Below are 57671 nucleotides of genomic sequence, written 5' to 3' on the forward strand. Positions count from 1 at the left end.
CTGTGGCCCGCCCCCGCCGATCTGGTCCGGTTGCCCCCCCCCCCCCCCCCCCCCCCCCCCCCCCCGGGGGGGGGCCCCCCCCCCCCCCCCCGGGGGCCCCCCCCCCCCCCCCCCCGGGCCGGAGGCGGCTCAGTCGATCGGCTCCAGCCGGCAGGGGGACGCCTTGCCCCGGATGAAGGTGTAGACGACGGAGTGGCGGACGCCGTTGTCAATCCGCACCGTGTCGCCCCGGTGGAGGGTGCGGTGCCACTCCATCGGACCGTTGCCCGTGTCGGCCGGCGCACCAGGGCCGGGGTCGACCCCGACGATCACGTCACCGGGCCGCAGATCCCCGGGCAGGGCGCACCGCTGCCCCGCGGGCACCTTGTTCACCTGGGTGTACACGCCCGCGTCCGTCAGCTTCCGTATCAGGTCCTGCTGCTGGGGCCCGCTGAGGGCGACGTCCTGCAGGGTGAAGGTGACGGTGCCGTCCGGGTGCGTCTCGACCGCGAACGCGCTCGTGGTCCCCGACCCCGGCAGGACGACGGCGACCGCCGCCGCGGCTCCGCAGGCGGCCAGCGCCACGCCCACCCGGCGTGGGGTGACCACGCGGCGCGGTACGACGGTCACCGGCCCGGCCTCGGCCGCCCGCCGTACCACCTCGGCCTTGAGCTCGGCCAGCAACCGGTCCTCGAATGTCGCGTTCATGCGTTTCCCCTCACATACGAAAGTGAATCCGTGCCGGAGCCGGACGATCCGCCCGGCTGTTCCGCGGGCCCGGCCGCGGCGCGCAGCGTCTTGCGGGCGCGGTGCAGTCGTACGCGTGCCGCGACCGGGCGTATGCCGAGCGCCGCGGCGGCTTCCGCGACGGTCAGCTGGTCCACGACGACGAGTTCGACGACCGCCCGTTCACCCTCCGGGAGCCCGGCCAGTGCCTCGCGGTGGCGCCGCGCGGCCGCCTCGGCGTCGATGCGCTCCTCGAGCCGGGTGACGTCGTCCGGCTCCAGCAGACGGCGCCCCGCGAAGCGGCCGGCGGCCTGTGACTCGCGGGCCGCCCGCCGCCACTCGACCGACACGATGTTGCGCGCGATCCCGTACAGCCAGGCCGTCTCGCTGCCCCGGCCGGGGCGGTAGGAGTCGGCCGAGTCGAGCATGGCCAGGAAGACCTCGGCCGTCAGGTCGGCGACCAGGTGCGGGTCGGCGATCCGCCGCGCCACGAACCGGGTCACGCCCTCGACATGGCGCCGGTAGAACTCCTCGAACGCGGCAGGATCTCTCGCTGCGTGCACGCGACCGCCCCTCTGGACTCGTCGGGTTCCCGCCCGGGCGGCCGTTCCGCCCGGTGGACGAGGGCCGCCCCGGCTCGGGGCCGGCCTTCACTCACTACTTGTCGGTGAGCGGACGGGCGTTACGGGACGGGTGCGTCGGGAGCGGCCCGAGCGGACCGGGGCGGCCGGGACGAGGCCGGTCGCCACGTCGCTCGCCCGGCTGGCAGCCGGGCCGCGGATCAGCGCGTCCGGCGGTCCCCGGACAGCCGCCCCGGGTCGGCCTCGGCGGCGGCCGCCCCGCGGCCCGGTGATGGAGCTCGCGCACGCGGGCCGGCACGCGAGCGAGCGGGGCATAAACGGCGCATCATGTTACGAAAAGGTGCATTCGCGACTCGCCGATATGCGGAGCGACTCGAGATAGTTACACCTTGTTTGCACTCCCTATCGAGCGGACCCCTGCTCATTTGGTTAATCTATAGGGGACGGACAGCACCAAGGGGTCCCACCCACACCCACGGTCCGTCCCGGGACGAGCCGGTCGACAGCGGCCTGCTCTCTTGTGAGTTACCGGCGCCACCGCGTCCGAACTGGCCTTCAACCCAGACCCGAGCGGGCGCCAAGCACCGGAACGCAGACTGTCCGGCACGCCCCGAGGGTGACCCACACATAAGGAGTGCGCGGTGACACCGGAGAAGACGAATCGCGAGCAGCGCCCCAAGGAACGCACGGAGCGCGCGGGCACCCGGCCCGGACAGCTCGGCAGCCTCGACGTGTGGGCCCGGTCCGCCCCGATCCGCCTCGCGGGTTACGAGGAGGATCTCGCCGAGCCCCACATCCTGCCCAGCGTGGACTGACCGGCGGGTCGGTCCGTCGCGATCGCCGACGCGCATGGGCGTGCGAGACTCACGCCCATGCTGATCAGAGAAGCCACCGCGGCCGACTGGCCGCAGATCTGGCCCTTCTGGCACCGGATCGTCGCCGCCGCCGAGACCTACGGATGGGACCCCGACACCTCGGAGGACGCGGCCCGCGCGCTGTGGATGAGCCCGGCGAAGCGTGTCTACGTCGCCGAGGACCCCACCGGAGCCGTCGTCGGCTCCGCCTACCTGACCCCGAACTACGGGGGGCCCGCCGCGAGCGTCGCCAACGCCGGCTTCATGGTCGATCCCGACCAGGGCGGCCGGGGCATCGGGCGCGCACTCGCCGAGCACGTCCTCGCCGAGGCCCGGGCGCACGGCTACCGGGCGATGGTCTTCAACGCCGTCGTCGAGACCAACCCCGCCGTGGCCCTGTGGACCTCCCTGGGCTTCACCGTCCTCGGCACGGTCCCGCAGGCCTTCGACCACCCGAAGCACGGACCGGTCGGCCTGCACATCATGTACCGCGCCCTGTGACGGTGACCGGCCCGGCCTCCGCGCGGTCCTCGAAGCAGCGGCCGCCGACACCTGCCACGGCGGGCGAGCCGGCCGGCCGCACCGAGGACGACGGCGCATCGCGCGCCTCCACGTGCGTGCTCAGTCGACAGGCGCCGTCCGCTGCCACGGCCGCAGCGTCTCCAGCTGCTGGGCCACCTCCAGCAGGACCGCCTCCGACCCTGGCCGGCCCACCAGCTGTACGGCGCAGGGGGCGCCCGAGGGCAGCGTGCCGAACGGGACCGACATCGCCGGCCAGCCGGTGAGGTTCCAGGCCGGGGTCAGAGGGGAGTAGTTGGAACCGGCCAGGGCGTTGCGGAACCAGCCCCGCTCGTGCCAGGGGGCCGCCTTCGGCGCGTGGCGGGCCAGTGCCGGGGTGAGCAGCACGTCGTGCTCGGTGAAGAACGGCGTGAGCCGGGCGCGCAGCCGCTCGCGGGCGTCGCCCACCTGTACCCCGCGCAGGAAGCGGCGCCCGATGGCCGCGTGCACCCGGGTCCGCCGGACCAGCAGGGCGGGGTCCAGGGCGGCCGCGTCCACGGCCGTCCCGGCGGTCCAGTGCCGGAGCGCGGTGACACCGATCGACGCCGGGTACGGCGGCTCGGCGCGCCGCACCCGGTGTCCGGCGCCCGCCAGCAGCCCGGCTGCCTCCGTCACCGCGTTCGTATACGGCTTGCTGACGGTCACGCCGACCAACGGGCTGCGCAGCGAGACGGCGATCTTCCGCGGGGTGCGCTGACCGGCGGCTTCGAACTCCTTCCCCGCCAGTACCGAGAGCATCAGCCGGGCGTCCGCCACGGTGGTCGTCAGCGGCCCGTTCTCCGACATGCCGAACCAGTCGCCGTTGCCGATCCCGGCCGGCACCACGCCGAACCCGGGCTTGATGGTGACCAGACCGCAGTTGGCCGCGGGGATCCGCAGCGAGCCCATGCCGTCGTTGCCGAGGGCGATCGGCGCCAGCCCGGCGGCGACCGCGGCCGCGCTGCCGCCCGAGGAGCCGCCCGCGCTGCGCCGGGTGTCCCACGGGTTGCGGGTGACGCCGTGGGCCCCCTCGGTGGTGCCGAAGACACACAGCTCGGGCACGTTGGTCAGCCCGATGACCACCGCGCCCGCCGCCCGCAGCCGCGCCACGGTGACATGGTCCGCGTCGGCGGGCGTGTCCGGCAGCGCGGCCGAACCGTCCAGGTGTGCCTCGCCGCGCACCGCCAGATTGTCCTTCACCGCCAACGGCACTCCGGCGAGGGGGAGTTCGGCGAGGTCGGCACGGGCCGCGACCTCGTCCGCCTCCGCCTGCGCCGCCTCCGCCCGGACCTTGCGGAACGCGCCGATCCGTCCGTCGAGCCGGTCGATCCGCTCCAGATGCCCCGCGAGCACCTCCCGGGGGGTGGCCCGCTTCTCGCGTACGGCGGCGGCGATCTCGGCGGCGGTCCGGCCGGCCCAGTCGGTCACGGGCGCTCCTCGGGGTGCGTGCGGATTGCTCGTCGGTACGAAAGGGCACTCTGCCCGGCCGCGGGCTCCACGTCGAGAGTCCCGGCTCCTGCTCATGGGAACCGGATCCGCCTCGGGGCGGCCGCCGTGATCAGTGCTCTCCTCCCTGGTCATCCGACCACTGGGTCAACTCTCGTTGGTGCACGCCCCATTGACAGACTTCTGGGCCCGCTCAATCATCAGACATCCGATGAATGGAGCCGCGCAATGAGCATGTCTCCTTGTCCAAGACGTCAGGTCCTGGGTATCGCGGCGGGCGCCGCCGCGGCGGCCGCCCTGCCCCTCGCCGTGCCGGCCGAGGCGCACGCCGCCGGGGCGGCCGATGAGCAGGCCGAGGCCGGGGCCGTGCCGCCCTGGGCGCCCGTCCCCGAACCCATTCCCGTACCCCTCGACTCCCTCTATGACAACGATGGCATCGACACCGCCGCCGCCCGGGGCGGTGACTTCGACGGCTCCGGCTACACGTTCCCGGGCGAGGAACTCCCGGCCGGACGGGTCGAGGTCGACGGCATCCCCTTCGACTTCCCGGCCGCCACGGCGGGCGCCGGGAACAACGTCGTCGCGCTGGGCCAGCGCATCGACCTCCCCAAGGGCCGCTATCTGTCGGCCCTCTTCCTCACCGCAGGCAGCTACGGAAACGCCTCCGGCGCGGCCACCGTCCACTACGCCGACGGCACGACCAGCACCGGCGGCCTGAGCGGCGGCGACTGGTACTCGGCGGGCGGGCCGCTGTCGGCGCCGTACCGCTACCAGCCGGACGGCGGCAAGGACGGGCACAGCGTCGGGATCGGCACCTCCGAGGTGTGGATCGACCCGCGGCGCGAGGCCGTCGCCCTGACCCTGCCGGTCACCAACCCGGCGGAGGCCGGCAGGACCGCCCTGCACGTCTTCGCGCTCTCCCTCCAACCCGTCGCCCAGGGGCGGGCGCTGGCCCTGCGCGACACCCGGTCCACCAGCTCCCTGCTCGACGCCACCGGCGCCCAGAGCGTCGAGGCCACCGTCGTCAACGCGGGCACCGTCGCGATCCTGGCGGGCGACGCGGTGTCCGTACGCGTCGACGTCCCCGGCGCCCGCACCGTCGAGCCCGCCCGCATCCGCCGCCTCGACCCCGGCGAACAGGCACGCGTCCGCGTCGGCATCCGCAACCGCACGGGCACCGCGCCCGGCACCGAGCGGGACGGCACGGTCACCGTGCACGGCCGTGGCACCCAAGTCACCGTGCACAGGGGCACCTTGACACTCGGCACCGCCGACTACCAGCCCACCGAGACCTCGCTGGCCGGCCACCGGGCGCCCTACTGGTTCAACGACGCCAAGTTCGGCATCTTCATCCACTGGGGTGTCTACTCGGTGCCCGCGTGGGCGCCGGTCGGGGTGCAGTACGCCGAGTGGTACTGGGACCAGATGCAGGACCCGGGCAACCCGACGTACGCCTACCACCGGGACACCTACGGCGCGGACTTCGCCTACGACGACTTCATCCCGCGCTTCACGGCCGAGAAGTTCGACCCGCGTGCCTGGGTGGAGCTGTTCCGGGACGCCGGTGCCCAGTACCACGTGCTGACCTCCAAGCACCACGAGGGCTTCGCCCTGTGGGACACCAAGGTCTCCGACCGCAACGCGGTCAGGCTCGGCCCGAAACGGGACCTGGTCAAGGAGCTGTTCGACGCGTCCAGGCGGTACACACCCGAACTCCACCGCGGCCTCTACTTCTCCATGCCCGAGTGGTTCAACCCCGACAGCCCCTGGATGGGCCACGCCCCGCGCAACCCGTACACCCTGGACCCGCTGCCGTACACCGGCTACACCCCGGGCAAGGACTTCGTGCGGGACTACCAGGCCCCGCAGATGCTGGAACTGATCCACGGCTACGACCCGGAGATCATCTGGTGCGACATCGGCGGCGCCAACGACAGCGTCCATGTCCTCGCCGAGTACTTCAACCACGCCAAGAACCGCGCCCGCCCCGTCGACGTGACCGTCAACGACCGCTCGGGCATCGGCTTCCACGACTACACGACGCCCGAGTACACGACGTACGCCGACACGGTCGTCGCCAAGTGGGAGGCCAGCCGGGGCCTCGACCCCCGCAGTTACGGCTACAACCGGGAGACCCCGGACGACGCCTACATGACCACCGAGGAGGTCGTGCACAGCCTCGTCGACATCGTCTCCAAGAACGGCAACTTCCTCCTGGACATCGGCCCGCGCGCCGACGGCACCATCCCGGAGATCATGCAGACCCGGCTGCGCGAGACGGGCGGCTGGCTCGCCGTCAACGGCGAGGCGATCTACGGCACCACGTACTGGTCGCGCATGGCCCAGCTCGGCGACGACCTGCGGTTCACCGTCCGCCCGGACGAGGCCTTCTACATCCACTCCCTGACCCGGCCGGGCGCCAGGCTCACCGTCGAGGCCCCGGTGCCGATCCGCGCCGGCGACAAGGTGACCATGCTCGGCCACGGCCGGCCCCTGACCTGGACGGTCTCCAACGGTGCCCTGGTGATCGACGTGCCCGAGGCGGCCCGGCGGGCGGGACAGCACGTGTGGGTGTTCAAGGTCGAGTGGCATGGCTGAGGCACTCCGCAGGAGAGCGGCACGCCTGCTCGGAGCCGTGGCGGCACTGACGCTGCTGACGGCGCCGACCCCGGCGGCCGCGCAGGAGCGGCGGACGGCCACGCCGATCACCCTGCCCGCGCTGGCCGACTGGACGCCGGAGCAGGGGAGTTACAGGTTCGGCTCCGGTACCCGGCTCGTCGCCTCCGACCCCGCCGGGCGCAAGGTCGCCGACACCCTGGCCGACGATCTCCGGGCGGCAGGACACGGCGTGGTCCCGGTCGTCACGGGCGCCTCCCGGCCCGGCGACATCGTCATCGACGTCCGACCCTCGGCACGGCCCACCCTGGGCAGCGAGGGCTACGAACTCAGCTCCGGCCGACGGCTGTCGGTGACCGGTGCCACCGGGGCCGGCACGTTCTACGGCACCCGCACCCTCCTCCAACTCCTCGCCCAGGGCGACCGGATCCCCGCCGGACACACGACCGACGTGCCGCGCTACCGCGAGCGGGGCGTCGGCGTCTGCGCCTGCTACATCCACGTCTCCCTGCCCTGGCTGGAGAACCTGGTCCGCGAGATGGCGTACCACAAGCTCAACCAGCTGCTCCTGGAGCTGAAGGTGAAGAGCGACGCCCATCCCGAGGCGAACACCTGGGGCTACTACACCAAGGACGAGATACGACGGCTGGTCGCCCTCGGCGACCGCTACCACGTCGAGATCATCCCCGAGATCAACTCCCCGGGCCACATGGACCCCTGGATCGAGAACCGCCCCGACCTGCAACTGACCGACTCCGACGGCAACAAGCAACCCGCCCGGCTCGACGTCACCCGGCAGGCCGCCTTCGACTACTACACGAGCCTGATGGACGAGTACGTCCAGGTCTTCACGGCGAAGTCCTGGCACATGGGCGCCGACGAGTACATGCTCGGCTCGGACTACGCCAAGTACCCGCAGATGCTCAGCTACGCGCAGGGCAAGTACGGCCCGGACGCCACCCCGCAGGACGCCTACGTGGACTTCGTCAACCGAGTCGAGGCCTACGCGGCGAGCAAGGGACGGCACCTGCGCATCTGGAACGACGGCCTCACCGGCGCCAACACCGTCCCCGTGGCCACCGGGACCACCGTCGAGCACTGGCTGAACGTGGCCGTGAAGCCGAGCCAACTCATCGCCCAGGACTATGCGGTGATGAACGCCTCCTACTCCCTTTACCTCGTCCGCGGCGGCTTCCACAGCGACACCGAGGCGCTCTACGACCAGAGTTGGGATCCCCGCTCCTTCGAGGGCGAGAAACTCGTCTCCGCCGACGGCGTCACCGGCGCGAAGATCAGCCTCTGGCCGGACAACGGCAGCGGTGAGACCGAGAACGAGGTGGCCGCGGAACTGTGGCCCGCCCTGCGTCATATCGCCCAGGCCACCTGGGGCGACCCGCATCCTGACGCCACCTACGCGGAGTTCACCGCGCGTGGCACGGCGGTCGGACCCGCACCGGGCCTGCGGGACCTGACCAAGGTGCCGGTACCGGACGGGACGTACACCCTCGGGACGGTCGGGGTGGCGTACCGGGCGGAGGTCCGGCGCACCGCCGACGGCTACGCGACCCTGCGCAGTGCCGACGACTGCCTGGAAATCCGCGGCGGCAAGCTCACGCTCAATGCCCCGCTCCAGCCCGGGGTGGCGGCCACCTGGCAGCCGTGCGACAGCGGGAACACCCTGCAGCGCTGGGAGTTGGAGCCGACGGCAACCGGCTACCACCTGGTCAACGCGATCACCCGCATGGCGCTGACCGTGACGGCCGACGGCCGGGTGGTCCAGTACCCGCCCGACCAGCGCACCCCCGCCCTCTGGCACCTCTCCTGACCCGAGGAGCACGCCCATGGATCTCTCACGACGCGTCTTCGTCGCCTCTGCGGCGGCCGTGGCGATGACGGCCGGACTTCCGGCCTTCCCGGCGGCCGCCACCGCGGACCGTGACCGGTCCCGCATCCCGGTCGGCCCCGACGACACCGAGGCCGACCTGGTCCGCAAGGCCTCCCAGGTGCGCCCCACCGCACGGCAGATCGCCTGGCAGGCATTGGAACGCACCGCGTTCCTGCACTTCGGCGTCAACACCTTCACCGGCCTGGAGTGGGGCACGGGCGACGAGGACCCGGACGTCTTCCAGCCCACCGGTCTCGACACCGACCAGTGGGCCCGCGCCCTGCGCGACGGCGGCTTCCGGCTGGCGATCCTCACCGTCAAGCACCACGACGGCTTCGTCCTCTACCCCTCCCGGTACACCAAACACTCGGTCGCATCGAGCAGTTGGGAGAACGGGAACGGGGACGTGCTGCGCTCCTTCGCCGACTCCGTGCGCCGGTACGGCCTGAAGGTCGGCGTGTACATCTCCCCGGCCGACGAGAACCAGTACCTGCACGGCGTCTACGCCAACGGCAGCGCACGCTCGCCCCGCACGATCCCGACCCCGGTCGACGGCGACGACCGTTCCCCGTTCCGCTCCTTCACCCTCGAGGCCACCGACTACGGCGCCCACATGCTCAACACCCTCTACGAGGTGCTCACCGAGTACGGCCCGGTGGACGAGGTCTGGTTCGACGGCGCCCAGGGACACATCCCGCCGGACAAGGTGGAGGACTACGACTGGGACAGCTGGTACGCGCTGGTGCGCTCGCTCGCCCCGGCCGCGGCGATCGCGGTCACCGGCCCCGACCTGCGCTGGGTCGGCAACGAGGGCGGTCTCGCCCGCGAGGACGAGTGGAGCGTCATCCCCGTCAAGGAGAACCAGTACGGGCGCACGGACTGGGCCCTGTCCTACGACACCGCCGACGAGGGCAGCCGGGCCGCCCTGGTCGCGGCCCTGCCGAAGACCGACTACCTCCAGTGGTGGCCGGCCGAGTGCGACGTGTCCATCCGGGACGGCTGGTTCTACCACGCCGACCAACAGCCCAAATCCGTAGATGAGTTGACGGAGATCTACTTCGGCTCGGTCGGCCGCAACGCCGTACTCCTGCTCAACGTGCCGCCGGACACGGCGGGCCTGCTGCACGCCACGGACGTGGTCCGGCTGCGCGAGTTCCGGGAGCGGGTGGACCGGGAACTGCCGGAGGACCTGGCACGGGGCGCACACAGGGCGGTGACACCGTCGGGCGTGACGGCCGACCTGGGCCGGGACCGGGAGGTCGACCGGATCCGGCTGGCGGAGGACATCCGGTACGGGCAGCAGGTGGAGGCGGTTGTGGTCGAGGCCCACGTGAACGGAGCGTGGTCCGAGGTCGCGACTGTCGGGACGGTGGGCGCGAGCCGGATCCTGCGGCTCGCGCAGCCGGTACGGGCCAGGCGCTGGCGGGCCCGGATCACCGGGGCGCGGGCGGAGCCACGGCTTGCGGAGTTCGGGCTGTACCGGTCAGCCGTCCGACCGGACGACACCGCCGACATGAGCCCGCAGGTCGACCGGCAGCAGGGCCTCGATACGTGACAACTCCGCGGGCGTCGGCTCGGGTTCCCAGGCCAGTCGCAGGAGACCCAGGTGGGCATCGGCGGGCGCGTGGGCGGCGAGCAGCCGCTGGGCCGCGTCGATGCGTACCGGGACCGGGGCGTTCGAAGCACCGAGCACCGATCTCAGGGTCCGCCTGGCCACGTCACGCGCCGAGCGCCAGCGCATGAGCTCACCGGCCGCGCGCACCCGGTGCTGGGCGCCGGCATGCCCGTCGTCCAGCACCCTGAGGCAGGCGGACTCCGCCTCGCAGCCGATGCCCAGCTCCCCCCAGGCTGACGCGGCGGCGAGATGGGCCTCGGCATCCGTGGTGCCGGGGTGGGAGAGGCCGAGGAGGATCCGACGCCCCTCGTCCCCCAGATCTTTGGTGAGGAGGGCGGCGGCCTGGGCGCGCACCCCGACCGGGTGGGCCGTGTCCGCGGCCAGGGCACGAGTGAGGGGGACGCGGTTGAACGCGCCGCTCGCCGGGAGGCGTTCGCACACCGCCACGCGGAGTTCGGGCGGGACGGCGGCGTCAGCGGCCAGGGGATACCAGTCGTCGGCCGGATTCCCGGCGGCCACCCGGGCCGCCGCGATCCGCTCCGCGAGCGGCGCCTCGGCGTCCCGCGCCCAGGCCAGCAGGTGTTCCCGGACCCGGTCGGACTCGGCCTCGGTGTGCACCAGCAGCCACAGATCGCCGAGCTGTGTGACCGCTTCCGGGCGGCGCAGGGCCAGCGACTCGAGCCAGTACGCCGCGGCTTCGCGGGGATCGACTCCGGCGAGGGTGCCCGCCGGAGCGTCGACGCTCTCCTCCTGGCCGACGAACGACTGGGCCTGGAGGAGATCGGGGTTGTGCACGTAGTTGCTGTGGCCGCCGAGAGCCAGGTGGAGACCCAGACAGTGCATCCGGTCCGGGGAGACCCCGGCCATCAGGGCCTTCCACCGGGGATACGGAACCAGTCCGAGCAGCTTCTCGCAGGCCCGGGCGCGAGCCGACGGAGCCGCCGCAGGATCCTCCGCGACCGCGCACAGGGCACGCCGGAGCAGCGGCACCACTTCGGCGTCGTCGAAATCCCAGTTGACGTCGAAGTCGAGGAAGGAGTCCGTGGGGACGGTCTCGTCGTCGAGCATCGCGTACAGGCGTCTGCGAAGGGTCACCTCCGGAGTCATGGCGTCGGCCAGGGACAGCAGCCGCCACAGGTGCTCGTCCGGCAGCCCGGCCTCGTCGAGAACGCGATGCAGGGTCTCGGACGCGGCGCGCAGGTCGACCTCGGCCAGCTTCTCCAGGGCCTCGATGCGGTACCGCATACCCACCCGCCGGTCCTCGGCGACACGGCGCAGCAGTGTCGAAGCGGTGGCACGTTCGCCGGAGTTCAGCAGCATGGTCGCCGCGTCCAACCGGGCACCGCCGGGAAGCCCATCGTCCGCCGCGATGCCGCTGAGGAGCTCCGCGGCCGCGGCCGGATCCAGCTCCTCCATCGCCTCCGCCGCCTCCAGCCGGTCGGCGGCTCCGATCCCGGGGTCCACCGCGAGGTCCACCAGGGGTGTACGCAGCGACTGCGACGCGCCCAGTGCGATGAGCGCGGAGACATGTTCGACACGCTCCCCGACGGGGAGCCGAGGATCTTCGAACACCTCCGCCAGCAGGTGCCGGGAGCGGACCGGTTCCCCGACCTCCCGCAGGAGTTCCGCACACCGGCCCACATTCCAGCGGTCGGTCCGAAGACCGTTCAGGCAGTCCAGCGCCAGGGCCGGTTGATCGAGCCGGACCAGCCGGGTGACCGCCTCCCACCGGTCGTGCTCGGGCAGGCGCCCGTCCCGTGCCGTGCGCTCGACGAGAGCCACGTCGTCGACGAAGCCCACCGCGTAGGAGACGGCACCCTCGGGCGAGCGGGGATCTTCGACGACCTGTGTGGACACGAGACGCCTCGTCTCCATGTCGGTCAGGTGTTTGGTCGCCCAGTGCCGCAGGTACAGGGGCACGGCGGGATCCGAACACAGCGCTGTGAGAGCCTGCGGTGCCACCGGGGCCAGCAGAATGGCCCGCAGCACCCGGAGCGTGTGCGGATCGTCCGCCAGCGCCGGGTTGTCGGCCAGCGCGTCGGCCAGGACGGAGAGAGTCGCTTCGGACGAGTCGGTCCACAGGGAACCCAGGTTGTCGTTCACGTGCAAGCGGGGGAAGTCCACCGTGCGCAGCAACGTCGCGAGCGAGGCCGTTCCGGCTGCCGTGTCCAGTGCGAGCAGGGCGACGGCCGCCTTCTGCCGGCTCGCGGGCACATGACCGGAATCCTCGGCCAGGGCCGTGAGGCGACGGCACGCCCCCCGGTGGTCGCCCGCCGACGCCAGCAGTTCGGCCGCGTCGACCCGGACGTCCGCCGGGAGGTCCGGGTCGTCCGCCAGGGCGGTGGCCAGCGCCGCGGCCCCTTCGGTGCGTCGCGCCACCAGGTGCCGCAGTGCATCGACCCGTGCCCGGTGCGCCACACCGGGATCGCCGACGACAGCGACCAGGCCGGACGGGGCGAGCACCGCGTACAACCGGTCCAGCACCGCTTCCGGCTGGATGTCACCGACGTGGACTCCGCTGTCGTACAGCTTGAGCACGGCTCCTGTGAAACGCGCCGTCAGCTCCTCGTCCGTGACCAGTTCGTCGCTGAGGATCGTGGCGCACAGCAGCAGGTCGCGCCAGCCGCCCCCGTCCACGACGGTGCGCAGGAACTCGGCGATGGGCATGCCCTGTTCGTGCCAGCGGGCGGCCATGAACAGCACCAGGTTGGGGCGTTCGGCCGCGATCGCCCCGCGGACCGTCCGCAGGGCCTCCGGATCCTTGGGGTTGAGGCGGTCGGCGAGGGCGTGCCCGGCCAGATATTCCTGGATGGTGTGGTGGAGGAAGTAGAGGGCGCCGCCGCGCTGCCGGATCAGGCCGGTGAAGGTGAGGGCGCGCAGCACGGTCTCCGGCGGGGTGTACTCGGCCAGCAGCTCCGCCGCCTGGTCGAGCAGGGGGCGCGCGTCTCCGCCCTGGCGAAGTTCGGCCACGGGGTGCAGCACGTCGTAGACCCGCTCCAGCAGGTCCGGGGTGATGCCGTGCGGGCCCGGGTCGCTGCGCCGGAGGCGCTGGGCCCCCTTCTCACGGAGGATGCCGATGAACCGGGCGTACAGCTCGGCGGGGTTGCGGGGCAGGTCCCGTACGGCGGCGACCGCGCAGATCATCGTCAGGTAGAGCGGATTGCGCGCCACCTCCGCGAGCCGACCCTGACGCAGGGCCTCGGTGAGCGCGTCCGCCCGCGTCCGGGCGTCCTCGACGCGGAGTGCCGTGAACCAGGTACGGACGAGTCCTCCGACCTCGGCGTGGTCGAATTCGAGCAGAGCGTAGCGCTCCAGCTCGTCCAGCCGGTTCATCTCCGCGGTCACCAGCGACCGGCTCGCCACCACGAACCGCAGATGGGTTTCCCGTGCCCAGCGCTGGATCAGGCGGATGACCCGGCTGCGGTCCTCCGGGTCGAGCACCTCGTCGAGTCCGTCGACGCAGACAAGCCAGTCGACGGACGGCATGGGTGCGGACTCGAAGAGTTCCGGCACGGGGGAGCGGCGCAGCCCGGGCAGGTCGCGGGCCAGCGCGTTCGCCAGGGCCTCGGGCAGCGGGCGGTCCACGAGCTGGTCGGCGGTGACCAGGACCGGGATGTACGAGGGGGCCTGTCCGGGGTCGTCGAGCCAGGCGCCGGCCGCCGTGAACGCGAGGCGGCGCAGCAGGCTCGACTTGCCGCTGCCGGCCCCGCCGGTGAACAGGACGTGGCGATGTTCGGTGAGCACGCTCTCGGCGGCGGCGCCGTCACGTCCGGACGGACGGCGGCCGCGGGGGCCGTCGGCGGCGGTCCGGTCCTCGGTGTGTGAGGCTTCCTGACGGACGTACACCGCCGACAGGGGCACGTCCCCCGCGTCCGTGAGCAGGGCGGCGTACGGGTGCTCGTCGGCGGCCTCGCGTGCCGCCTCCAGATAGTCCCGCAGCTGCGCGGCCGGATACCGGTGGCCTCCCGCCCGTACCTGGCCGTCCGTGAGCGTCTCCAGCCAGGTGACCGGCGCCGGCGGCACGGCACAGCGGGTCAGGATCTCGCCGATGGGGACCATGTGGGCGCTGCCGGCCTTGTCGGAGCGCGCGAGCATCCCGCAGACCGCGCCGGTGCGTTCGTTCACCACCGGGCTGCCGCTGAAGCCCTCGCCGACCGGGGTGCCGTAGCCCCGGGGCATGGCCATCGGGTCCTCGAACGCGAGGCGGGAGTCGCCCTGGTACTCAAGCGCGGCCCACTGGCCCGCACGGTAGTGGCCCTTGGGGTGACCGTAGGCCCGGAGCCGGTCGCCGAGGGCGGTGGCCGGGGAGGTGAGCACGTACGGCGTCTCGGCGTCGAACCGCAGGAAGGCCACGTCGAGTCCGTTGTCGGCCCGGTGCCGGTCCTCGTCGGTCACCGTCAGCGTGAACTCCGCCCCGGTTCCGATGCGTCCCCGCACTTCGTCGGCTCCGGTCACCACGTGCGCGCACGTCACCGCGACCCCGGGCGCGATCACGAACCCGGTACCCCCCGCGTGCCCGCCGGGCAGGTCCAGTGCGAGGGTCGCCGACTCCAGCAGCCTCCTCCAGCCGTCCACGCCTACGCTCCCGGGACCTCCTCGGTGGTCCACTCCAAGGTCACCTTCCACGTGGACCTGGACGACGCCCTGCCCACGACCGCCAGGAACTGCCCGGTGTCGAAGGAGACGTCGCACCCGAATTCGACCGTCGCCTTCGACGCTCCCGTCTCCCGGAGCCGCGTGCCCATCGCGCGGGCCACCGCCGTGAGGCCGTCGAGGACCGGGTCGAGACTGGGGCGGCGCCAGCCGATCTCCTGTTCCTCGCCCAGGGGGAGTGCCGGCACGCCTTCGCCGGGAGCCACCGACATCAGGATCGTCTGGCCGTCGATGTCGACCGGGACCGTCGTCCGCGTGCCCTCGTCCACTGGCTTCCCCCGTAACAGACCTCAGGTAGACGGCTCATCGTAGCGAGCGGCCGCCCCCGTGCTGCCCCGTACCGTCAGCCGGGGCACCGGCACCCGTACCGCCCGGGCCGAGCCGCCGTCCAGCAGGGCGGTCAGCTCGCGTGCCGCCGTGCGGCCGAACTTCGTGCTGTCGCGGGAGAGGGCCGAGAGCCAGGGCTTGACCATGCGGCACAGGGCCGAGTCCTCCCAGGAGACGACGGAGACGTCGTCCGGTACCGCGTAGCCGAGTTCGGCCGCCGCCGCGACCCCGGCCACCGCCATCACGTCGTTGTCGTAGATCAGGGCCGTCGGGTGCGGGGTCGCGCGCAGGACCCGGCGGGTGACGGCCGCGCCCTCGGCGTCGGAGTAGTCGGTGGTGACCGAGTGGACCTCGCCCAGGCCCCGCCGTTCGGCCTCGGCGCGCAGGGTGCGGATCCGCCGCTGGGTGTGCGCGAGGCCGGGCAGGCCGGCGATGTGCACGATGCGCCGGTGGCCGAGACCGGTCAGCTCGTCGACCACCGACGCCATCGCGGCCGCGTCGTCCGCCCAGACCGTGGAGAGTTCGGGGTGGCGTTCGTCGGGGGCGCCGCCGATCACCACGGCGGGCAGGCCCAGTTCGTCGAGGAGGTCGGGGCGGGGGTCGTCGGCGCGCGGGTCGACGACCAGGACGCCGTCGACGCGGTGCTCCGCCCACCAGCGGCGGTAGACCGCGCACTCGTCGGCCACGTCCTCCGCCATCTGGAAGAGCAGACCGAGATGGCGTTCGGCGAGCACCTCCTGGATGCCCGAGACCAGTTGGAGGAAGAAGGAGTCCACACCCAGCGAGTGCGCGGGGCGGGCGAGGACGAAGCCGACGGTGGCCGCGCCCTCGCCGGAGAGGGCGCGGGCGGCCGTGCTGGGACGCCAGCCGAGCTGTTCGGCCACCCGCTGGACCCGGGCCCTGGTCGTCTCGGAGACCCCGGGGCGGCCGTTGAGCGCGAAGGAGACCGCGCTCTCGGAGACTCCGGCGCGGCGCGCGATGTCCTTCATCGTCGGCCGGCGCGCGGGGACGCGTTTCTCCGCCAACTCACTTCCTCATTCGGCTCGGGACCGTGACCTGCTAATGCGCTTGAGTCGCCATACCCTAAAGCGCATTAGCGATCCGTGGCAATACGTTCGTAACACCTTTCTGAGCAGGGGTTTTGAGCCACTAATGACTTTAGCTGCGCCGAATCCATTGACGTGGTGCCAAAACGGCGTGCAAGGTCTGGCGCGGCACCTTCGGCCGACCCCGCTGCAAAGGAGCAACGGACCATGCGCATCTCCCGCAGAGCTTTCGCCCTCGCCGCTGCCGCCGTCCTCGCCCTGCCGTTGAGCGCCTGCGGTTCCGGGGGCGACGACGGCGGTTCCACCGACGCCTCGGGCAAGGTCGAGGGCGACATCACCTTCCAGACCTGGAACCTGCGCGCCAACTTCAAGTCGTACTTCGACGGCCTGGTCGCGGACTTCGAGAAGAAGTACCCCGGCACCCATGTGAAGTGGATCGACCAGCCGGCCGAGGGCTACGCCGACAAGATCAGCGCGGACGCGGCCGGCGGCACCCTCCCCGACGTCGTCAACGTCTCGCCGGACCTGGTCGCCCCGCTCGCCAAGGCGGGCCTCGCCCTCGACCTAGACAAGGCGGCGGCCAAGTACAAGTCCGAGTACCTGGCAGGCGCCTGGGCCAGCCATCGGATACCGGGGACCAGCGGGACGTACGCCTTCCCCTGGTACCTGAACACCGGGCCGCTCTTCTACAACAAGACGCTGTTCACACAGGCCGGACTCGATCCGGAGCAGCCGCCGGGGACGTACGACGAACTCTTCGCCGACGCGCTGAAGATGGCGCAGCAGAGCGGCGGCAAGGTCGCCACCCTCGCCAACGTGCCGACGATCGAGGACTTCGGCCGGTACGGCTCGCAGCTGATGAACAAGGCGGGGACCGGGTTCGCCTTCAACGGCGCGAAGGGCGTCGAACTGCTCACCAAGTACAAGGAGTTGTACGACGCCAAGGCGCTCGACCCGCAGGCGCTGACCGCGACCCCCGAGTCCACCGGCAAGAAGTTCCTCACCGGGGCCGTCGCCATGAACCCCGGCAGCGCGCTCGACCTGGACAACTTCAAGAAGCAGGCGCCGAGCCTGTACAAGAACATCGGCATCACCGACCAGATCACCAGCACCGGCCACGTCAACATGTACGTGATGGGCGTGATGGTCAACTCCCGGACCAAGCACACCGCGGCCGCCGTCGCCTTCGCGCACTTCGTGACCGACGCGCAGAACCAGATGTCCTTCGCCAAGAAGGTCGCCATCTTCCCGAGCACCGCCGGCTCCCTCGGCGACCCGTACTTCACCAAGGAGGACGGCACCGACGAGACCCGGGTGCGCATCGCCGCCGCCAAGTCGCTGAAGAACGCGGTCAACTACACGCCGGTCCTGTTCAGCGACCAGATGAAGACCGCGCTGCGCAACGAGGTCGCCAAGACGCTGCAGGGCAAGGAGAGCCCCAAGGCGGCCCTTGACAACGCTGTCAAGGCCTGCGACCGCCTGCTCCAGCAGGAGGGCTGACGACACGATGGCCGGCGTGACTCGCGTGCGGCGCCAACTGCCCACCAGCCCCTGGCTGTTCGCCGCCCCCGGGCTGCTGGTCGTCGGCGCCTTCGTGCTCTTCCCGTTCGTCTCGACGGTGGTCAACTCCTTCACGGACCGCCGCACCCTGGTCCCGGGCCGCTTCGTCGGCCTCGCCAACTTCCGTGAGCTGATCCACGACGACATGTTCTGGACCGGCCTGCGCAACAGCACCCTGTACATCGTGGGAGTGGTGCCCGCCCTCGTCGTCCTGCCGCTGCTGCTCGCCCTGCTGGTGCAGAAGAACATCCCCGGCATCACCTTCTTCCGGTCCGCCTTCTACACCCCGGTCGTCGCCTCGGTCGTCGTGGTCGGCCTCATCTGGGTGTGGCTCCTCGACGAACGCGGCCTGGTCAACTCGCTCCTCGAGACCGTCGGGATCGGCCGGGTCGGCTTCCTCAGCGACCAGTGGCTGCTCCTGCTGAGCGCGATGGCGGTCACGGTCTGGAAGGGTCTCGGCTACTACATGATCATCTATCTGGCGGCGCTCGCCAACGTTCCGCGCGAGCTGCACGAGGCCGCCGCCGTGGACGGCGCCGGAGCGGTCCGGCGCTTCCTCACCGTCACCGTGCCCGCCGTCCGCTCCACCATGGTGCTGGTCGCCGCGCTCTCCTCGGTCGCCGCCTTCAAGACGTTCTCCGAGGTCTACCTGCTGGCAGGCCCGGACGGCGGCCCGGCCGGCGAGGACACCACCCTCGTGATGCTCGTCCAGCAGACCGGCACCGGACTGACCGGCCGGGTCGGCTACGCCTCGGCGCTCTCCGTCGTCGTCTTCGTGGTGACGGTGGCGCTGATGCTCCTCGTGCTGCGCGCCGACCGGAGGGAGCGGACATGACCGTCACCGAGGAACGCGTGCGGACCGTGCCCCCGGCGAAGGAGGCGCGCGTCACCGACGAACACGGCCGCCGCATCCGGATCGGCGAACTGGTCCTGCGCTACGCCCTGTTGCTGCTCGTCCTGGCCGTCACCGTCGGCCCGTTCCTGTGGCAGCTGTCCACCTCGCTCAAGGGACCGACCGAGGACATCTTCAGTTCGCCGCCCAGCTTCCTGCCGGAACACCCCACGCTGCACAACTACCGACGGGTCGCCGACACCATCCCCGTCTGGGACTACGCCCTCAACTCCCTGAAGGTCGCGAGCGCGAGCGTGGTGACCAACTGCGTCGGCTCGGCACTCGCCGGGTACGCCCTGGCCCGGCTGCGCTACCGGGGCCGCCGGATCGCCACCCTGGTCTTCATCCTCGCGATGCTCGTGCCGGTGGAGGGCATCATCATCGCCCAGTTCACCACCATGCGCGAACTCGGCCTCAACAACACCCTGATCGGCGTCGTCCTGCCCGGCTCGATCGGCGCCATGAACGTGCTGCTGATGCGCAACGCCTTCCTCAACCTGCCCTACGAGATCGAGGAAGCGGCCTACGTCGACGGCGCCAACGTCTGGCAGCGGTTCCTGCGGATCGCCCTGCCGTCGGTCAGGGGCACCGTCGCCGTCGTCGCGATCTTCGCCTTCATGGGCGCCTGGGACGACTTCCTGTGGCCCCTCATCGTGCTCAGCGACCCCTCCAGGTTCACGCTCACCATCGGCCTCAACTACCTGCACGGCACCTTCGCCAACGACGAGCGCCTCGTCGCCGCCGGCACCGTGATCGCCGTGGCCCCGCTCATCGCCCTGTTCGCCTGCCTCCAGCGGTACTTCTTCCGGGGCGTCGGCGAGGGAGCCGTCAAGGGCTGACCCCCGTCAATCGCCAGCAAGGAATACGCATGCCTCCTGCCGTGCGCTTCGGCGTCAACTACACCCCCAGCGAAGGGTGGTTCCACCACTGGCTCGACTTCGACCTGGACTCGGTACGCGCGGACCTCGACTCGATCGCCGCGCTGGGGCTCGACCACATCCGGGTCTTTCCGCTGTGGCCCTACTTCCAGCCGAACCGCTCCCTGATCCGGCCGCGCGCCGTCGAGCAGCTCGTCGCCCTCGCGGACGCGGCGGCCGAGCGCGGCCTGGACGTCAACGTCGACGGCCTGCAGGGGCACCTGAGCAGCTTCGACTTCCTGCCCGCCTGGACCCGCACCTGGCACCGGCGCAACCTCTTCACCGATCCGCAGGTCGTCGAGGGCGAGGCCGCCTACCTGCGCACCCTCGCCGCGGCCCTCGCGGACCGGCCCAACTTCATCGGGATGACCATCGGCAACGAGGTCAACCAGTTCGCCGCAGGCCCGCACCCCGATCCCGACCGGATCAGCGAAGCGGACGCGGAACAGTGGCTCGTACGGCTGCTCGCCGCCTGCACCGAGGGCGCCCCCGGCGGGCTGCACCTGCACGCCTCCTACGACGCCGCCTGGTACCAGGACGACCAGCCCTTCACCCCCGCCCACTCCGCCCGCCTCGGCGCGGTCACCGCCGTGCACTCGTGGGTGTTCGACGGCACCGCCCAGCGGCACGGCCGCGCCGCCCTGCAGACCGAGAAACACGCCGCCTATCTGGTCGAGTTGAGCAAGGCCTGGGCCGAGGACCCGCACCGGCCCGTCTGGCTCCAGGAGGTGGGCGCGCCCGCGCCGCTGATCCCCGCCGAGCACGCGGCCGCCTTCGCCGAGGCGACGATCACCGCCGTCCTGGACTGCCCCGACCTGTGGGGCATCACCTGGTGGTGCTCCCACGACGTCAGCCGGAGCCTCGCCGACTTCCCCGAACTCGAATACGGGCTCGGCCTGTTGACCAACGACCGCAAGCCGAAGGACATCGCCCACGTCCTCGCGGCAGCCGAGCCCGCGGCGGCGCGGACACGCGGCACGGCGCTCGTCGTGCCCGCCGACCCGGCCCTGCGCTCCCAAAACGCCCCCGGCGGACCCGTCTTCGACGCCTGGTTCCGGCTCGCCGCCGACGGCGCCCGCCCCACCACCGTCCTCGACACCCACGCGGCCGACCGGGACCATCTCACCGCGCGCGGCATCACCGAGGTCGTCACCCCCGACCAGGTACTCCCCACCCCACAAGGAGGCACCCGCTCGTGAACCCCAGCAGACGCACCGTCCTCATCGCCGCCACAGCGGCCGCCTTTTTACCCACCCCCGCCATGGCCGCCACCCAGCAGGCCGGTGAGGCCGCCACCACGGCCACCCCGCCGTACGCCTCCTACTTCTACCCGGACTCGTTCCCGTCCGGCAGCCCGGGCACCGGCATCACCTGGCGCAGCCTGAAGGCCTGGACGGCGGCCGGCGACCCCGACCTCGCCTTCAACGCGGCCTCCATACCGCTCGCCGCCCGCTTCACCCCGACCCCCGCCAACACCACCGCCCGGTCCGGGCAGGCCCGTATCCAGGCGCTGGTGTCCTTCGGACCGACGTCCAGCAACCCCTCCCAGGGCTCGGCCACCGCCGACTACTACGCCCTCACCCACTGGGCCTACCTCGACGAGCTGGTCTTCTGGGGCGGCTCGGCCGGAGAGGGGCTGATCCTCGCCCCGAACGCGCCGATCGTCGACGCAGCCCACCGGCACGGCGTACCCGTCCTCGGCAACATCTTCCTGCCGCCCACCGCCTACGGCGGCCAGCTCCAGTGGACCCGCGACCTGGTCCAGACCGACGCCACCGGCCACTACCCCCTTGCGGCCCAGCTCGTCGCCCTGGCCGCCGCCTACGGCTTCGACGGCTGGTTCGTGAACGCCGAGACCGGCGGCGGCAACACCGCCCTCGGCACCGCCATGCTCGGCTTCGTCACCGAGCTCAAATCCCTCGCGGCGGCCCGGGGACAGCGGGTCACCTGGTACGACGCGATGACCGTCAACGGCACTGTCAGCTGGCAGGGCGCGCTGAACAGCCAGAACCAGGCCTTCTTCCAGGCCGCCGACGACATGTTCGTCGACTTCCGGTGGAGTGCCTCGACCCTCGCGTCGTCGGGCACGAAGGCGGTGCAACTCGGGCGCAGCCGCTACGAGTTGTGGGCCGGGGTGGACGTCGAGTCCAACGGCTCCAACGCCTCCGTGAACTGGGACGCGATGGTGCCCAGCGGCTCGGCGCACATCACGTCCGTCGGCTTCTACCGGCCCGAGTGGACCCGCAACCACCTGCCCGCGAGCCGTACTCCCGGCGACTTCCACGCCGCCGACGACCGGTTCTGGACCGGGCGGTCACTGGACCCGACCCGGCCGGACAGCACGGACCCGTGGCGGGCGCCGGCCGTGTCGGTGGCGGACCGGTCGACGGTGTCGGCGGTGCCGTTCGCGAGCGTCTTCAACACCGGGCACGGCTTGCGCTGGTACGAGGAGGGCGAGGTCACCTCGGACACGGCCTGGAACCACCTCGGCCTGCAGGACCGGCTCCCGTCCCGGCGCTGGGCGGTACGGACGGCCGGCACCCGGCCGGCCGTGACCTTCGACTTCGCCGACGCCTGGCGGGGCGGCAGCAGCGTCCTGGTGGACGGGGCCCTGGACCAGCCCGTGGTGCTGGACCTGTACGCGACCCGGCTGCCGATCACGGCACAGACGGTTGTCGAGCTGACGTACCGGACCGACGCTGGAGGTGTGGACGTCGAGCTGGCCATCGCCACCGCCGAGCCGGGCAGCGCCGGCACGGCACCGCCGTACACCTATCTGCCGGTGGACCCGGGCGACGGCTGGTCGACCGCGACCGTCCCGCTCACCGGACTCTCCGGCACGGTCCACGCCCTCGGCGTCCGCCTCACGGCGACCGACGGGCCGGTCCGGTGGCGGCTCGGCGGAATCGCCGTACGGGAGGGGACGAACACCCCCGCCGCTCCCGCAGACCCGCAGATCACCGCGGCTGACGGCGGAAACCTGCGCCTCGCCTGGGGCACGGCCCCCGGCGCCGTGCGCCACTACACCCTGCACCGCCTCCTCCCCGACGGCACCCGGCGCTTCCTCGGCGCCACCGGCCAGCGCGCCTATTTCCTGACCGGCCTCCAGCCGGAGCAGGGCGAGACGACGGCACGGTTCGAAGTGCGCGCGGTAGGGGAGCTGTACACCTCGTCGGACCCCGTGACCGTCACGCACACCTGGTAACCGGTAACCAACAAACGGAGCACCCCACATGCATGACGACCGCAGCCTGGTCGAAGCCCGCCTGAGGCGCGTCCTCGACGAGCGCATCCGCCCCGCCGTGTACCCCGAGTCCGTGCCGCTCGACGTCGCGGTGTGGCACGCGCCCGGCGAGCCCGTGCCGGTCGACGAGGGGCTCGCGGCCGAGCCCGAGCCGATCGCGGTGGGCGCCCGGTGGGGTGCTCCGTGGGGCACCAGCTGGTTCCGGGTGACCGGAACCGTCCCCGCGGAGTGGGCCGGGCGGACCGTGGAGGCCCTGCTCGACCTCGGCTTCGACGAGAACATGCCCGGCTTCCAGTGCGAGGGCCTGGTCTACCGCCCCGACGGCACCCCGGTGAAGGGTCTCAACCCGCGCAACCAGTGGGTCCGCGTCGGCGCCCCCGTCGAGGGCGGCGAACAGGTCCGGCTGCACGTCGAGGCCGCCTCCAACCCCGTCATCCTCGACTACCACCCGTTCCGGCCCACCTGGCTCGGCGACAAGGACACCGCCGGGCACGAACCGCAGTACACGCTCACCAGGATGGATCTCGCCGTCTTCGACGAGACCGTGTGGCAGCTCGTCATCGACCTGGAGGTGCTCGGCGAGCTGATGGCCGAGCTGCCGGCCGACGCGCAGCGCCGCCACGAGATCCTGCGCGCGGTCGAACGGGCCCTGGACGCGGTCGACCTCCAGGACGTGAACGGCACGGCGGCCCAGGCCCGTGCCCGCCTCACCGACGTCCTTTCCACCCCCGCCGTGCCCTCAGCGCACCGGATCAGCGCGGTGGGGCACGCGCACATCGACTCGGCGTGGCTGTGGCCGCTGCGCGAGACGGTCCGGAAGGTGGCCCGCACCACGGCCAACATGACCGCCCTCATCGAGGACGAGCCCGACTTCGTGTTCGCCATGTCCCAGGCCCAGCAGTGGGCGTGGGTGAAGGAGCACCGGCCCGAGGTGTGGGCGCGGGTGAAGAAGGCGGTCGCCGAGGGGCGGTTCGTGCCGGCCGGCGGGATGTGGGTGGAGTCGGACACCAACATGCCGGGCTCGGAGGCGATGGCCCGTCAGTTCGTGCACGGCAAGCGGTTCTTCCTCGAGGAGTTCGGCGTCGAGAACGACGAGGCGTGGCTGCCCGACACCTTCGGCTTCGCCGCCGGACTCCCGCAGATCATCAGGGCGGCGGGCTCGACCCGGCTGCTCACCCAGAAGATCTCCTGGTCCCAGACGAACAAGTTCCCGCACCACACCTTCCAGTGGGAGGGCATCGACGGCACCCGGATCTTCACGCACTTCCCGCCCGTCGACACCTACAACTGCTCCATGAAGGGCAGCGAACTCGCCCACGCGGCCCGCAACTTCAAGGACAAGGGCCGCGCCCGGCACTCCCTCGCACCCACCGGGTGGGGCGACGGAGGCGGCGGCACCACCCGCGAGATGGTCGCCAGGGCGGCCCGGGCCCGGGACCTGGAGGGCTCGCCGACGGTCGTCTGGGAGACCCCGGAACAGTTCTTCGACAAGGCCGAGGCCGAATACCCGGACCCGCCCGTCTGGGTGGGCGAGCTCTACCTGGAACTGCACCGCGCCACCCTCACCAGCCAGGCGAGGACCAAGCAGGGCAACCGGCGCAGCGAACACCTCCTGCGCGAGGCCGAACTGTGGGCGGCGACGGCGGCCGTACGCACCGGATTCCCCTACCCGTACGAGGAGTTGGACCGGATCTGGAAGACGGTCCTGCTCCACCAGTTCCACGACATCCTGCCGGGTTCGTCGATCGCCTGGGTGCACCGGGAGGCGAGGGCGACCTACCAGCGGCTCGCGACCGAACTCGACCGGATCATCGACGCGGCCCAGCGGGCCCTGGCGGGAGAGGGCGACCGGCCGCTGCTGTTCAACGCGGCACCGCACGGCAGGGGCGGCGTCCCCGCCGGAGGCGCGGCGCAGGAGCAGCCGTCCGGCGAGGTGACCGTGTCGGACCGGCCCGAGGGCGGACACGTCCTCGCCAACGGCCTGCTGCGGATCGAGATCGACGCCCGCGGCCTCGTCGTGTCCGCCTACGATCTCGACGCCGACCGCGAGACCATCGCCCCCGGCACGGCCGCCAATCTCCTCCAGCTCCATCCGGACTTCCCGAACATGTGGGACGCCTGGGACGTCGACGCCTTCTACCGCAACGCGGTCACGGACCTCACGCAGACCGACGAGCTGACGGCCGGCGAGGAGGGCGTCCGGATCGTGCGGTCCTTCGGCTCGTCCCGGGTCACCCAGGTGCTGTCGCTGGCACCGGGGGAGCGTCGGCTGCTGATCGACACGGAGGTCGACTGGCACGAGACGGAGAAGTTCCTGAAGCTGGCCTTCCCCCTGGACGTGCACGCCGAACGGTACGCGTCCGAGACCCAGTTCGGTCACTTCCACCGCCCGACCCACACCAACACCTCGTGGGAGGCGGCGAAGTTCGAGGCCTGCAACCACCGCTTCGTCCACCTGGAGGAGCCGGGCTGGGGCGTGGCGATCGTCAACGACTCGACGTACGGCCACGACGTCACGCGCAGCGTCCGCACGGACGGCGACAAGGGTACGACGACCACGGTCCGGGCCTCGCTCCTGCGCGCCCCCCGCTTTCCCGACCCCGAGACCGACCAGGGCCTCCACCGCTTCCGGCACGCACTGGTACCGGGCGCGGGGATCGGAGACGCGGTCCGGGAGGGCTGGCGGATCAACCTGCCGGAGCGCCGGGTGACGGGAGCCGACGACGTCGCTCCGCTGGTCACGGTCGACAACGACGCGGTCGTCATCACCGCGGTGAAACTGGCCGACGACGGCAGTGGCGACGTGGTGGTCCGCTGCCACGAGGCTCACGGGGGCAGGGCCCGCGCTTCGTTGACCGCAGGCTTCGAGGTCGCGGACGTCACGGCTACGGACCTCTTGGAGCGCCCGCTCCCGGACGCACCGGAGCACGTCGGCAACCGTGTCGGACTGCGCCTGCGCCCCTTCGAGTTGGTGACTTTGCGACTCCGGCGAGTCTGAAGCCCCGTCAGGGTCGCGGGGAACTGCGCGACCAGCCACGACGGCGCCGCAGTCGACCGACGGCATTTCGCGGCACTTCCAGCGGAGCGCTCCATGCGGTGTGACGACTGCGGGTGCGTGGGGACTGGTCGCGCAGTTCCTCCCCCAGCCGAAGGCGGGGGGTACCCCCCGCGCCCCTTCGGGGCGCGTCCGCTCAGGTGCCGAGCTGTGCGCGCAACCACTCCTCGACCTCACCGACATGGGCAGCCGCCGCAGCCCTCGCCGCCTCCGGATCCCGGGCGACGAGGGCGCGGTGGATCGCCGCATGCTCCCGCCGCGTCCTGTCGAACGCCCCCTCCTCCTCGTACCCCCGCCACACCCGCGCCCGGAACGTCCGCGACGAGAGCCCCTCCAGAATCGCGGCCATCGTGTCGTTCCCCGCGGCCCCCGCGATCACCCGGTGGAACGCGAGGTCGTGCGCGAGGATCTCCTCGGGATCGTCCGTCGCGTTCATCGCCGTGAGGTGATTCTCCACCTCCGCCAGCTGATCGGCCGTGATCCGCGCGGCGGCCAGCGCCGTCGCCGTCGACTCCAGTACCCGCCGCACCTCCAGCAGCTCCACGAGCCGCGGCCCGCGTGACAGGTCGGCGACCACGCCGAACGTCTCCAGCAGGTCACCCGCCTCCAGCTGGGTGACGTAGATGCCGGAGCCGTGCCGGGCCTCCAGCACGCCCAGGACCGTCAGCGCGCGGATCGCCTCGCGCATGGAACTGCGGGACATGCCCAGCTGGGCGGCGAGATCCCGTTCCGTGGGCAGCCGCTGGCCCGGCTCCAGGCGGCCCTCCGCGATCATCGCCTTGATCCGCTCGATGGCGCGCTGCGTCACCGTGCCCTTCTGTGGCGCCGTCTCGTCCACACCGCTCCTCCTGTCGCCGGTGCGCCGAAGTCTAACCAGCGAGGTGGTCCGACCACTACGGCTCATTGGGCGGGAAATTAGCGTCTGTGGGGTGTTGAAAGGGCCGAGTGGTCTGATAAGTATGCGGGCATCTGCTCGAACACGCTCGATGAGGAGCTGCCAAGATGCCCGGCAGAACACTGAGGAAGCGGAACAGGTCCCGGATCATCGGCGCGACGGCCGTGGCCGTCGGAGCCTCGCTCGCGCTCGCCGCCTGCGGCAGCACCAAGGACACCGGCAGCGGCAGCGCCGGTGGCGGTGGCACCGGCAAGGTCGGGGTGATCCTGCCCCTGCTGACCTCGCCGTTCTGGCAGTCGTACAACGACTACGTGCCCAAGATGGCGAAGTCCGAGGGCGTGGACGCGCTGAAGACGGTCAACTCCAACAGCGACCCCTCGCAGCAGATCACCGACATCAACAACGAGCTGAACCAGGGTGTGAAGGGGCTGGTCGTGGCCCCGCTGGACAGCGCCGCCATCGAGGCCGGGCTCGACCAGGCCGAGCGCAAGGGCGTGCCGGTGGTCGCCGTGGACGTGGCGCCCGACAAGGGCAAGGTCGCCATGGTGGTCCGCGCCGACAACGTCGCCTACGGCGAGAAGGCCTGCGAGTACCTCGGCGCGCACGTCACCAGCGGCAAGGTCGTGCAGATCATGGGCGACCTGGCCTCGGTCAACGGCCGTGACCGCTCCGAGGCGTTCCGGTCCTGCGTGAAGAAGAAGTACCCGAAGCTCAAGGTCCTGGAGATCCCCGCCAAGTGGGAGTCAGACACGGCCGCCTCCCAGCTGGGCACCCTCCTCAACGCCAACCCCGACATCAAGGGCATCTACATGCAGGCCGGCGGTGTCTACCTCGCCCCGACCCTGCAGACCCTGAAGTCCAAGGGCATGCTCAAGACGGCCGGGCAGAGCGGGCACATAGTGATCGTCTCCAACGACGGCATCCCGCAGGAGTTCGACGCCATCCGCAAGGGCCAGATCGACGCCACCGTCTCCCAGCCGGCCGACGCCTACGCCAAGTACGGCATGTACTACATCAAGGCGGCGATGGAGGGGAAGACGTTCAAGCCGGGTCCGACCGACCACGACTCCACGATCGTCAAGCTGTCGAACGGGATCCTGGAGGACCAGCTGCCCGCGCCCCTGGTCACCAAGGACAACGTGGACGACCCGAAGCTCTGGGGCAACACGGTCAAATGATCACGCCACTCGTTGAGGCCCGGGACATCGTCAAGCGGTACGGCCCCACCGTCGCCCTCGCCGACGGCCGGCTCACCGTCCTGCCGGGCGAGTCCCACGCCCTCGTCGGCCGCAACGGCGCCGGCAAGTCCACCCTGGTCAACGTCCTCACCGGCCTCCAGGCCCCGGACGAGGGCACGGTCCGCTTCGACGGCGAGCCCGCCCCCGCGCTCGCCGACCGGGATGCCTGGCGGCGCAAGGTGGCCTGCGTCTACCAGAAGCCGACCGTCGTACCGGAGCTGACGGTCGCCGAGAACCTCTTCATCAACCGGCAGCCCCTGCGCCGGGGCTTCATCAGCTGGCGCCGGCTGCGCAGCGAGGCGGCCGCGCTCCTCGACACCTGGGACGTGCACGTCGACCCCGAGGCGCGCACCGCCGACCTCAAGGTCGAGGACCGTCAAATGGTGGAGATCGCACGGGCGCTGAGCTTCGGCGCGCGGTTCATCGTCCTCGACGAGCCGACCGCGCAGCTCGACAACCGTGAGATCGAGCGGCTGTTCAGCCGGATGCGGGCGCTGCAGGACTCGGGCGTGACCTTCCTGTTCATCTCGCACCACCTCCAGGAGGTGTACGAGGTCTGCCAGACCGTCACCGTGCTCCGCGACGCCCGCTGGATCATCACCGCCCCCGTCGCCGACCTGCCCAGGGCCGCCCTGGTGGAGGCGATGGCGGGGGAGGCGGTGACCGGGCAGGAACAGCTGTCGCGGGACGCGGTGCCCGCCGGAGCGCCCGTCGTCCTCAGCACCAGCGGGCTCACGTCGGAGTCGTACGACGGCATCGATCTCACCGTCCGCAGCGGCGAGGTCGTCGGCCTGGCCGGCACCAGCGGCAGCGGCAAGATCGAACTCGCCGAGACCATCGCCGGGTTGCGCACCCCGACCGGCGGGAGCGCACAACTGCAGGAGAAACAGCTGCCGTTCGGCGACGTGCGGGCCGCGCTCAGGGCCGGCGTCGGCTTCGTGCCCCGCGACCGGCACGACCAGGGACTCGTGGCCGGCATGAGCATCGGTGACAACGCCACCATGACCGTCCTCGACCGGCTCGGCCGCGGCGGGTTCGTCGGCACCGACCGCAAACGCGGCTTCGCCACCGGACTGATCGAGCGCCTCGACATCCACGCCGAGGGCCCCGACCAGCCCGTCTCCGACCTGTCCGGCGGCAACGCGCAGAAGGTCGTCATGGCCCGCGCCCTCGCCTCCGACCCCCGGCTGCTGGTCCTGGTCAACCCCACCGCGGGCGTCGACGTGAAGTCCAAGGAGTCCCTGCTGGCCCGCGTGGACAGCGCCCGTGAGGACGGCACCGCCGTGCTGGTCGTCTCCGACGAACTCGACGACCTGCGTCGCTGCGACCGCGTCCTCGTCCTCTTCCACGGCCGGATCGTCGCCGAACACCCGGCCGGCTGGCACGACCACGAGCTGATCGCCTCCATAGAAGGAGTGGACTCCATGCCCGAAGGAGTGGACCATGGCTGAGACCAAGGCCCCGCCGCTCACCCCGGTGCGCTCCCCGAACCCGCGCGCGGCCCGCACGGTCATCCTGCGCCGGGCCCGTGAACTCGCTCTCGTCCCGGCCCTGTTGCTGCTGATGGTGCTCGGCGCGGTGGTCAACGACTCGTTCCTCACCGAGCGCAACCTGATCTCCATCCTCGGCGCCTCCGCCGCCCTCGCGATGGTGGTGCTCGCCGAGTCACTGGTCCTGATCACCGGCAAGTTCGACCTCTCCCTGGAGTCGGTCGTCGGCATCGCCCCCGCCGTCGGCGCCCTCCTCGTCCTGCCGTCGGCCGAGTCCGGCTGGGGCACCGAGTTCCCCGCCGCCCTCGCCATGGTGGCGATCCTGGTCGTCGGCGCGGCCGTCGGCGCCTTCAACGGCATCCTGGTCGTCAAGTTCAAGCTCAACGCGTTCATCGTGACGCTGGCGATGCTGATCGTGCTGCGCGGCGTACTGGTCGGCGCGACCAAGGGCAAGACGCTGTTCGGGATGCCCGACAGCTTCTTCACCCTGGCCACCTCCACCTTCCTCAGCGTCCCCATGTCGGTGTGGCTGGCCGCGGTCGCCTTCGCGGTCACCGGGCTCGTGCTGAAGTACCACCGCGTCGGCCGCGCCCTGTACGCCATCGGCGGCAACGCCGACGCGGCCCGCGCCGCCGGTATCCGCGTCGACCGGGTGATGCTCGGGGTGTTCGTGGTGGCCGGTGTCCTCGCCTCCGTCGGCGGGATCATGCAGACCGGGTACGTGGGCGCGATCAGCGCCAACCAGGGCAACAACATGATCTTCACGGTCTTCGCCGCGGCGGTGATCGGCGGTATCAGCCTGGACGGCGGCAAGGGCACCATGTTCGGCGCCCTGACCGGCGTACTCCTTCTGGGTGTCGTGCAGAACCTGCTCACCCTGGCGCAGGTGCCGTCGTTCTGGATCCAGGCCATCTACGGCGGCATCATCCTCGTCGCCCTCATGATCGCCCGTGTCACCACGGGACGGGCCCAGGACTGACCGAACCGCGTCCCGAACTCCTACCGACGGAAAGGCAATCCGTGTCCCCGAGCCCCGACCCCTCCGCCCGCGTCACCGCGCTCGAAACCCACGACATCCGCTTCCCCACCTCGCGCGAGCTCGACGGCTCCGACGCGATGAACCCGGACCCCGACTACTCGGCGGCCTATGTCGTGCTGCGCACCGACGCCGGCGACGGGCACGAGGGGTACGGGTTCACGTTCACCATCGGGCGGGGCAACGACGTCCAGGTCGCCGCGATCGACGCGCTGCGGAACCATGTGCTCGGCCGCCCGGTCGACGAGGTCTGCGACGACCCCGGATCCCTCTACCGGGACCTGATCGGCGACAGCCAGCTGCGCTGGCTCGGCCCCGAGAAGGGCGTGATGCACATGGCGATCGGCGCGGTGACCAACGCCGTCTGGGACCTCGCCGCCCGGCGTGCCGGGAAGCCGTTGTGGCAGCTGCTCGCCGACGCCGAGCCCGAGTGGATCGTCCGCCAGATCGACTTCCGCTACCTCACCGACGCCCTCACCCCGGAGGAGGCCCTGGCCATCCTCCACCGGGGCCGGGAAGGTGCCGGGGAGCGGCGGACCCGCCTCCTCGAGCGCGGCTTCCCCGCCTACACCACCTCCGCCGGCTGGCTCGGCTACGACGACGAGAAGCTCACCCGGCTCGCCGCCCAGGCGGTCGCCGACGGCTTCCGGCAGATCAAGCTGAAGGTCGGTGCCGACCTGGCGGACGACATCCGGCGCTGCCGGGTCGCCCGCCAGGTCGTCGGCCCGGACATCCGCGTGGCCATCGACGCCAACCAGCGCTGGAACGTCGACGAGGCGATCCGCTGGACCCAGGCCCTCGCCGAGTTCGACCCGTACTGGATCGAGGAGCCCACCAGCCCCGACGACATCCTCGGCCACGCGGCGATCCGCCGGGCGGTCGCCCCGGTGAAGGTCGCCACCGGCGAACACGTGCAGAACCGGATCGTCTTCAAGCAGCTGCTCCAGGCCGGCGCCCTCGACGTCGTCCAGATCGACGCGGCCCGGGTCGCCGGCGTCAACGAGAACCTCGCCATCCTGCTGCTCGCAGCCAAGTTCGGCGTCCCGGTCTGCCCGCACGCGGGCGGGGTCGGCCTGTGCGAACTCGTCCAGCACCTCTCGATGTTCGACTACGTGGCCGTCTCCGGCACCACCGAGGACCGGGTCATCGAGTACGTCGACCATCTGCACGACCACTTCCTCGATCCGGTGGTCATCCACGAAGGTCATTACGTGGCACCCACCGCCCCGGGCTTCTCCGCCGCCATCAGGCCGGAGTCCGTCGCGGAGTACACCTACCCCGGCGGCACCTTCTGGGCCGCCGACCCCGAAACGCAGAAGGGACAGGCGGCATGACCGACTTCGAGGGCCTGAGGGCCCTGGTCACCGGCGGCGCCTCCGGGATCGGGCGGGCCACCGCCGAGCTGCTCGCCGAGCGCGGCGCCCAGGTCGCCGTCCTCGACCTCGACCCGTCCGCCGTCGACAAGCCGCTGCTCGGCTTCCGGGCCGACGTCACCGACGACGCCTCCGTGCGGACGGCCGTGGCGAGCGCCGCGGAAGCACTGGGCGGCCTCGACGTCCTCGTCAACAACGCCGGCATCGGCGCCCAGGGCACGGTCGAGGACAACGACGACGACGAGTGGCGCCGCGTCTTCGACGTCAACGTCCTCGGCATGGTCCGCGCCGCCCGCGCCGCCCTCCCGCACCTACGCCGCTCCGCGCACGCGGCGATCGTCAACACCTGCTCCATCGCCGCCACCGCGGGCCTGCCGCAACGCGCCCTGTACAGCGCCACCAAGGGCGCCGTGTACTCCCTGACGCTCGCCATGGCCGCCGACCACCTCCGCGAGGGCGTCCGCGTCAACTGCGTCAACCCCGGCACGGCCGACACCCCGTGGATCGGCCGCCTGCTGGACAACGCCCCCGACCCGGCCGCCGAGCGCGCCGCCCTGGAGGCCCGCCAGCCCGCCGGGCGCCTGGTCTCCGCCGCCGAGGTCGCCGGTGCCATCGCCTACCTGGCGAGCCCCCTCTCCGGCGCCACCACCGGCACCTCCCTCGCCGTCGACGGCGGCATGCAGGGCCTGAGGCTGCGGCCGGTGGGCCAGTGAACACCCTCGGCAGCAGCGGCGTCCGGGTCACCCCGCTCGGCCTCGGCGCCGCCGTGATCGGCAACCTGTACACCGAACTCCCCGACCAGCAGGCGTACGACACCGTCACCGCCGCCTGGCAGCGGGGCATCCGCTACTTCGACACCGCCCCGCACTACGGCCTCGGGCTGTCGGAGCGGCGGCTGGGCGACGCCCTGCGACAGTACGACCGGGACGCGTACACCCTCTCCACCAAGGTCGGCCGCCGGCTGGAGCCGGGGCCCGGCGACGGCGACGACCTCGCCCACGGTTTCGCCGTGCCCGCCACCCTGCGCCGGGTCTGGGACTTCTCCGCCGACGGCATCCGCCGCACCCTGGAGGCCAGCCTGGAGCGGCTCGGCCTCGACCGGGTCGACGTCGTCTACCTGCACGACCCCGACGACCACGCCGAACAGGCCTTCCGGGAGGGCTACCCGGCCCTGGAGAAGCTCCGCGCCGAGGGGGTCGTGGGCGCGATCGGGGCCGGCATGAACCAGACGGCCATGCTCACCCGGTTCGTCCGCGACACCGACGTCGACGTGGTGCTGTGCGCGGGCCGCTACACCCTCCTCGACCAGAGCGCCCTCACCGACCTGCTCCCGGCCGCCGCCGAACGCGGCACCTCCGTGGTGATCGGCGGGGCCTTCAACTCCGGTCTGCTGGCCGACCCGAAACCCGACGCCACCTACGACTACGCCCAGGTCTCCCACGAACTGCTGTCCCGCGCCCTGCGCCTCAAGGCGCTCGCGGAAGAGCACGGGACGACCCTGCGCGCCGCCGCGCTCGCCTTCTGCGCGGCGCACCCCGCCGTGGCGAGCGTCCTGGTCGGGGCCCGCTCGGCGGCCGAGATCGCGGACGGGGCGGAGCAGTTCGCCACGCATGTCCCCGCCGCCTTCTGGCAGGAGCTGCACGCCACCGGCCTGCTCCCCGCCGACGCCCCCGTACCCACGGAGGACCCGTCATGAGAGTGGCGTTGCACACCAGGGTCCGCGCGGACCGCATCGCCGAGTACGAAGCCGCCCACCGCGAGGTCCCCGCCGAACTCACCGACGCCATCCGCGCCGCCGGGGCCACCTCCTGGACCATCTGGCGCAGCGGCACCGACCTCTTCCACGTCCTGGACTGCGCCGACTACGGCCGCCTCCTCGCCGAGCTGGAGAAACTCCCGGTCAACGTGGCCTGGCAGGCCCGGATGGCCGAGCTGCTCGACGTCGTCCACGACTACACCGAGGCGGGCTCGGAGGCCGGCCTGCCCGTCGTGTGGGAGCTGCCATGACGGTCGACGCCCACCACCACGTCTGGGACCTCTCGGTACGGGACCAGGACTGGATCACCGGGCCCGGACTCCAGCCGCTCAGACGGAACTTCACCGTCGAGGACCTCCAGCCCGAGACGGCGGCGGCCGGGGTCACCCGCACCGTCCTCGTCCAGACGGTCACCGTTCCCGAGGAGACCCCCGAGTTCCTCGCCCTCGCCGCCGCCCACGACCTGATCGCCGGAGTCGTCGGCTGGACCGACCTGACCCGCCCGGACGTCGCCGAGGAACTAACCCGCCTGCGCGCACTCCCCGGCGGCACCTACCTGAAGGGCATCCGCCACCAGGTCCAGGGCGAACCCGACCCGGATTGGCTGCTGCGCCCGGACGTCAGCCGGGGCCTGACCGCGGTCGCGGACGCGGGCCTGGTCTACGACCTCGTCGTCCGGGCCCACCAGCTCCCGGCCGCCGCCGAGGCCGCCGGGTCCCATCCCCGGCTCACCTTCGTCCTCGACCACCTGGGCAAGCCCCCCATCGCGTCCGGCACCCTCGAACCCTGGGCCACCGCCGTCCGTGCCCTCGCCGCCCTGCCCAACACCGTCTGCAAGCTCTCCGGCATGGTCACGGAGGCCGACCCCGCCTCCTGGACCGTCGACGACCTGCGCCCGTACGCCGAGACGGTGCTGGACGCCTTCGGCCCCGACCGCCTGATGTTCGGCTCGGACTGGCCGGTGTGCGTCCTGGCCGGGACCTACGGCGAGGTCTTCGACGCGGCCACGCAAGTGATCGCCCCCGCCGACCGCACCGCCGTCTTCGAGACCACCGCGACCCGCGTCTACGGCCTCTGAGCGGCCCCGGCCAGCCGCGTCGGCGGCAGGAACTCCCGCACATACGTCCGCTCCCAGCACGCGCCCGTCTCCCGAAGCTCCCGCCAGCTGGTGTAGCGGTAGCGGAAGAGGCGGGCGCGGACAAAGCGCGGGGGCTGGTCGGGCGGGAAGGGGGAGCGGCGCAGCAGCCGCAGCGTGTCGCGGTCGTTCTCCAGGAGGCGCTCCACCAGACCGCCGAACCAGTCCCCGGCGTACGCGGGGGAGAGGGCGGCGAACCACATCAGCCAGTCCAGGCGGAGGTGGTAGGGCGCGAACTGGCGCGGCCAGTGCCGGGGATCGCCCGGCTTGCCCCTGAACTCGTACTCCCGCCAGTCCGATTCCTCGCGCGGGGTGCCGTCCAGCGTGCCCTCGACCACCACCTCGTAGCGGATCCGGCTGACGCTGCCGAACGCGCCGTAGGTGTTGACCAGGTGGAGCGGGTCGAAGGAGCGGTTCATGACCTGGCGGCGGGAGACCATGTTCACCACCGGGTGGTAGCTCAGGAAGACGAGCAGCGCGGCCACGGCGAGGACCACCACCTCGTACCAGAGCGGGGTGGGCGGCGCGGTGGTGCGGTCCGTGGGCAGCCGGAGGGCGGACACGGCCAGCACGATGGTGATCCAGTTCAGCCAGGAGAAGTTGCCGGAGACCACCAGCCACAGCTGGGTGAGGATCATCAGGGACGCGGCCGCCGTCGAGACCGGCTGCGGGGCGAACAGCAGGACGGGGACGACGAGCTGGGTGAGGTGGTTCGCGGCCACCTCCGCCTTGTGCACCGGCCCCGGCAGGTGGTGGAAGAACCAGCTCAGCGGCCCTGGCATCGGCTGGGTCTCGTGGTGGTAGTGCAGGCAGGTCAGCTTGCGCCAGCAGGCGTCCCCGCGCATCTTGATCAGCCCCGCCCCGAACTCCACCCGGAACAGGATCCAGCGCAGCAGGAAGAGCACGACGACCGGCGGGGCCACCTCGTCGTTGCCCAGGAAGACGGCCAGGAAGCCGGTCTCCAGGAGCAGGGACTCCCAGCCGAACGCGTACCAGGTCTGGCCGACGTTGACGATCGAGAGGTACAGCGCCCAGGGGATCAGCCACAGCACCATCCCGGCCCACAGCGGGAGTTCGCCGTCCGCGCCCGCCAGCAGCGCCGCCGACACCGCGCAGCCCGCCCAGGCGCAGCCCGCGAAGAAACGGTCCGAGTAGTGCAGCTGGAACAGGCTGGGCGCCCGCCGGAAGGGGACGCGGGCGACGTACCCCGGGATCGGCAGCATCCCGCGCTCGCCCAGCAGGGCCCGGAACTGCAGCGCCGCCGCCAGGAACGCGACGAGGTACACGCCGGCCAGAGCCCGCTGGAAGACCAGCCGGCTCACCCAGTACCCGGGGTCGGTGAACCAGTCCACGGCCGTGCGCTCCTGCCTCTCTCCAGTGTGCGGCCCCGGGACCGGCCGGGGCCTGTCACCCTGTGTACCGCGCCTCCCCGCTTGCGTAACCCGAGCGAGTGAAGCAGACAATAAGGGAGGAATTGCCCGTCAGGGGTTCCCCTGGCATGGTGGCCCCATGGCTGACCGGGGAGCGAGCGCTCCGTCACTCCCGGACGACTGGCCCGCCCATCTGGACCACCCGATCCTGGCGCTCAACCACATGGGCACCTTCGACTGGGACCTCGACGCCGGCCTGTTCCACATGGACACCCAGGCGTACGAGGTGTTCGACCTGACCCCCGAGGAGTACGACGGCCGCCCCGAGTCCCTCGCCGTGCGGGTGCCCCCGGCCGAGTCCAGCAGGCTGGACGCGGTGGTGTCCCGGGCCATCAAGGACGGCAGCGAGAACTACGGGACGTACTTCCGCATCCGGCGCCGCGACGGCACGCCGCGCTGGACCCACACCCAGGGCTACATCCGACGCGACGAGACGGGCCGGCCGCGCCGGGTCGTCGGGATCGTCCGGGACGCCACCCAGGAGCTGGAGGACAGCGAGGCCCGCAACCTGCGGGACGCCCAGGGGCAGGCGCTGCGCCGGCAGACCGGCGTCGTCCAGGCGGTCACCGCCGCGCTCGCGCACGCCAGCAGCGTCCAGGAGGTCATCGACGTCCTCAAGGACACCCACGGCATCCCCAACCTGGGCGCCACCAGCCTGGTGATGGGCCTGGTCGAGGCCGGCCGGATCCGGCTGGTCGCCGAGGGGCCGGCCGGCAGCTTCGTGCCCGGCACCCGGATCACCCGGATAGACGAGCCGTACCCGATGGGCGAGGTGGTGCGGACCCTCAGCCCGTGCTTCATCGAGTCACCGGAGGATTTCGCCGAGGGCTACCCGATACTGTGGCCGCACATCACCGACCTGCACATCACCTCGGCCGCCTATCTGCCCCTGATCGCCCAGGCCCGCCCGATCGGCGCCATGGGCCTGCTCTACAACGACCGGCTCGGCTTCTCCACCGAGGAACGCGCCGTCCTGGTCGCCCTCGGCAGCAGCATCGCGCAGAGCCTCCAGCGGGCCATGCTCTTCGAGCAGGAGAAAGACCTCGCCCAGGGCCTCCAGCAGGCCATGCTGCCGCGCACCATCCCGAGCGTGCGCGGGGCCGACGTCGCCGTCCGCTACCGTTCCGCGGCCGCCGGCGGCTCCCTGGGCCGGGACATCGGCGGCGACTGGTACGACCTCATCCCGCTGCCCGGCGGCCGCGTCGGCGCGGTCATCGGCGACGTCCAGGGCCACGACACGCACGCGGCGGCCGTCATGGGCCAGCTCCGTATCGTGCTGCGCGCCTACGCCGCCGAGGGCCACGCCCCGGCCACCGTGATGGCCCGCGCCTCCGTCTTCCTGAACGAGCTCGACACCGACCGCTTCGCCACCTGCCTGTACGCCGAGGCCGACCTGGCCACGGGCGTCGTCCAGGTGGTCCGTGCCGGGCACATCGACCCCCTGGTCCGCGCTGCCGACAGCAGCTGCCGCCGGGTCCCCGTCGAGGGCGGGCTGCCGCTCGGCCTGTCGGCCGAGTTCCACAGCCTGGAGTACCCGGTGTCCACCCTGGAGCTCGACCCCGGCGAGACGCTGCTGCTGTGCACCGACGGGCTCGTCGAACAGCCCGGCAAGGACCTCGGGGACGGCATGCGGGACCTGATCGAGCAGGTCGCCAAGGGGCCCGAGGACGTGCGCGACCTCGCCGACCGGCTGATCGAGGTCGCCGACGAGCGGGCCGGTGACGACGACGTGGCCCTGCTCCTGCTGCGCCGCCGAGGCTCCGACACCGCGCAGGCCGTCGGCCGCCTCCAGCAGCACGTGGCCTCCGGCGACCCCGAGGCGCTCGCCCTGGCCCGGCACATGGTCCGCGCCGCCGTCCGAGCCTGGGGCGCCGGGGACCGCGCCGACGAGATCGAACTGGTCGCCGACGAGCTGATCACCAACGCGCTGATGCACACCGAGGGCTCCGCGATCGTCACCCTCAGGGTCCTCGGCGGCAGCGACCGCCGGCTCCGCGTCGAGGTCGAGGACTCCTCCAGCGCCCTGCCGCGCCGCCGCGAGGCCGGCGAGGACGGCGTCTCCGGCCGGGGCCTGCTGCTCGTCGACCAGCTCGCCGACGTCTGGGGCGTGGAGGCACGCGGTGGCGGCAAGGCGGTGTGGTGCGAGTTCCGCATGGCGGAGAAGGACGACGGGACCTGATCCCCCGGCCGAGCGGCAGCGCCCCCGAAGGGGCGCTGGAGGTGCCCCCGGCCGAAGGCTGGGGGAGGAACTGCGCGACCAGCCCTCACGGCGCCGCAGCCGCGAGACGACCCGATGCGGCACTCGGAGTCCGGCCCCGGATGGCACCCTGGACGCATGCCCGAACTGCCCGAGGTCGAAGCGCTCAGGGACTTCCTGACCGAGAACCTGGTCGGCCGCCAGGTCGTCCGCGTGCTGCCGGTCGCCATCAGCGTCCTGAAGACGTACGACCCTCCGGTCGGCGCCTTCGAGGGCAGCGAGGTCGTCGCCGTGCACCGGCACGGCAAGTTCCTGGACATCGAGGGGGACCGCGGACTGCGGTTCGTGACCCATCTGGCCCGCGCGGGCTGGCTCCAGTGGAAGGACCGGCTGCCGGACGGGCTGCCGCGCCCGGGGAAGGGCCCGCTGGCGCTGCGGGCGGCCCTGGAGACGGGGGCGGGTTTCGACCTCACCGAGGCCGGCACCCAGAAGAAGCTGGCCGTGTACGTGGTCCGCGACCCGCAGGACGTCCCCGGTATCGCCCGGCTGGGCCCCGACCCGCTCGCCGCGGACTTCGGCGAGGACCGCCTGGCGGCCCTGCTGGCGGACGAACGACGGCAGCTGAAGGGCGCCCTGCGCGACCAGAGCCTGATCGCAGGGGTGGGCAACGCCTACAGCGACGAGATCCTGCACGCGGCGAGGATGTCCCCGTTCAAGCTGGCCGCGTCCCTGACACCCGAGGAGACGCACCGGCTGTACGAGGCGCTGCGCACCACCCTCACCGAGGCGGTGGAGCGCTCCCACGGCCTGGCGGCGGGGCGGCTCAAGGCCGAGAAGAAGAGCGGTCTGCGGGTCCACGGCCGGACCGGCGAGCCCTGCCCGGTCTGCGGCGACACCGTCCGCGAGGTCTCCTTCAGCGACTCCTCGCTGCAGTACTGCCCGACCTGCCAGACCGGCGGCAAGCCGCTCGCGGACCGCCGTATGTCCCGGCTGCTCAGGTAGCGGGTGGTCACTGGGGGTCCAGGGTCACCAGGCGCTGCCCGTCCGCGTTGCGCACCTCGTAGCGGTCGATCTCGTCGGGGTGCATCGAGGATCCGCCCGTCATGGTGCTCACCCGGCCGTCGTGGTCCCGCTCCGCCCAGGTGGTGACGATCTGCTCGGAGCCGTCGTCGCCGACGGCGATCAGGCGGCAGGAGCGCGGCCCGTCCGGGTCCTTCACCTGCAACTCGATCGTGCTGCCCGAGTCCGTGTCCTCCGACTTCACCTGCGCCCAGATGCCGGACTGCGCGTCGGTGGCCGCGGTGACCTGCACGGCCGGCGCCGCCTCGTGGCCGACGTAGGCCGCGATGCCGGGGCCGGCGACCGCGAACACGACCGACGCGGCGAGACCGTACAGCAGCTTGCGGCGCTTGGCCCGGTGCCGGTTCGCGACCTCGGCGAGCAGCCGGTCCAGCAGCCGGGGCCCGGGCTGGGCCATGGGGTGCACGAAGCGCGGCGTGGCCCGGCGGTACAGCATCAACTGCCGTGCCGCGGGGCCGAACTCGGTCACGTGTGCCGTACAGCTCGGGCACTCCATGAGATGGTCCTCGAAGCGGAAGGCCTCCGCCTCGTCCAGCACGCCGAGCGCGTACGCGCCGACGTCGCGATGCCTTTCCAGGGACCTCATGCCGAATCCTCGTGCCGATGGGTGCGGGTGGGGGTTACTCGTTGTTCCTTGCTCCCACCCGTACGCAGTCGGCAGCCGTTTCACTCAAGCCACGTACAGAATCGTAATCAACGGATTCGGAGCGGCCGGGCCCGCGGATTGGTCCTGAATCAAAAAAGATGGATGGCGAGGTGTCCCAGCGGCAGACCGAGCCGCCAGGCGGGGGTCCACACCTTCGGACCGTCGTCCTCGCCGAACACCGAACCGCCGCCCGGCACCGCGTCCAGGTCGGGCGCGAGCAGCTCGGTCTCCTCCAGCCAGCGCCAGGCGGCGGCGGCCAGATCCAGGTCCGGTGACGGCCCGCCCGACTCGGCGGCCTCGGCGTTCACCACTGCCATACGTTCCGCGACCCAGTCCTGCCACGGCTGGTCGTACGCCGTCAGTGAAAGCCAGGTCTCCAACTGGGACACGACCCGGATGCCCGACAGTTCGCCGTCCGTGTCGGAGAGGAAGATGGTCAGCGCCAGCGCGTCGCGGCCGGCCCGGAACTCGAAGGACGTCGGTGGCATGAGATCGCCGGTGCGCAGCAGCTCGTCGGCGATGTACTCGGCGTACAACCAGGCCATCGGGACCGCCAGTTCCCCGCTCCCGGCCCCGTCCGTGCTCTCTTGACCTCTGTGCAGCATCCCGTCCTGCCTTCCTCCGGTGCGCGCGTGGCCCCGACCCCGGGTCCGTCCCTCTCCCGGTGCGGAACACGGATGAAGACAGCTGATTGCTCAAACACGGTCCTCAGCAAGGCGCTTTACCGAGGTTTGACCTGGCTTGCGGTTTCATCGCAGGTCGGGTGCATAACCGGGCAGAACCCGGCGCAGGGCGCGCAATGCGTAATATGCCCGCGACTTCACGGTACCGGGTGGAATTCCCAGGGTCTCCGCGGCCTCCGCCACACTCGCCCCGTGGAAATACACCAGCACCAGGACTTCACGGTGCTCCGGGGTGAGAGTCTTCACAGCCTCCCGGACGTCGAGCGTCGCGGCGGCGCGTTCGGCGTGGTCGCCGACGGCCCGGGCGTTCTCCAGGACGGCGTCGTGCACCTCGGCGGGCCGCGCCTGCCGGGCCCGGCGCGCGTCGATGGCGAGCCGCCTGCCGACCGTCAGCAGCCAGGGCAGCACGGAGTCGAAGTCGTCGGCGCGCAGCGCCTCGGGGTGCTGCCAGGCGCGTACGAGGGTCTCCTGGACGAGGTCCTCGGCCCGCTGCCGGTCCCCGTCGCTGAGCCGCAGCAGCAGCGCGAAGAGCGGTCGGCCGTGCTCGCGCTGGAGCGCGACGAGCTCGTGCTCGGCGGTCGTCGTCCCGTGGGGAAGGGTGGTTCCGGCCGTCATGGCCGTATGGCATCGCAGGCCCCGGCCGGGGGACAGGGGGCGCACAGGGATGTGCGGCGGACGGTCGATCGCGTCGGTGAACGGTGCGACGAACGGTCCCTCACACCCCTTACCCGACCCGGATGGGTCAATCGGGGCGCCTGAGTTGTTTGCGGTCGCCTCCACCTTCGTACCCATTGATCTGTAAATCGGACAAGGCTTGCGACTCTGGGGTACTCCTGATGATCAATCGCAGACGCCAGGCGGCCCTGGCCCTGACCGCCCTGCTCGCCGCCGCGGCCGCATGCCAGAACCACGTACGGCAGGAAAGCGCCGCCCCGCCCCCGCACCCGGCACCCACCGTGCCCGCCACCGGCTTCACCCTCGTCGCCTCCGGCGACGTCATGCCGCTGAAATCCGCGACGGACCACGCGAACTTCGACGCGGGCGGCAACGGCTACGACTTCCGCCCGATGCTCGCCGGCGTCGAACCCGTCGTCTCCCATGCCGACCTGGCGCTCTGCCACCTGGCGACGGTCACCGGCACGGACGGCGGCCACACCGCCCTCACCTCCCCGCCGCAGCTCGCCGAGGCCCTCTCCGCCACCGGCTACGACGGCTGCTCCACCGCTTCCGACCGCGCCCTCGACGACGGCGCCGCGGGCATCCAGCGCACCCTCGACGCCCTGGACCGGGTGGGCCTCAGGCACTCCGGCACCGCCCGCACCCAGGCCGAGGCCGGCACCCTCACCCTGATGAACGCGGGCCGCGCCCGGGTGGCCCAGCTCTCCTACACCTACGACGTCAACGGCAACTCCCTGCCGCCCGGCCAGCCCTGGGCGGTCGGCCTCCTCGACGAGAACCGCATCCTCGCCGACGCCCGCGCCGCCCGGCAGGCCGGCGCCGACGTGGTCGTGGTCTCCGTGCACTGGGGCACCACAGGCACGGACGCCCCCGACCAGCAGCAGCTCGACCTCGCCAAACGGCTCACGGCCGCGCGCACCGGCGGCCGCCCCGACATCGACCTGATCCTCGGCACCCACGCGCACATCCCGCAGGCGTACGAGAAGGTCAACGGCACCTGGGTGGTCTACGGCCTCGGCGACCAGCTGGCCGGCGAGATGTACAACAGCCAGGGGCGCCAGGACCCGCGCGGCAACCAGTCCACCCTCGCCCGCTTCACCTTCACCCCGCCCGCCGGTCCGGGCGGCCGCTGGGAGGTCGCCAAGGCCGAGTTCATCCCCCAGCTGTACGACGTCGACGCCGGCCGGGTCGTCGACCTCAACGCGGCCATCGACCAGGGCGCCGACTTCACCGCCGCCCGGGACGCCATCCGGGACGTCGTGCTCAGCCGCGGCGCCGCCAAGGACGGGCTGGTCATGGGGGAGTAGCGGCGGTCACTCGACGTCGACGTGGTCGAACGTCCTCAGCAGCTGCTTCAGCACCCGCACGCACGCCGTGATCTCGGCGTCGGTCAGGTCGCCGCCGACCTGCCGGTTCAGGGCGTGCTCGCGGGCGAGGACCGCGGTGATGGTCGCCCGCCCCTCGGCCGTGAGCCGGATCAGGGAGGAGCGCTGGTGCGCCGGGTTGGGGGTGACCTCCGCCCAGCCGCGCGCCACCGCGTCGTTCACCATGCGCTGCACGAACTGGCGGCTCAGCGCCATGATCCGGCCCATCTGGGGCACCGTCATGGGCTCGTACCGGCGCAGCAGGTCCAGCACCGAGCGCACCCCGACCGAGGCCCCCTCGATCTGCTCGCCCTGCTCGATCTTGCGGAAGGCGCGCCGGTAGAGCGGCCCGATCAGATCGAACACCTCGGTGATGCGGTCGCCCAGCTCGTCGGGGGCGAGGGGCTTGTCGATGTCGTTCACCCGGCCATCATGCACCGCACCGTCATGGCAACCGGGGTGTCAAAGCCGTCATGACAACTCAGTTGTCAAACTCTCCCAAAGATGACACCTTGGTTGTCATGAATGGTGCTGCGGACGTCCGCCTCTTCCCGTCCTCCGACGGCGACCTCGCCTACCTCGACACCGGCTCCGGCGACCCGGTGGTCCTGCTCCACTCCGGATACGTCGACCACCGCTTCTGGCACCGGCAGATCCCGGCGCTCGCCGCCGGGTACCGGGTGATCGCCCCGGACGTGCGCGGCCACGGCTTCTCCGCCAACGCGAGCGAGCCGTTCCGCTGGGCCGACGACCTCGCCGCACTCCTGCGTCACCTCGACGCCGGGCCCGCCGTGCTCGTCGGCGTCTCCATGGGCGGGGTGATCGCCACCGACACCGTGCTGGAACATCCGGAGCTGGTCCGCGCGGTGGTCACCTGCGGGGCGGTGACGGGCGACTTCCGGTACACGGACCCCTGGCACACGGAGCTCCAGGCCGAAAACGCCCGCACCCTGGGGGCCGGTGACATCGAGGGCTGGCTCGACGCCTTCGTGAAGGTCGTACCGGGCGAGCACCGCACTCTCGACGCCGTCGACCCGGAGATCCCGCGCCGGCTGCGGGAGCTGGCGCTGCACACGATCTCGAAACACACGCCCGACGAGCCCGACCGGCTGGTGCGAGTGACCGACTCCTGGTCACGGGTGCCGAAGATCGACGTCCCGGTGCTCACGATCAACGGCAGCCTGGAACCCGCCGACCTGCTCGCCGCCGCCGAGCGCCTCGCCCGCGAGGTCCCGAACGGCCGCGCCGAGATCGTCGAGGGCACGGACCACTACCCGAACCTGGAGCGGCCCGAGGAGTTCAACACCCTCCTGCTCGGCTTCCTCCGCGCGCTCTAACGCCCCGCCAGCCGCGACCTCTTGTACGAGTAGCCGAAGTAGATCACGCACCCGATCACGAACCAGACCGCGAACCGCACCCAGGTCTGCCACTTCAGGAACGTGATCAGCCAGATCGAGAAGACGACACCCAGCGCCGGCACGAACGGCATCCACGGCGTACGGAAGGTGCGCGGCAGCTCCGGCTGCCGGTAGCGCAGCACGACGACCGCCGTGCACACCACCACGAACGCCAGCAGGATGCCGATGTTGGTGAGTTCGGCCGCCTCGCCGATCGGCACGAACCCGGCGAGCAGCGCCGAGGCCGCCCCCACGATCCAGGTCACCCGGGTCGGGACGTGCCGCGTCGGGTGCGTCTTCGCGAACCAGCTCGGCAGCAGCCCGTCCCGGGACATCGAGAACCACACTCGGGTCACGCCCAGCATGAACGTGAACATCACCGTGAGGATGCCGATGATCGCGCCCACCGCGATCACGTCCGCCAGGCCGCTCAGCCCCACCGACTTGAACGCCGTCGAGAAGCCGCTCTCCGGGTCGATGTCCTTGTAGTTCTGCATGCCCGTGAGGACCAGGCAGGCCGCCACGTAGAGCACCATCGAGATCGCCAGCGAGTAGATGATCGCCTTCGGCATGTGCCGCTGGGCGTCCTTCGACTCCTCGGCCGCCGTCGACATCGCGTCGTACCCGAAGACCGCGAAGAACACGGTCGCCGCGCCGGTGAACGCGCCGCTGATGCCGAACGGGAAGAAGGGGTGGTAGTTCGACGCGTCGATGTGGAACACGCCGACGGCGATCACCAGCAGCACCACCAGGACCTTGAGCACCACGACGAAGGTCTCGAAGCGGGCCGCGCTGCGGATGCCGAGGTTGAGCAGGTAGGCGATGAGGAGACACAGCAGGGCGGCGAACAGGTCGACCCGGTGGCCGTCGCCCGTGCCCGGCGCGCCGAGCATCCAGTGCGGCAGGTTCGCGCCCATCTCCTCGACCAGGAAGCTGAAGTAGCCCGAGATGCCGATCGCGACCACCGCCACGATCGCCGTGTACTCCAGCAGCAGGTCCCAGCCGATGAACCAGCCGGCGAACTCGCCGAGCACCGCATAGCCGTACGTGTAGGCCGACCCCGCCTTCGGGATCAGCCCGGCGAACTCGGCGTACGACAGCGCGGCGCAGGCGCTCGCCACACCGGCGATGAGGAACGAGACCAGGACGGCGGGCCCGGCCGTCTCGTTGGCGACCGTGCCGGCCAGGGTGAAGATGCCCGCGCCGATGATGCCGCCCACGCCGATCGCGGTGAGCTGCACCAGACCGAGCGATCTGTCGAGCCGGGCGCCCTCGGTGACCTCCGTCTCCTCGATGTGTTCGATGGGTTTGCGACGGAGAATGCCTTCACCCATGCGGAGCTTGGCCATGTGCCTCACCTCTTCGCCGATCGCGAACGGCTGACGGCCGATCATGATGGCGCAGGGGCGTCAAGGACGGAAGACGCCACGCACGCTCTCGGCCCAGCCGGGCGTCCAGGTCCGGGCGGCGGTGCGCGGCGGGCGGGCCTCGACGAGATGGCTGCGCAGGGCGGGGAGCGCCGGGTGCGGGTTGGCGGTGGCCCAGAGCAGCGAGTGGGGATAGAGGGGGGTCGGATCGACGAGCGGGATCCGGCGCAGGTCGTGGCTGTCCGGCCAGACCAGCCGGGTCTGCTCGCTGACGAGGGTCGCCAGGGTGCCGGAGCCCGCGAGCGCGTCCTGCAGCGCCCCGGAGAAGTTGGGGCCGGAGGAGTCGATGGCGAGTCCGAACTCGGCGGCGAGCGAGGCGTAGTACGCGGCCCACTCGGTGCCCTCCACGATCCCCGGGATCCAGATCCGGTGCCCGGCGAGCTCCGCCGGCGCGACCGAGGCGCGGCCGGCCAGGGCGTGTTCCGGGCCGGTGAGCAGCTGGACGGGCTCGTCGTACACCCGGGCCGCCTCGATGCCCCTCGGCACCGGACGGCCCGGCATGGCGACCGCCCGGAAGGACGCGTCGATCGCACCGGAGCGCAGGGCGGTGAGGGCCGACTCCACGTCGAAGAGGGTGACGACGTCCAGGGCGAGGCCGGGGTGCGCCTCGTGGAAGGCGCGCAGCAGCGCCGCCGGGGCGAGCCGGGCGCCGACCACGTCCACCCGCAGGGGGCGCCGGCCCCGCCGTACCGAGGCGGCCGCCCGCTCCTCCGCCAGCAGCAGCTCGCGGGCGGGCGGCAGGAAGGCCCGGCCGTCGACGGTCGGCTCGGCGCCCCGGGCCGTCCGGGTGAACAGCCGCACGCCCAGCTCCTTCTCCAGCGTCGCGATCCGCTTGGACACGGCCTGCTGGGTGACCCCCAGCACGGCCGCGGCCTCCTGGAACTGCCCGGAGTCAGCCACGGCGACGAAGGTGCGCACGGCGGTGAGGTCCACCTCCACACGGTACAACCCACGGTTGTGGCGGCAGACCTGGAAGTTGTTTGATCCGACGGCCACCTGCGCGTTTTCATGTCCCGGGTCAACGGGAGGTTGTGCATGGGGCGGCGGTTCGGGTGGCTGTGGGCCGCGTACTCGGTGAGTGCGCTCGGGACCTGGCTCGCCTTCGACGTGTTCTCGGTGATCGCCGTCATCGCGTTGCACGCGGACTCCGCGGAGGTGGCGCTGCTCGCCGCGACCGGGCCGGCCGTGGGCGCCGTCGCCGCGGTGCCGCTCGGGCCGTGGGTGGAGTTCCGGCGCAAGCGGCCGGTGATGATGGCGATGGACCTCGTCAGGTTCGCCGCACTGCTCACCGTCCCCGCGGCCTACGCGCTCGGCGCCCTCGGCCTCGGCCAGCTGCTGCTGGTCTCGGTGGTCGTCGCGGCCGCCGACATCACCTTCAACGCGGCCTCCGGCGCTTTTCTGAAGTCCCTCGTCCCGGCCGACCGGCTGCTCACCGCGAACGCCCGGTTCGAGTCCGCCAACTGGACCGCGCTGGTCCTCGGCCCGCCCCTCGGCGGCGCCGCGATCGGCCTGTTCGGGCCGGTGGCGACCGTCGCGGCGAACGCGGTCAGCTTCCTGCTGTCGGCTCTCGGCATCCGGGCCGTCGGCGGCGGCGAGCCACGCCCCGCGCACCGGGACGTGCAGCGCCTGCGCGCCGCCGACCTGCTCGACGGCTGGCGGCACATCCTCACCAGCCCGGCCCTGCGGCCCCTCTTCTTCAACAGCCTCGCGGGCAACGCCCTGATCATGGTCGCCGCACCACCGCTGGCCGTCCTCATGCTCGGCCCGCTCGGCTTCGCCCCCTGGCAGTACGGCCTCGCCTTCGCCGTGCCCTGCCTGGGCGGTCTCCTCGGCGCCCGGATCGCCCGGCCGCTGGTCGCCAGGTACGGGCAGTGGCGGGTGCTGCGCACCGCGAGCGCCCTGCGCGCCGTCTGGCCCCTCGGGCTGGCCTTCGTCGGGCCCGGGCTGCCCGGGCTGCTGCTGGTGATGGCCCTGGAGTTCGGGGTGATCACCAGCTCGGCCGTCTACAGCCCGGTGTACGCCACCCGCCGCCTGGAGCACACCCCGGACGACCGGGTCGCCCGCACCCTGTCCGCCTGGTCGGTCACCGGCAAGGCCACCACGGCCGCCATGACCGCCCTGTGGGGCCTGCTGGCGAGCCTCACAGGCCCGCGCACCGCGATCGCCCTCGCCGGGATCCTGCTCCTGGCGACCCCGCTGCTGCTCCTGCGGGAGACCGCTACGGTACGACCGTCACCGGCCACCGTCCCGCCTTCACCAGGCGGATCGCGACCGAGCCGATGAACCGGTGGCCGGCCTGCTCGGAGGCGCCCACCACGACCGCGTCGGCCTTCAGCTCGTCGGCCGCCTTCACCATGCCGCTGTAGGCGTCCCCGCGGAAGGTGTGGAACTCCCAGCGCACCTCGAATATCCCCTTGAGCCGCTCCGTCGCGTCCCGGATCTGCGCGACCAGGTCCTCCGCGATCTCGTCGGTGGTCTCCGCCACCGGCGCCCCGAGCGCCGCGCCGGCCGCCAGGACCGGCTGGACGTACACGATGGCCAGCAGCGCGTGCTGCCGCCGGGCCAGACCCGCGGCGTAGGAGGTCGCGCGCCACGAGGAGTCCGAGCCGTCGATACCGACCACGATGACCTTGGGGCCGTCCGTGCCCCGCTCGAACTGGTGTTGTTCCGCCACGATCCGAGGCTATCGGAATCCACAGGTCCGGTCAGTGCCCGGGGCCTCCCGCCGGGTCCACCGCCCGTCGAGCGGGTGCGGGCCGGTGGGGGCTGGTCGCGCAGTTCCTCCCCCAGCCTTCGGCCGGGGGTACCCCCAGCGCCCCTGAGAGGCAGGGGGCTGCACGGCGCCCCGTCAGGGGCGCGGGGAACTGCGCGAGCAACCACCCACGGCCCGCACCCGCTCGACGGGCGGGTCGGGCTGGGCCTTCCTACAGTCGGAGACATGAGTGCCGCCGTGGAGCCCGCCACGGGCAGGGAGCCGGCGGGCCCGATACGCCCGCCCCGCGGCGGGCGGCTGACGTGGGTGCCGGAGGCCTTCGGGACGTTCTTCGGCGCCCTCGCCCTGCTGTGCGCCCTGCTCTCCTTCATCGCCCCGCTGCGCGTGCTGCTCCACCCCGTCGTGCACTTCATCGACGCCGTCGTGGTGCCCGTCAGCCCCAACCTGGCCTACGCGGTCTTCCTGTTCCTGCTCGGCGGCGCCACCGCCGCCCGCAAGAAGGTCGCCTGGTGGCTGGTGGTGATCTATCTCGGCCTGCTGGTGCTGGCCGACGTCCTGACCGTCGCCTTCGGCTTCGGCTGGTACCCGTTCAGCTCACTGGTGGTCTGCGGACTCGCCCTGGCCCTGCTGATCGTGGCCCGCCGGGAGTTCTACGCCGCCTCCCGGAGAGCCGCCGTGCGCCGTGCCCTCGCCGTCCTGCTGATCGGCCTGCTGGTGGCGATCCTGGCCGGCTGGGGCCTGGTCTCGCTCTTCCCCGGCTCGCTCCCGCACGGCCAGCACCTGGCCTGGGCGGCCGACCGGGTCTGCGGCGGACTCGTCTCCGTCCGCACCTACGCCGGCCGGCCGCCCCGCTTCGTCTCCTTCCTCCTCGGCCTCTTCGGCGCCCTGGCCCTGCTCAACGCCGCCGCCACCCTGTTCCGTTCACAGCGCCTGGAAGCGGCCCTGCACGGCGACGAGGAGGCCCGCATCCGTGCCCTCCTCAGGGCCTACGGCGACCGGGACTCCCTCGGCTACTTCGCCACCCGGCGCGACAAGGCCGTGGTCTTCTCGCCCAGCGGCAAGGCCGCCGTCACCTACCGGGTCGAGGCCGGCGTCTGCCTGGCCAGCGGCGACCCCGTCGGCGACCCGGAGGCCTGGCCGCACGCCATCGCCGCCTGGCTGGACGTGGCGCGCCGGCACGCCTGGGTGCCCGCGGTGATGGGCGCCTCCGAGGACGGCGCCAGGGCCTACGTCCGCGCCGGGCTCGGCGCCCTGCAACTCGGCGACGAGGCGATCCTGCACGTCGGCGACTTCGACCTGGGCGGCCGCGAGATGCGCGTCACCCGGCAGGCCGTCAACCGGGTCCGGCGCACCGGCGCGACCTGCCGCATCCACCGCCACGCCACCCTCACCGAGACGGAGATGGAGGAGGTCGTCGACAAGGCCGACGCCTGGCGCGACACCGAGACCGAGCGGGGCTTCTCCATGGCCCTGGACCGGCTCGGCGACCCCGCCGACGGCGACTGCCTGCTCGTCGAGGCCATCGCAGAGGACGGCCGGCTGCTCGCCCTGCTCTCCTTCGTGCCCTGGGGCGGCGACGGCATCTCCCTCGACCTGATGCGCCGTGACCGCACCGCCCCCAACGGGGTCATGGAGTTCATGGTCGCCGACCTGTGCGAGGCCGCCCCCAAACTGGGCGTCCGCCGCGTCTCGCTGAACTTCGCCGTCTTCCGCTCGGTCTTCGAGGAAGGCGCCCGCATCGGTGCCGGACCCGTGCTGCGGCTGTGGCGCCGGCTGCTGCTCTTCTTCTCCCGGTGGTGGCAGCTGGAGGCGCTGTACCGCTCCAACGCCAAGTACCGCCCCGAGTGGTACCCGCGCTTCCTCTGCTACGGCGAGGCGGGCTCCCTCGCCCGGGTCGGCCTCGCCTCCGGAATCGCCGAAGGATTCGTCTCCGTACCGTCCCTGCGCAAACTCTGGGGAAAGGGGCACCCGCAGACCGGACCGCGGCCCGTCGAGGCGCCGCAGTCCGCGCCGGTGCCCGGTGTCGACGGAGGGGACGGAACCGGGCCCGGCGCGCCGGACGCCGGCCTGCCGGACCAGTTCCGGGTCCGGCGCCGCAAGCTGGACCGGTTGCGGGCGGCGGGCGTCGACCCCTATCCGGTGGCCGCCGGCGCACCGCCCCGTGCCCTCGCCGGGGTGCGCGAGGGGGAGACGGTCACCGTCGCCGGGCGGATCATGCTGGTCCGCGACTTCGGCGGCATCGTCTTCGTGACGCTGCGCGACTGGTCCGGCGACCGCCAACTCGCCCTGACCCGCGACGGGTCCGGACCCGCGCTCGACCGGTTCACCGACGACACCGACATCGGCGACCAGATCACCGTCACCGGCCGCATGGGCGTCAGCGACCAGGGCGAACCGACCCTCTTCGTCACCGACTGGCAGCTCACCGCCAAGTGCCTGCGCCCGCTGCCCGACAAACACCGCGGGCTCGCCGACCCCGAGGCCAGGGTCCGCCGCCGCTACCTCGACCTCGCCACCAGCCCCGCCGCCCGCGCCGTGCTGCGCACCCGCTCCACCGTCGTACAGGCGCTGCGCCAGGGGCTCCTGGACCGGGGCTACCTGGAGGTCGAGACCCCGATGCTCCAGCAGATCCACGGCGGCGCCAACGCCCGCCCCTTCACCACCCACATCAACGCCTACGACCTCGACCTCCACCTGCGCATCGCCCCCGAGCTCTACCTCAAACGGCTCTGCGTCGGCGGCCTGGAGAAGGTCTTCGAACTCGGCCGGACCTTCCGCAACGAGGGCGTCTCCCACAAGCACAACCCCGAGTTCACGATGCTGGAGGCCTATCAGGCGTACGCCGACTACGAAGTGATGCTCGACCTCACCCGCGAACTGGTCCAGGGCGCCGCGACCGCCGCCTTCGGCTCGCCGGTGGCCCGCAGGGACGGACGGGAGTACGACATCTCGGGCACCTGGCCGGTCAGGACCGTGTACGGGGCGATCTCCGAGGTGCTGGGCGAGGAGATCGGCCCCGGCACCGAGCTGCTGCGGCTGCACCGCCACTGCGACCGGACCGGGGTGCCGTACACCGCCGACGACGGGCCCGGCGACGTGGTCCTCGAGATGTACGAACGCCTGGTGGAGGAACGCACCAGGCTGCCCACCTTCTACAAGGACTTCCCCACCGACGTCTCCCCGCTCACCCGGCAGCACCGCACCGACCCCCGGCTCGCCGAGCGCTGGGACCTGGTCGCCTTCGGCACCGAACTCGGCACCGCCTACTCCGAACTGACCGACCCCCTCGAACAGCGCCGCCGGCTCACCGCCCAGTCGCTGCTCGCCGCCGGCGGCGACCCCGAGGCGATGGAACTCGACGAGGACTTCCTCGACGCCCTCGAATACGCGATGCCGCCCACCGGCGGGCTCGGCATCGGCGTCGACCGGCTGGTCATGTTCCTCACCGGCCTGACCATCCGCGAGACGCTCCCCTTCCCCCTCGTCCGCCGCCGCTGATGTTTTTTGGCCTTTTCTTACCGAAACCTTTTGTTGCTGGTCCGTGCGGGTGCTTTCCCACCGCCGCACCGGTGTTGATGTGCTGCGCCGGAGTCCTGCCGGGCGACTCATGAGTCATGCAGAAGGATCAGTTGTTCACCCGTCGCCGGCTGCTGCTCGCCGGCGGCGCCGCACTGGGAGCCGCGGGAACCGCGGGCATCGTGCTGGCGGGCAGCGCCGAGGACACGGCCGGCGGGGCCGTCCCGGCCGCGGGACCGCAGGCCCGCCCGGCGCTCAAGTCCTCCGCCTTCCGGCTCCAGCCGCTCACCGGGTACGGCACGCCGTCCACCGCGCCGCGCAAGCTCAAGGTCCGCAAGGAACCCATCACGGAGATCTCCCGAAGCGGCAGACGCATGATGCTCACCTTCGACGACGGCCCCAACCCGAACTACACCCCGCACATCCTGGACACCCTCGCCAAGTACGACGTGCGGGCGATGTTCTTCCTGTGCGGGGAGTGCATCGTCGTGAACCGGGAGCTGGTCGCGCGGATGGCCGAGGCGGGCCACGTCGTGGGCAACCACACCTGGACGCATCCGCTGCTGACCACCCTGAACCGCCGCGAGATCCGCGACGAGATGACGAGCACCAGCGACGCCATCGAGGACACCTACGGCGAACGCCCGCAGTGGTTCCGCGCCCCCTACGGCGCCTGGAACCGTGCGGCCTTCCAACTCGGCGCCGAGATGGGCATGGAGCCGATGGCCTGGACCGTCGACAGCACCGACTGGACCGAACCGGGCACCCGCACCATCGTCGACACGATCGAGAACGGCGCCGCCCCCGGTGTCGTGGTCCTCTCCCACGACGCCGGGGGCGACCGCTCCCAGAGTGTCAAGGCCCTGCGCGAGTACCTGCCCTATCTGCTGGACAACGGCTACCGCCTGACCGTGCCGCGCCGCCGGACCTGAACGGGCCCGCGCCCGCCCGGTGGTGGCCTCAGCGGGCCTCGACCAGGCGGGCGAAGACCACCACGTTCCCGTCGTAGCCGTTCTGCTTCGAGAAACCGCCGCCGCAGGTGATGACCCGCAACTCCGGTGTGCCCTTGGAACCGTAGACCCGGTCGCCCGGGAAGCCGGCCTTCGCGAAGACCTCGATTCCGTAGATCTCGAACACCGCCGTCCGGCCGTCCTGCCGGTCGACCTCGATCCGGTTGCCCTTCTTCAGGGAACCGAGCCCGTAGAAGACCGCCGGGCCCTTCGTGTTGTCGACATGGCCCACGACGACGGACGTGCCCTTCTCCCCGGGCGAGACACCCCCGGTGAACCATCCGGCCAGATTCGGGTCGTCCGGCGGCGGCGCCGCGATCCAGCCGTCCGTGTCCAGACCCACCGGCATCACCGGAGCGTCGACCCGGATCGCCGGGATCCTGATCCGGTCCGCCGCGGCGAACGGCAGCGCGGCGGGCGCCGTGGCGAAGGTCCCCGGAACCGTGGTACGGCTGTCGGGGGCGGCGGCCGAGGCCGGCTGCGGAGGACCGACGTCGAACTCTCCCGAACCGTTCCGAATGAGTGCCAGACCGGTCAGCAGAACGAGCGCTATCACGCCCCAGGGGGCACGCTTCCTCCGCCGCTCCTCCTCTTCGGCCACCTCGGAAAGTTCGGACGCAGACATTCGCCATCCCCTCTCGACGCGGCCGCCCTCGGGTCCCTATCGCGCATGGGAAAAAGCTAAGTCCCCCGCGCGCGTGCGGCGACGGGGCGGCGGGCGAACGGGTGGCCCGCGCGTATTCCGGTGCGCCATCCGAGTTGCCGTTCTCAGGTTTTTTCTGACGGTCCGTGACCTGCGGCAATATCCGATTGTGCGCTTTTCGTTCGGCGTGTCCCCTCACCAGGACGGACCATTCTCGACATGCGGGCGTGTTCTGGGCATCTGAGGGTCTATTCGGGAGGTGCTTTCTCGCCGATCCACCGGGGACCGTTCCCGGGGCGCCTTCCGCGGAGGAAGAGATGCGAAACTCACGTGCGCTGGCGGCCGCGTGCACAGTGGTCGCCGTTCTCGGCGCCGCCGCCCCCATGGCCGTCGCCGACGACCTGGGCAACCCCGGCGGTCCGCCCAACACCCAGGCCCCGGTCGTCGGTGGAACGGGCGTAGCCCCCGGGACCGGGGTCGGCGGGGTGGGCGTCGCCCCCGGGGCCGGTGTCGGCGGTGTCGGTATCGGCGGTGTCGGTGGTGTCGGAGTGGTCCCCGGGGTCGCGGTCCCCGGCGTCGTGGTCCCCGGATACGGGGTGGGCGGGTTCGGCGACGGGCGTTTCAACAACAACCGCGGACGGGGCAGGGACGAGTTCGGCGGCCGGGGTGGCGACGGGCGCTTCGACAACTTCGGCGGCCGGGGTGACGAGGGGCGCTTCGACAACTTCGGCGGCCGGGGTGACGAGGGGCGCTTCGACAACTTCGGCGGCCGGGGTGACGACGGGCGTGACATCGACGTCCAGCCCCGGTCGATCGCCACCGGCCAGCGGATCACCGTCACCGTCAACAACTGCCGCAGCGGCGTCATGACCTCCCGCGCCTTCCGTACGACATCGCTGTTCCCGTTCGGCGGTGACATGGCGCGCGGTGTCGCCACCATCGAACGGAACGCCAGCCCCGGCCCGTACGACCTGACCGTGCGTTGCGACGGGCGCACCCTGCTCCGGCGGGACGCCTTCTTCGTGCTCGGCGGGGTGCACGGCGGGCTCGGCGGCAGCGTCTCCAGTGGGGCCACCCCGGCGGACATGGCGATCGGCGGCGGCCTGGTGGGCGCGGCCGTGCTCGCCGGCTGCGGATTCTGGCTGCGCCGCCGGAGCGAGAAGCGGCTCTGATCCGGCGGGCCTGTGTCCCGGTCCCGCGGCGGACCGGGGCACCGGGCCGCCCGGCCGCACCGTGTTCAGGCGCCGTCCTCGTCGGCGTGCCTGCGAGAGCGCCGGTACGCCGAACCGACCGACCCCACGACGAGCGCGGCGCCGAGGCCGATCTCCTCGAGGTCGAACCCGTCGATGCTGCCGCCCTCACCGGCCTGCACACCCCGCCTGGGCGGCAGGGGCTGCGGGTTGAGCGCCTGGCGGCTGTCCGAACCACCACTGTCCGTGCCGCCGGCGGCAGCACTGTCGGCGCGACTGTCCGTGCTGTTGTTGTTGTTGTTGCTGTTGCCGCTGCTGTTGCCGCTGCTGTCGCTCTCGCCGCGCGCGTCGGTGCGCTCGTCGGTGCGCCCGTCTCCCGCACTGGTCCCGTCCGGGTGCCCGTCACCGTGTCCGGCCGACGTGCTGCTCGCGATGGCCAACTCGGTCGAGGCGCTCGTGCCGTCGCAGACGATCGTCACCCGGTAGGACGCCTGCGACTGCGCGGTCCGGTCGACCGTGGCCGTCACCGAGTCCCGTTCCGACGGGATGCGGACCGTGTCGAAGAGACCCGAGGTGACCGTCGCGGCGCCCCGGCAGCCGCTGCCGCGGTCCAGGTGCAGACTGACCCGGCCGCCCGCCGCGACGGTGGTGGGCGTGACCCGGAAGCCGAAGGACGGGCGACCGTCCCGGCCCCCGCCGCCGGTGTCGCTCGCGAGGATGACCGGAGCGCAGAGGGCGAGGGCGCCGAGGCCCAGCAGTGCGGCCGAAGCAATGCGTATCGCGCGCATGGTGGTTCCTCCGGTCCCCGAGGAGCGGCATGCGGACCTGTTCCGCCGGTGCCGGGAATGCACCTCGATGATCGGAACGCTAGAAACCTCCGCACATGCGCGCGAACGCTGTAGAGCGAACGGGGGAGAGAACTGGGCCGTCCGGGGGACGCCGGCGGCGTGGCGCGGTGCGGTGTCCCCCGGTGCGTCACCTAACCCCTGATGTGCGGGAAGAGGTTCAGGAACGGCTGTGCCGTCGCCGTGATGCCCCGGCTGTACGGTTCGTCGAAGTCCCAGATCAGGAACAGCATGAAGGTGATGGTCGCGGAGAACAGGCCGGCGAGGATCAGCTCGCGCCGGGTGCGCCTGATCTGCAGTGCGAAGACCATCCCGATGGTGATCGCGGCTCCGGTCAGCAGCCCGATCCACACCACGTTCGGCATGGTCGCCCCGGTCGCGTCGGCCCGGGCGCTGCGCGCCTGGTCGAGGGCGGCCACCTGGTCCACCAGCGGCTGGTAGGCCTGCGCCTGGAAGTCGGTCTTCGGCTCGTAGTCGGTGACGTCCTGACGGATCTGCGCGAGCAGCTCGGCGCCGTGCTGGGAGAGCCGGCCGTGGGCGGCCATCTCCTTCCATTCCTTGTCGACGACCTGGGCGACGTAGGCGTCGACGTCCGCCCGGATCCGGTCACGCGTCTCGGGCGGATACACCCGCACCCGTTCGTAGATCTCGTGCAGCGCCTGGGCCTCCGCCTGCACATGGTCCTGGGCGGCGCTGCGGGCCTCCCACACCCCGGCCACCGCCAGACCGAGGACGATGGCGTAGATGACGCCGATCCACATGGTCATGTACTCGATGACGTCCGGCGTCTCGGAGGGATCCTCGTCCTCCGCCGCCCTCTTGTCGCGGAGGAGGGTGATGATGACGACCACGGCGACGGCCGCGAGCATCGCGAGGACGAGAACAAGCCAATCCGGCAACGGAAGCCTCCAGGAATCAGTGGGCCGGCCGTCAGCGCGCGCGGAACGCGGCGACGGCGATGATCGCGGGTACGGCGATGAGCAGGACGTAGGTGACCGGGGAGGTGCGGTTCGGGGCCGTCGCACCGGTCGACTGGACGTGGTACGCCGGGTAGGTCACCGGGGTCGGCGAGGGCCGCGGGGTGGGCTTCGGCGACGGGGTGGGGGTCGGCGTCGGCTTCGGCCGGGGCCGCGGTGCCGGTGGCGGGGTGGGGGTGGGCGTGGGCTTCGGGGCCGGCGCCCGCCGGGGTGGTGGCGGTGGCGCCGGGCGCGGTGCCGGCGGGGTGGCGCGCGGCGGCTTCGGCGTCGGCGTGGGTTTCGGCGGGGGCTTCGGGGGCGGGGTGGGGGTCGGCGTGGGCGTCGGGGACGGCGTGGGGCAGGGCGGCGGGGTGGGCTCCGGACACGGCGGGGGAGTGGGCCAGGAGTCCCCGGCGACGGCCACCGCGTGGATGCCGTCGGGGCCCGTCGAGGCGGAGGCGCAGGCGTCGGCCGACGCCGTGCCGACCGGGCAGCCCGCCAGGGCCCACGTCAGCGTCAGCAGGGCCAACACCCTTGGGACGGGCGCGAGTCTGGTCGCTTCGGGTGCATGCACGACGGAGATCATGAGGCGTCGGGCGCCGTCGCACGCCGGAGTACCGGATGATTGGCCCGAACGGGGTACATGTGACGTAAACCGGTTTGAATCACATCGCATCGCGAATGGCTCGAAGCGTACGCCCGTGCGGGACGCGGTCCGCGGCCACGGTGTCCCGAAAGAAATTTGTGCGCCCGTTGAACACTTCGGCCCCCGGCATCCGTACCTGGTGTCGTGCGGCGGCGCAGAGGCGCTGCAATAACCAGGCGATTATGGGGAGTTGACGATGAAGACCTCGTGGAGGAGCGCCTCGATGGTGGCCACGGCCGCGGGGGTGATGGTGTTCGCGACGGCGTGCGGTCAGAGCAACCCGACCACTCCGTCCTCGGCGGCCCAGAACGTCGGCGCCACGGCGCCGGCCGGCATCGGCAGCATCACCAACCCCTCCGCCTCCGCCTCCACCGGTGCGGGCAACGGCTACGGT

At 71.9% G+C, this 57671-nt stretch carries 47 protein-coding genes (1 of these 47 only partly in view); 28 read left to right on the forward strand and 19 right to left on the reverse strand.

What is annotated here, in order from left to right:
• Nucleotides 1-129: 129 nt before the first annotated feature.
• Together ACZ4UV_RS38645 and ACZ4UV_RS38650 are read right to left on the reverse strand one after the other, a co-directional pair.
• Nucleotides 130-687, reverse strand: a complete 558-nt coding sequence (locus ACZ4UV_RS38645; protein ID WP_467844506.1) for a hypothetical protein — start codon at nucleotides 685-687, stop codon at nucleotides 130-132.
• The gene (locus tag ACZ4UV_RS38650) at nucleotides 684-1268 is read right to left on the reverse strand and encodes an RNA polymerase sigma factor (protein WP_451018712.1); all 585 of its coding nucleotides are present in this window, start codon (nucleotides 1266-1268) and stop codon (nucleotides 684-686) included. The genes ACZ4UV_RS38645 and ACZ4UV_RS38650 overlap by 4 nt, the downstream gene beginning before the upstream one ends.
• Nucleotides 1269-1927: 659 nt before the next feature.
• Here ACZ4UV_RS38650 and ACZ4UV_RS38655 point away from each other — a divergent pair.
• Together ACZ4UV_RS38655 and ACZ4UV_RS38660 are read left to right on the forward strand one after the other, a co-directional pair.
• Nucleotides 1928-2101 carry a hypothetical protein gene (locus tag ACZ4UV_RS38655; RefSeq protein WP_107436349.1) on the forward strand — a complete coding sequence of 58 codons (174 nt, stop codon included), beginning with the start codon at nucleotides 1928-1930 and terminating at the stop codon, nucleotides 2099-2101.
• A 57-nt stretch (nucleotides 2102-2158) separates the two neighbouring features.
• On the forward strand, nucleotides 2159-2641 hold the full coding sequence (locus tag ACZ4UV_RS38660) for a GNAT family N-acetyltransferase (RefSeq protein ID WP_390041353.1): 483 nt from the start codon (nucleotides 2159-2161) through the stop codon (nucleotides 2639-2641).
• Nucleotides 2642-2761: 120 nt separating this feature from the next.
• Here ACZ4UV_RS38660 and ACZ4UV_RS38665 read toward each other — a convergent pair whose 3' ends face one another.
• Entirely contained in the window at nucleotides 2762-4105 is a 1344-nt protein-coding gene (locus ACZ4UV_RS38665; protein WP_467844510.1) for an amidase, read from the reverse strand.
• A 252-nt stretch (nucleotides 4106-4357) separates the two neighbouring features.
• On the opposite strand from ACZ4UV_RS38665, the gene ACZ4UV_RS38670 reads away from it, so the two are divergent.
• The 3 genes from ACZ4UV_RS38670 to ACZ4UV_RS38680 are packed head-to-tail and all read left to right on the forward strand — an operon-like array spanning nucleotide 4358 to nucleotide 10179.
• Complete coding sequence (locus ACZ4UV_RS38670; RefSeq protein ID WP_467844805.1) at nucleotides 4358-6721, forward strand: alpha-L-fucosidase; 2364 nt, start codon at nucleotides 4358-4360, stop codon at nucleotides 6719-6721.
• Entirely contained in the window at nucleotides 6714-8564 is a 1851-nt protein-coding gene (locus ACZ4UV_RS38675) for a family 20 glycosylhydrolase (protein ID WP_451018710.1), read from the forward strand. Before ACZ4UV_RS38670 ends, ACZ4UV_RS38675 begins: the two co-directional genes overlap by 8 nt.
• Nucleotides 8565-8580: 16 nt before the next feature.
• Nucleotides 8581-10179, forward strand: coding sequence for an alpha-L-fucosidase (locus ACZ4UV_RS38680; protein WP_451018709.1), 1599 nt, complete (start codon nucleotides 8581-8583; stop codon nucleotides 10177-10179).
• On the opposite strand, the gene ACZ4UV_RS38685 is transcribed toward ACZ4UV_RS38680, so the two are convergent.
• The 3 genes from ACZ4UV_RS38685 to ACZ4UV_RS38695 are packed head-to-tail and all read right to left on the reverse strand — an operon-like array spanning nucleotide 10108 to nucleotide 16208.
• Nucleotides 10108-14814, reverse strand: coding sequence for a trypsin-like peptidase domain-containing protein (locus ACZ4UV_RS38685; protein WP_467844514.1), 4707 nt, complete (start codon nucleotides 14812-14814; stop codon nucleotides 10108-10110). The two genes, ACZ4UV_RS38680 and ACZ4UV_RS38685, sit on opposite strands and share 72 nt — an antisense overlap.
• Before the next feature lie 2 nt (nucleotides 14815-14816).
• The gene (locus ACZ4UV_RS38690) at nucleotides 14817-15161 is read right to left on the reverse strand and encodes a CU044_2847 family protein (RefSeq protein WP_451018707.1); all 345 of its coding nucleotides are present in this window, start codon (nucleotides 15159-15161) and stop codon (nucleotides 14817-14819) included.
• A 21-nt stretch (nucleotides 15162-15182) separates the two neighbouring features.
• Nucleotides 15183-16208 carry a LacI family DNA-binding transcriptional regulator gene (locus tag ACZ4UV_RS38695; RefSeq protein ID WP_467844808.1) on the reverse strand — a complete coding sequence of 342 codons (1026 nt, stop codon included), beginning with the start codon at nucleotides 16206-16208 and terminating at the stop codon, nucleotides 15183-15185.
• A gap of 264 nt (nucleotides 16209-16472) precedes the next feature.
• On the opposite strand from ACZ4UV_RS38695, the gene ACZ4UV_RS38700 reads away from it, so the two are divergent.
• The 6 genes from ACZ4UV_RS38700 to ACZ4UV_RS38725 are packed head-to-tail and all read left to right on the forward strand — an operon-like array spanning nucleotide 16473 to nucleotide 25876.
• Nucleotides 16473-17765 carry an ABC transporter substrate-binding protein gene (locus ACZ4UV_RS38700; RefSeq protein ID WP_467844517.1) on the forward strand — a complete coding sequence of 431 codons (1293 nt, stop codon included), beginning with the start codon at nucleotides 16473-16475 and terminating at the stop codon, nucleotides 17763-17765.
• A 7-nt stretch (nucleotides 17766-17772) separates the two neighbouring features.
• Nucleotides 17773-18660: a carbohydrate ABC transporter permease gene (locus ACZ4UV_RS38705; RefSeq protein WP_451018705.1), complete on the forward strand. Its 888-nt coding sequence runs from the start codon at nucleotides 17773-17775 to the stop codon at nucleotides 18658-18660.
• Nucleotides 18657-19556 (forward strand): carbohydrate ABC transporter permease, encoded by a 900-nt coding sequence (locus ACZ4UV_RS38710; RefSeq protein ID WP_451018704.1) that lies wholly within the window; start codon nucleotides 18657-18659, stop codon nucleotides 19554-19556. The genes ACZ4UV_RS38705 and ACZ4UV_RS38710 overlap by 4 nt, the downstream gene beginning before the upstream one ends.
• A gap of 29 nt (nucleotides 19557-19585) precedes the next feature.
• Complete coding sequence (locus ACZ4UV_RS38715; protein WP_467844521.1) at nucleotides 19586-20833, forward strand: glycoside hydrolase 5 family protein; 1248 nt, start codon at nucleotides 19586-19588, stop codon at nucleotides 20831-20833.
• Nucleotides 20830-22839: an endo-beta-N-acetylglucosaminidase gene (locus tag ACZ4UV_RS38720; protein WP_467844524.1), complete on the forward strand. Its 2010-nt coding sequence runs from the start codon at nucleotides 20830-20832 to the stop codon at nucleotides 22837-22839. The genes ACZ4UV_RS38715 and ACZ4UV_RS38720 overlap by 4 nt, the downstream gene beginning before the upstream one ends.
• 28 nt (nucleotides 22840-22867) lie before the next feature.
• Nucleotides 22868-25876: an alpha-mannosidase gene (locus tag ACZ4UV_RS38725; RefSeq protein WP_467844527.1), complete on the forward strand. Its 3009-nt coding sequence runs from the start codon at nucleotides 22868-22870 to the stop codon at nucleotides 25874-25876.
• A gap of 193 nt (nucleotides 25877-26069) precedes the next feature.
• On the opposite strand, the gene ACZ4UV_RS38730 is transcribed toward ACZ4UV_RS38725, so the two are convergent.
• Nucleotides 26070-26771: a FadR/GntR family transcriptional regulator gene (locus tag ACZ4UV_RS38730; RefSeq protein ID WP_467844530.1), complete on the reverse strand. Its 702-nt coding sequence runs from the start codon at nucleotides 26769-26771 to the stop codon at nucleotides 26070-26072.
• Nucleotides 26772-26935: 164 nt separating this feature from the next.
• Here ACZ4UV_RS38730 and ACZ4UV_RS38735 point away from each other — a divergent pair, with 164 nt between their 5' ends.
• The 8 genes from ACZ4UV_RS38735 to ACZ4UV_RS38770 are packed head-to-tail and all read left to right on the forward strand — an operon-like array spanning nucleotide 26936 to nucleotide 34799.
• Nucleotides 26936-28006, forward strand: coding sequence for a sugar ABC transporter substrate-binding protein (locus tag ACZ4UV_RS38735; RefSeq protein ID WP_390041379.1), 1071 nt, complete (start codon nucleotides 26936-26938; stop codon nucleotides 28004-28006).
• Nucleotides 28003-29517, forward strand: coding sequence for a sugar ABC transporter ATP-binding protein (locus ACZ4UV_RS38740; RefSeq protein WP_451022647.1), 1515 nt, complete (start codon nucleotides 28003-28005; stop codon nucleotides 29515-29517). Before ACZ4UV_RS38735 ends, ACZ4UV_RS38740 begins: the two co-directional genes overlap by 4 nt.
• Nucleotides 29510-30535 (forward strand): ABC transporter permease, encoded by a 1026-nt coding sequence (locus ACZ4UV_RS38745; RefSeq protein WP_351493786.1) that lies wholly within the window; start codon nucleotides 29510-29512, stop codon nucleotides 30533-30535. Before ACZ4UV_RS38740 ends, ACZ4UV_RS38745 begins: the two co-directional genes overlap by 8 nt.
• Before the next feature lie 41 nt (nucleotides 30536-30576).
• Nucleotides 30577-31926: an L-fuconate dehydratase gene (locus tag ACZ4UV_RS38750; RefSeq protein ID WP_451022648.1), complete on the forward strand. Its 1350-nt coding sequence runs from the start codon at nucleotides 30577-30579 to the stop codon at nucleotides 31924-31926.
• On the forward strand, nucleotides 31923-32678 hold the full coding sequence (locus ACZ4UV_RS38755) for an SDR family NAD(P)-dependent oxidoreductase (RefSeq protein ID WP_390041387.1): 756 nt from the start codon (nucleotides 31923-31925) through the stop codon (nucleotides 32676-32678). The genes ACZ4UV_RS38750 and ACZ4UV_RS38755 overlap by 4 nt, the downstream gene beginning before the upstream one ends.
• A complete protein-coding gene (locus tag ACZ4UV_RS38760; protein WP_467844535.1) occupies nucleotides 32675-33661 on the forward strand; it encodes an aldo/keto reductase in 987 nt (328 codons plus the stop codon). Before ACZ4UV_RS38755 ends, ACZ4UV_RS38760 begins: the two co-directional genes overlap by 4 nt.
• Nucleotides 33658-33972, forward strand: coding sequence for an L-rhamnose mutarotase (locus tag ACZ4UV_RS38765; RefSeq protein ID WP_351493777.1), 315 nt, complete (start codon nucleotides 33658-33660; stop codon nucleotides 33970-33972). The genes ACZ4UV_RS38760 and ACZ4UV_RS38765 overlap by 4 nt, the downstream gene beginning before the upstream one ends.
• Nucleotides 33969-34799, forward strand: coding sequence for an amidohydrolase family protein (locus tag ACZ4UV_RS38770; RefSeq protein ID WP_451020598.1), 831 nt, complete (start codon nucleotides 33969-33971; stop codon nucleotides 34797-34799). Before ACZ4UV_RS38765 ends, ACZ4UV_RS38770 begins: the two co-directional genes overlap by 4 nt.
• Here ACZ4UV_RS38770 and ACZ4UV_RS38775 read toward each other — a convergent pair.
• Nucleotides 34787-36208, reverse strand: coding sequence for a lipase maturation factor family protein (locus tag ACZ4UV_RS38775; protein WP_390041392.1), 1422 nt, complete (start codon nucleotides 36206-36208; stop codon nucleotides 34787-34789). The two genes, ACZ4UV_RS38770 and ACZ4UV_RS38775, sit on opposite strands and share 13 nt — an antisense overlap.
• A gap of 157 nt (nucleotides 36209-36365) precedes the next feature.
• Here ACZ4UV_RS38775 and ACZ4UV_RS38780 point away from each other — a divergent pair, with 157 nt between their 5' ends.
• Together ACZ4UV_RS38780 and ACZ4UV_RS38785 are read left to right on the forward strand one after the other, a co-directional pair.
• Nucleotides 36366-38465, forward strand: a complete 2100-nt coding sequence (locus ACZ4UV_RS38780; RefSeq protein ID WP_467844539.1) for a SpoIIE family protein phosphatase — start codon at nucleotides 36366-36368, stop codon at nucleotides 38463-38465.
• A gap of 156 nt (nucleotides 38466-38621) precedes the next feature.
• Nucleotides 38622-39485, forward strand: a complete 864-nt coding sequence (locus ACZ4UV_RS38785) for an Fpg/Nei family DNA glycosylase (RefSeq protein WP_351493769.1) — start codon at nucleotides 38622-38624, stop codon at nucleotides 39483-39485.
• Between the two features lie 7 nt (nucleotides 39486-39492).
• Here the strand turns inward: ACZ4UV_RS38785 and ACZ4UV_RS38790 are convergent, their stop codons facing one another.
• The 3 genes from ACZ4UV_RS38790 to ACZ4UV_RS38800 form a co-directional block, all read right to left on the reverse strand.
• Complete coding sequence (locus tag ACZ4UV_RS38790) at nucleotides 39493-40149, reverse strand: zf-HC2 domain-containing protein (protein ID WP_451020601.1); 657 nt, start codon at nucleotides 40147-40149, stop codon at nucleotides 39493-39495.
• Nucleotides 40150-40298: 149 nt separating this feature from the next.
• Nucleotides 40299-40814: a hypothetical protein gene (locus tag ACZ4UV_RS38795; protein ID WP_351493765.1), complete on the reverse strand. Its 516-nt coding sequence runs from the start codon at nucleotides 40812-40814 to the stop codon at nucleotides 40299-40301.
• Nucleotides 40815-40958: 144 nt separating this feature from the next.
• Nucleotides 40959-41507, reverse strand: coding sequence for a sigma-70 family RNA polymerase sigma factor (locus tag ACZ4UV_RS38800; RefSeq protein WP_451020602.1), 549 nt, complete (start codon nucleotides 41505-41507; stop codon nucleotides 40959-40961).
• 221 nt (nucleotides 41508-41728) lie between these two features.
• Here ACZ4UV_RS38800 and ACZ4UV_RS38805 point away from each other — a divergent pair, with 221 nt between their 5' ends.
• The gene (locus ACZ4UV_RS38805) at nucleotides 41729-42877 is read left to right on the forward strand and encodes a CapA family protein (protein WP_451020603.1); all 1149 of its coding nucleotides are present in this window, start codon (nucleotides 41729-41731) and stop codon (nucleotides 42875-42877) included.
• 6 nt (nucleotides 42878-42883) lie between these two features.
• On the opposite strand, the gene ACZ4UV_RS38810 is transcribed toward ACZ4UV_RS38805, so the two are convergent.
• Nucleotides 42884-43357 carry a MarR family winged helix-turn-helix transcriptional regulator gene (locus ACZ4UV_RS38810; protein WP_351493759.1) on the reverse strand — a complete coding sequence of 158 codons (474 nt, stop codon included), beginning with the start codon at nucleotides 43355-43357 and terminating at the stop codon, nucleotides 42884-42886.
• Nucleotides 43358-43455: 98 nt separating this feature from the next.
• Between ACZ4UV_RS38810 and ACZ4UV_RS38815 the strand changes: the two genes are divergently transcribed.
• A complete protein-coding gene (locus tag ACZ4UV_RS38815; protein ID WP_467844545.1) occupies nucleotides 43456-44271 on the forward strand; it encodes an alpha/beta fold hydrolase in 816 nt (271 codons plus the stop codon).
• Here ACZ4UV_RS38815 and ACZ4UV_RS38820 read toward each other — a convergent pair.
• Both ACZ4UV_RS38820 and ACZ4UV_RS38825 read right to left on the reverse strand, forming a co-directional pair.
• The gene (locus ACZ4UV_RS38820) at nucleotides 44268-45680 is read right to left on the reverse strand and encodes an amino acid permease (RefSeq protein WP_390041408.1); all 1413 of its coding nucleotides are present in this window, start codon (nucleotides 45678-45680) and stop codon (nucleotides 44268-44270) included. The two genes, ACZ4UV_RS38815 and ACZ4UV_RS38820, sit on opposite strands and share 4 nt — an antisense overlap.
• Before the next feature lie 60 nt (nucleotides 45681-45740).
• Nucleotides 45741-46691, reverse strand: a complete 951-nt coding sequence (locus tag ACZ4UV_RS38825; RefSeq protein WP_451020605.1) for a LysR family transcriptional regulator — start codon at nucleotides 46689-46691, stop codon at nucleotides 45741-45743.
• Between the two features lie 102 nt (nucleotides 46692-46793).
• On the opposite strand from ACZ4UV_RS38825, the gene ACZ4UV_RS38830 reads away from it, so the two are divergent.
• Complete coding sequence (locus ACZ4UV_RS38830) at nucleotides 46794-48041, forward strand: MFS transporter (RefSeq protein ID WP_451020606.1); 1248 nt, start codon at nucleotides 46794-46796, stop codon at nucleotides 48039-48041.
• Here the strand turns inward: ACZ4UV_RS38830 and ACZ4UV_RS38835 are convergent.
• Nucleotides 47977-48432, reverse strand: coding sequence for a universal stress protein (locus ACZ4UV_RS38835; protein WP_390041414.1), 456 nt, complete (start codon nucleotides 48430-48432; stop codon nucleotides 47977-47979). The genes ACZ4UV_RS38830 and ACZ4UV_RS38835 overlap by 65 nt on opposite strands.
• A gap of 264 nt (nucleotides 48433-48696) precedes the next feature.
• On the opposite strand from ACZ4UV_RS38835, the gene lysX reads away from it, so the two are divergent.
• Nucleotides 48697-51969: a bifunctional lysylphosphatidylglycerol synthetase/lysine--tRNA ligase LysX gene (gene lysX / locus ACZ4UV_RS38840; RefSeq protein ID WP_467844550.1), complete on the forward strand. Its 3273-nt coding sequence runs from the start codon at nucleotides 48697-48699 to the stop codon at nucleotides 51967-51969.
• Nucleotides 51970-52085: 116 nt separating this feature from the next.
• Nucleotides 52086-52919: a polysaccharide deacetylase family protein gene (locus ACZ4UV_RS38845; protein WP_451017377.1), complete on the forward strand. Its 834-nt coding sequence runs from the start codon at nucleotides 52086-52088 to the stop codon at nucleotides 52917-52919.
• A 28-nt stretch (nucleotides 52920-52947) separates the two neighbouring features.
• Here ACZ4UV_RS38845 and ACZ4UV_RS38850 read toward each other — a convergent pair whose 3' ends face one another.
• Nucleotides 52948-53622 carry a class F sortase gene (locus ACZ4UV_RS38850; RefSeq protein WP_351501991.1) on the reverse strand — a complete coding sequence of 225 codons (675 nt, stop codon included), beginning with the start codon at nucleotides 53620-53622 and terminating at the stop codon, nucleotides 52948-52950.
• A 335-nt stretch (nucleotides 53623-53957) separates the two neighbouring features.
• On the opposite strand from ACZ4UV_RS38850, the gene ACZ4UV_RS38855 reads away from it, so the two are divergent.
• Nucleotides 53958-54812, forward strand: coding sequence for a hypothetical protein (locus ACZ4UV_RS38855; protein WP_451017378.1), 855 nt, complete (start codon nucleotides 53958-53960; stop codon nucleotides 54810-54812).
• Nucleotides 54813-54877: 65 nt separating this feature from the next.
• Here ACZ4UV_RS38855 and ACZ4UV_RS38860 read toward each other — a convergent pair whose 3' ends face one another.
• From ACZ4UV_RS38860 to ACZ4UV_RS38870, 3 genes are all read right to left on the reverse strand, one after another.
• Complete coding sequence (locus tag ACZ4UV_RS38860) at nucleotides 54878-55618, reverse strand: hypothetical protein (protein WP_467844554.1); 741 nt, start codon at nucleotides 55616-55618, stop codon at nucleotides 54878-54880.
• Nucleotides 55619-55809: 191 nt separating this feature from the next.
• Nucleotides 55810-56574, reverse strand: a complete 765-nt coding sequence (locus ACZ4UV_RS38865) for a bestrophin-like domain (protein WP_451017380.1) — start codon at nucleotides 56572-56574, stop codon at nucleotides 55810-55812.
• A 31-nt stretch (nucleotides 56575-56605) separates the two neighbouring features.
• Nucleotides 56606-57205 carry a hypothetical protein gene (locus ACZ4UV_RS38870; RefSeq protein WP_451017381.1) on the reverse strand — a complete coding sequence of 200 codons (600 nt, stop codon included), beginning with the start codon at nucleotides 57203-57205 and terminating at the stop codon, nucleotides 56606-56608.
• A 268-nt stretch (nucleotides 57206-57473) separates the two neighbouring features.
• Here ACZ4UV_RS38870 and ACZ4UV_RS38875 point away from each other — a divergent pair, with 268 nt between their 5' ends.
• Nucleotides 57474-57671, forward strand: the beginning of a protein-coding gene (locus ACZ4UV_RS38875; RefSeq protein WP_451017382.1) for an SCO0930 family lipoprotein. 774 nt of this gene lie beyond the right edge of the window; only the first 198 of its 972 coding nucleotides appear in the window; the start codon lies at nucleotides 57474-57476; the stop codon falls past the right edge of the window.

The organism is Streptomyces sp. NPDC028289 (assembly GCF_055565975.1).

Coding starts and splice junctions, on each gene's coding strand:
- ACZ4UV_RS38785 (WP_351493769.1), top strand. CDS start 38,622: ATGCCCGAACTGCCCGAGGTCGAAGCGCTCAGGGACTTCCTGACCGAG.
- ACZ4UV_RS38755 (WP_390041387.1), top strand. CDS start 31,923: ATGACCGACTTCGAGGGCCTGAGGGCCCTGGTCACCGGCGGCGCCTCC.
- ACZ4UV_RS38790 (WP_451020601.1), bottom strand. CDS start 40,149: ATGAGGTCCCTGGAAAGGCATCGCGACGTCGGCGCGTACGCGCTCGGC.
- ACZ4UV_RS38735 (WP_390041379.1), top strand. CDS start 26,936: ATGCCCGGCAGAACACTGAGGAAGCGGAACAGGTCCCGGATCATCGGC.
- ACZ4UV_RS38800 (WP_451020602.1), bottom strand. CDS start 41,507: ATGACGGCCGGAACCACCCTTCCCCACGGGACGACGACCGCCGAGCAC.
- ACZ4UV_RS38740 (WP_451022647.1), top strand. CDS start 28,003: ATGATCACGCCACTCGTTGAGGCCCGGGACATCGTCAAGCGGTACGGC.
- ACZ4UV_RS38695 (WP_467844808.1), bottom strand. CDS start 16,208: ATGAAGGACATCGCGCGCCGCGCCGGAGTCTCCGAGAGCGCGGTCTCC.
- ACZ4UV_RS38705 (WP_451018705.1), top strand. CDS start 17,773: ATGGCCGGCGTGACTCGCGTGCGGCGCCAACTGCCCACCAGCCCCTGG.
- ACZ4UV_RS38765 (WP_351493777.1), top strand. CDS start 33,658: ATGAGAGTGGCGTTGCACACCAGGGTCCGCGCGGACCGCATCGCCGAG.
- ACZ4UV_RS38795 (WP_351493765.1), bottom strand. CDS start 40,814: ATGCTGCACAGAGGTCAAGAGAGCACGGACGGGGCCGGGAGCGGGGAA.
- ACZ4UV_RS38845 (WP_451017377.1), top strand. CDS start 52,086: ATGCAGAAGGATCAGTTGTTCACCCGTCGCCGGCTGCTGCTCGCCGGC.
- ACZ4UV_RS38745 (WP_351493786.1), top strand. CDS start 29,510: ATGGCTGAGACCAAGGCCCCGCCGCTCACCCCGGTGCGCTCCCCGAAC.
- ACZ4UV_RS38820 (WP_390041408.1), bottom strand. CDS start 45,680: ATGGCCAAGCTCCGCATGGGTGAAGGCATTCTCCGTCGCAAACCCATC.
- ACZ4UV_RS38660 (WP_390041353.1), top strand. CDS start 2,159: ATGCTGATCAGAGAAGCCACCGCGGCCGACTGGCCGCAGATCTGGCCC.
- ACZ4UV_RS38780 (WP_467844539.1), top strand. CDS start 36,366: ATGGCTGACCGGGGAGCGAGCGCTCCGTCACTCCCGGACGACTGGCCC.
- ACZ4UV_RS38815 (WP_467844545.1), top strand. CDS start 43,456: ATGAATGGTGCTGCGGACGTCCGCCTCTTCCCGTCCTCCGACGGCGAC.
- ACZ4UV_RS38710 (WP_451018704.1), top strand. CDS start 18,657: ATGACCGTCACCGAGGAACGCGTGCGGACCGTGCCCCCGGCGAAGGAG.
- ACZ4UV_RS38860 (WP_467844554.1), bottom strand. CDS start 55,618: ATGCGCGCGATACGCATTGCTTCGGCCGCACTGCTGGGCCTCGGCGCC.
- ACZ4UV_RS38675 (WP_451018710.1), top strand. CDS start 6,714: ATGGCTGAGGCACTCCGCAGGAGAGCGGCACGCCTGCTCGGAGCCGTG.
- ACZ4UV_RS38645 (WP_467844506.1), bottom strand. CDS start 687: ATGAACGCGACATTCGAGGACCGGTTGCTGGCCGAGCTCAAGGCCGAG.
- ACZ4UV_RS38770 (WP_451020598.1), top strand. CDS start 33,969: ATGACGGTCGACGCCCACCACCACGTCTGGGACCTCTCGGTACGGGAC.
- ACZ4UV_RS38830 (WP_451020606.1), top strand. CDS start 46,794: ATGGGGCGGCGGTTCGGGTGGCTGTGGGCCGCGTACTCGGTGAGTGCG.
- ACZ4UV_RS38680 (WP_451018709.1), top strand. CDS start 8,581: ATGGATCTCTCACGACGCGTCTTCGTCGCCTCTGCGGCGGCCGTGGCG.
- lysX (WP_467844550.1), top strand. CDS start 48,697: ATGAGTGCCGCCGTGGAGCCCGCCACGGGCAGGGAGCCGGCGGGCCCG.
- ACZ4UV_RS38670 (WP_467844805.1), top strand. CDS start 4,358: ATGTCTCCTTGTCCAAGACGTCAGGTCCTGGGTATCGCGGCGGGCGCC.
- ACZ4UV_RS38700 (WP_467844517.1), top strand. CDS start 16,473: ATGCGCATCTCCCGCAGAGCTTTCGCCCTCGCCGCTGCCGCCGTCCTC.
- ACZ4UV_RS38805 (WP_451020603.1), top strand. CDS start 41,729: ATGATCAATCGCAGACGCCAGGCGGCCCTGGCCCTGACCGCCCTGCTC.
- ACZ4UV_RS38855 (WP_451017378.1), top strand. CDS start 53,958: ATGCGAAACTCACGTGCGCTGGCGGCCGCGTGCACAGTGGTCGCCGTT.
- ACZ4UV_RS38715 (WP_467844521.1), top strand. CDS start 19,586: ATGCCTCCTGCCGTGCGCTTCGGCGTCAACTACACCCCCAGCGAAGGG.
- ACZ4UV_RS38725 (WP_467844527.1), top strand. CDS start 22,868: ATGCATGACGACCGCAGCCTGGTCGAAGCCCGCCTGAGGCGCGTCCTC.
- ACZ4UV_RS38850 (WP_351501991.1), bottom strand. CDS start 53,622: ATGTCTGCGTCCGAACTTTCCGAGGTGGCCGAAGAGGAGGAGCGGCGG.